General features: G+C 69.5%; 48 protein-coding genes and 1 pseudogene (2 of these 49 cut by a window edge). 28 read left to right on the top strand and 21 right to left on the bottom strand.

All coding sequences use genetic code 11. From position 1 onward, the window contains the following. The 3 genes from IE267_RS07955 to IE267_RS07945 form a co-directional block, all read left to right on the top strand. On the top strand, positions 1–3,135 hold the 3' end of the coding sequence (locus IE267_RS07955; protein ID WP_189762600.1) for a non-ribosomal peptide synthase/polyketide synthase. 16,896 nt of this gene lie to the left of the window's left edge; 3,135 of the gene's 20,031 nt are visible here — the last part of the coding sequence; its start codon lies off the left edge, out of view; it ends in the stop codon at positions 3,133–3,135. Between the two features lie 98 nt (positions 3,136–3,233). Beyond that, positions 3,234–3,437 carry an MbtH family protein gene (locus tag IE267_RS07950; RefSeq protein WP_189762599.1) on the top strand — a complete coding sequence of 68 codons (204 nt, stop codon included), beginning with the start codon at positions 3,234–3,236 and terminating at the stop codon, positions 3,435–3,437. Between the two features lie 144 nt (positions 3,438–3,581). Next, positions 3,582–4,136 carry a GNAT family N-acetyltransferase gene (locus tag IE267_RS07945; protein ID WP_189762598.1) on the top strand — a complete coding sequence of 185 codons (555 nt, stop codon included), beginning with the start codon at positions 3,582–3,584 and terminating at the stop codon, positions 4,134–4,136. Between the two features lie 348 nt (positions 4,137–4,484). Here IE267_RS07945 and IE267_RS07940 read toward each other — a convergent pair whose 3' ends face one another. Continuing rightward, positions 4,485–5,039 (bottom strand): dihydrofolate reductase family protein, encoded by a 555-nt coding sequence (locus IE267_RS07940; RefSeq protein WP_189762597.1) that lies wholly within the window; start codon positions 5,037–5,039, stop codon positions 4,485–4,487. Positions 5,040–5,134: 95 nt separating this feature from the next. Continuing rightward, the gene (locus IE267_RS07935) at positions 5,135–5,854 is read right to left on the bottom strand and encodes a helix-turn-helix domain-containing protein (protein ID WP_189762596.1); all 720 of its coding nucleotides are present in this window, start codon (positions 5,852–5,854) and stop codon (positions 5,135–5,137) included. Positions 5,855–6,317: 463 nt separating this feature from the next. Here IE267_RS07935 and IE267_RS07930 point away from each other — a divergent pair, with 463 nt between their 5' ends. Both IE267_RS07930 and secD read left to right on the top strand, forming a co-directional pair. Next, positions 6,318–6,695, top strand: a complete 378-nt coding sequence (locus tag IE267_RS07930; RefSeq protein ID WP_189762595.1) for a hypothetical protein — start codon at positions 6,318–6,320, stop codon at positions 6,693–6,695. Positions 6,696–6,793: 98 nt separating this feature from the next. Continuing rightward, positions 6,794–9,139 (top strand): protein translocase subunit SecD, encoded by a 2,346-nt coding sequence (gene secD / locus IE267_RS07925; RefSeq protein WP_189762594.1) that lies wholly within the window; start codon positions 6,794–6,796, stop codon positions 9,137–9,139. A gap of 414 nt (positions 9,140–9,553) precedes the next feature. Here secD and IE267_RS07920 read toward each other — a convergent pair whose 3' ends face one another. From IE267_RS07920 to IE267_RS07900, 5 genes and pseudogenes are all read right to left on the bottom strand, one after another. Then, positions 9,554–10,435: an alpha/beta fold hydrolase gene (locus IE267_RS07920; RefSeq protein WP_189762593.1), complete on the bottom strand. Its 882-nt coding sequence runs from the start codon at positions 10,433–10,435 to the stop codon at positions 9,554–9,556. 280 nt (positions 10,436–10,715) lie between these two features. Then, positions 10,716–11,027 (bottom strand): hypothetical protein, encoded by a 312-nt coding sequence (locus IE267_RS07915; protein ID WP_189762592.1) that lies wholly within the window; start codon positions 11,025–11,027, stop codon positions 10,716–10,718. A 220-nt stretch (positions 11,028–11,247) separates the two neighbouring features. Further along, positions 11,248–11,766 (bottom strand): annotated as a pseudogene (locus IE267_RS07910) (SDR family NAD(P)-dependent oxidoreductase); the annotation flags it as partial. Between the two features lie 306 nt (positions 11,767–12,072). Beyond that, positions 12,073–12,309, bottom strand: coding sequence for a hypothetical protein (locus tag IE267_RS07905; protein ID WP_189762590.1), 237 nt, complete (start codon positions 12,307–12,309; stop codon positions 12,073–12,075). A gap of 457 nt (positions 12,310–12,766) precedes the next feature. Continuing rightward, on the bottom strand, positions 12,767–13,216 hold the full coding sequence (locus tag IE267_RS07900) for a hypothetical protein (protein ID WP_229860834.1): 450 nt from the start codon (positions 13,214–13,216) through the stop codon (positions 12,767–12,769). Between the two features lie 142 nt (positions 13,217–13,358). Between IE267_RS07900 and IE267_RS07895 the strand changes: the two genes are divergently transcribed. Both IE267_RS07895 and IE267_RS07890 read left to right on the top strand, forming a co-directional pair. Continuing rightward, entirely contained in the window at positions 13,359–13,994 is a 636-nt protein-coding gene (locus IE267_RS07895) for a hypothetical protein (RefSeq protein WP_189762589.1), read from the top strand. A gap of 687 nt (positions 13,995–14,681) precedes the next feature. Then, positions 14,682–15,335 (top strand): histone-like protein, encoded by a 654-nt coding sequence (locus IE267_RS07890; RefSeq protein WP_189762588.1) that lies wholly within the window; start codon positions 14,682–14,684, stop codon positions 15,333–15,335. 255 nt (positions 15,336–15,590) lie between these two features. Here IE267_RS07890 and IE267_RS07885 read toward each other — a convergent pair whose 3' ends face one another. Next, positions 15,591–15,986, bottom strand: coding sequence for a lipocalin/fatty-acid binding family protein (locus IE267_RS07885; RefSeq protein WP_189762587.1), 396 nt, complete (start codon positions 15,984–15,986; stop codon positions 15,591–15,593). A gap of 1,106 nt (positions 15,987–17,092) precedes the next feature. Here IE267_RS07885 and IE267_RS07880 point away from each other — a divergent pair. Both IE267_RS07880 and IE267_RS40250 read left to right on the top strand, forming a co-directional pair. Further along, positions 17,093–19,042 carry a Kelch repeat-containing protein gene (locus IE267_RS07880; protein ID WP_189762586.1) on the top strand — a complete coding sequence of 650 codons (1,950 nt, stop codon included), beginning with the start codon at positions 17,093–17,095 and terminating at the stop codon, positions 19,040–19,042. A 491-nt stretch (positions 19,043–19,533) separates the two neighbouring features. Next, positions 19,534–19,830 carry a hypothetical protein gene (locus IE267_RS40250; protein ID WP_189762585.1) on the top strand — a complete coding sequence of 99 codons (297 nt, stop codon included), beginning with the start codon at positions 19,534–19,536 and terminating at the stop codon, positions 19,828–19,830. Positions 19,831–20,330: 500 nt separating this feature from the next. On the opposite strand, the gene IE267_RS07870 is transcribed toward IE267_RS40250, so the two are convergent. From IE267_RS07870 to IE267_RS07860, 3 genes are all read right to left on the bottom strand, one after another. After that, positions 20,331–21,395 carry a ribosomal protein L7/L12 gene (locus IE267_RS07870; RefSeq protein ID WP_189762584.1) on the bottom strand — a complete coding sequence of 355 codons (1,065 nt, stop codon included), beginning with the start codon at positions 21,393–21,395 and terminating at the stop codon, positions 20,331–20,333. 441 nt (positions 21,396–21,836) lie between these two features. Further along, positions 21,837–23,450 (bottom strand): MFS transporter, encoded by a 1,614-nt coding sequence (locus IE267_RS07865; protein ID WP_189762583.1) that lies wholly within the window; start codon positions 23,448–23,450, stop codon positions 21,837–21,839. Positions 23,451–23,597: 147 nt separating this feature from the next. Beyond that, positions 23,598–24,605, bottom strand: coding sequence for an NAD(P)/FAD-dependent oxidoreductase (locus IE267_RS07860; protein ID WP_189762582.1), 1,008 nt, complete (start codon positions 24,603–24,605; stop codon positions 23,598–23,600). 743 nt (positions 24,606–25,348) lie between these two features. On the opposite strand from IE267_RS07860, the gene IE267_RS07855 reads away from it, so the two are divergent. Then, positions 25,349–27,025 carry a molybdopterin-dependent oxidoreductase gene (locus tag IE267_RS07855; RefSeq protein ID WP_189762581.1) on the top strand — a complete coding sequence of 559 codons (1,677 nt, stop codon included), beginning with the start codon at positions 25,349–25,351 and terminating at the stop codon, positions 27,023–27,025. Between the two features lie 190 nt (positions 27,026–27,215). On the opposite strand, the gene IE267_RS07850 is transcribed toward IE267_RS07855, so the two are convergent. Then, positions 27,216–27,812 carry a fasciclin domain-containing protein gene (locus tag IE267_RS07850; protein ID WP_229860830.1) on the bottom strand — a complete coding sequence of 199 codons (597 nt, stop codon included), beginning with the start codon at positions 27,810–27,812 and terminating at the stop codon, positions 27,216–27,218. A gap of 739 nt (positions 27,813–28,551) precedes the next feature. On the opposite strand from IE267_RS07850, the gene IE267_RS07845 reads away from it, so the two are divergent. From IE267_RS07845 to IE267_RS07825, 5 genes are all read left to right on the top strand, one after another. Next, positions 28,552–29,379, top strand: coding sequence for an alpha/beta fold hydrolase (locus IE267_RS07845; RefSeq protein ID WP_229860828.1), 828 nt, complete (start codon positions 28,552–28,554; stop codon positions 29,377–29,379). 260 nt (positions 29,380–29,639) lie between these two features. Next, the gene (locus IE267_RS07840) at positions 29,640–29,987 is read left to right on the top strand and encodes a chaplin (RefSeq protein ID WP_189762579.1); all 348 of its coding nucleotides are present in this window, start codon (positions 29,640–29,642) and stop codon (positions 29,985–29,987) included. Positions 29,988–30,295: 308 nt separating this feature from the next. After that, positions 30,296–31,921 carry a molybdopterin-dependent oxidoreductase gene (locus IE267_RS07835; RefSeq protein ID WP_189762578.1) on the top strand — a complete coding sequence of 542 codons (1,626 nt, stop codon included), beginning with the start codon at positions 30,296–30,298 and terminating at the stop codon, positions 31,919–31,921. A gap of 112 nt (positions 31,922–32,033) precedes the next feature. Then, on the top strand, positions 32,034–32,684 hold the full coding sequence (locus IE267_RS07830) for a fasciclin domain-containing protein (protein WP_189762577.1): 651 nt from the start codon (positions 32,034–32,036) through the stop codon (positions 32,682–32,684). Positions 32,685–32,785: 101 nt separating this feature from the next. Next, the gene (locus tag IE267_RS07825; protein WP_189762576.1) at positions 32,786–33,271 is read left to right on the top strand and encodes a peroxiredoxin; all 486 of its coding nucleotides are present in this window, start codon (positions 32,786–32,788) and stop codon (positions 33,269–33,271) included. 345 nt (positions 33,272–33,616) lie between these two features. On the opposite strand, the gene IE267_RS07820 is transcribed toward IE267_RS07825, so the two are convergent. The 4 genes from IE267_RS07820 to IE267_RS07805 form a co-directional block, all read right to left on the bottom strand. Further along, positions 33,617–34,372 (bottom strand): anti-sigma factor, encoded by a 756-nt coding sequence (locus tag IE267_RS07820; RefSeq protein WP_189762575.1) that lies wholly within the window; start codon positions 34,370–34,372, stop codon positions 33,617–33,619. Then, positions 34,369–34,953 (bottom strand): sigma-70 family RNA polymerase sigma factor, encoded by a 585-nt coding sequence (locus IE267_RS07815; protein ID WP_189762574.1) that lies wholly within the window; start codon positions 34,951–34,953, stop codon positions 34,369–34,371. Before IE267_RS07815 ends, IE267_RS07820 begins: the two co-directional genes overlap by 4 nt. 574 nt (positions 34,954–35,527) lie before the next feature. After that, positions 35,528–37,084: an FAD-dependent oxidoreductase gene (locus IE267_RS07810; RefSeq protein ID WP_189762573.1), complete on the bottom strand. Its 1,557-nt coding sequence runs from the start codon at positions 37,082–37,084 to the stop codon at positions 35,528–35,530. A 237-nt stretch (positions 37,085–37,321) separates the two neighbouring features. Continuing rightward, positions 37,322–38,509, bottom strand: coding sequence for a lycopene cyclase family protein (locus tag IE267_RS07805; protein WP_229860826.1), 1,188 nt, complete (start codon positions 38,507–38,509; stop codon positions 37,322–37,324). A 224-nt stretch (positions 38,510–38,733) separates the two neighbouring features. Between IE267_RS07805 and IE267_RS07800 the strand changes: the two genes are divergently transcribed. Genes IE267_RS07800 through IE267_RS07785 form a run of 4 tightly spaced genes read left to right on the top strand, consistent with a single transcriptional unit; the run spans position 38,734 to position 43,578 of the window. After that, positions 38,734–40,014, top strand: a complete 1,281-nt coding sequence (locus tag IE267_RS07800) for a polyprenyl synthetase family protein (protein WP_189762571.1) — start codon at positions 38,734–38,736, stop codon at positions 40,012–40,014. Then, positions 40,011–41,546, top strand: a complete 1,536-nt coding sequence (gene crtI / locus IE267_RS07795; protein WP_189762570.1) for a phytoene desaturase family protein — start codon at positions 40,011–40,013, stop codon at positions 41,544–41,546. The genes IE267_RS07800 and crtI overlap by 4 nt, the downstream gene beginning before the upstream one ends. Further along, on the top strand, positions 41,543–42,571 hold the full coding sequence (locus IE267_RS07790) for a phytoene/squalene synthase family protein (RefSeq protein ID WP_189762569.1): 1,029 nt from the start codon (positions 41,543–41,545) through the stop codon (positions 42,569–42,571). The genes crtI and IE267_RS07790 overlap by 4 nt, the downstream gene beginning before the upstream one ends. Next, the gene (locus IE267_RS07785; protein WP_189762568.1) at positions 42,571–43,578 is read left to right on the top strand and encodes a DUF5914 domain-containing Rieske (2Fe-2S) protein; all 1,008 of its coding nucleotides are present in this window, start codon (positions 42,571–42,573) and stop codon (positions 43,576–43,578) included. The genes IE267_RS07790 and IE267_RS07785 overlap by 1 nt, the downstream gene beginning before the upstream one ends. An 83-nt stretch (positions 43,579–43,661) precedes the next feature. Here the strand turns inward: IE267_RS07785 and IE267_RS07780 are convergent, their stop codons facing one another. Then, complete coding sequence (locus tag IE267_RS07780) at positions 43,662–44,270, bottom strand: RNA polymerase sigma factor (protein ID WP_167161406.1); 609 nt, start codon at positions 44,268–44,270, stop codon at positions 43,662–43,664. A 283-nt stretch (positions 44,271–44,553) separates the two neighbouring features. On the opposite strand from IE267_RS07780, the gene IE267_RS07775 reads away from it, so the two are divergent. Then, positions 44,554–45,555 (top strand): MerR family transcriptional regulator, encoded by a 1,002-nt coding sequence (locus IE267_RS07775; RefSeq protein ID WP_189762567.1) that lies wholly within the window; start codon positions 44,554–44,556, stop codon positions 45,553–45,555. An 8-nt stretch (positions 45,556–45,563) separates the two neighbouring features. On the opposite strand, the gene IE267_RS07770 is transcribed toward IE267_RS07775, so the two are convergent. Beyond that, a complete protein-coding gene (locus IE267_RS07770) occupies positions 45,564–46,934 on the bottom strand; it encodes a cryptochrome/photolyase family protein (RefSeq protein ID WP_189762566.1) in 1,371 nt (456 codons plus the stop codon). Positions 46,935–47,062: 128 nt separating this feature from the next. Further along, positions 47,063–48,592, bottom strand: a complete 1,530-nt coding sequence (locus IE267_RS07765; protein WP_189762565.1) for an SDR family oxidoreductase — start codon at positions 48,590–48,592, stop codon at positions 47,063–47,065. 351 nt (positions 48,593–48,943) lie between these two features. On the opposite strand from IE267_RS07765, the gene IE267_RS07760 reads away from it, so the two are divergent. The 5 genes from IE267_RS07760 to IE267_RS07740 all read left to right on the top strand — a co-directional run bounded on the left by IE267_RS07760 (position 48,944) and on the right by IE267_RS07740 (position 54,036). Then, a complete protein-coding gene (locus IE267_RS07760) occupies positions 48,944–49,495 on the top strand; it encodes a DUF4383 domain-containing protein (RefSeq protein ID WP_189762564.1) in 552 nt (183 codons plus the stop codon). A 452-nt stretch (positions 49,496–49,947) separates the two neighbouring features. Continuing rightward, positions 49,948–50,454, top strand: a complete 507-nt coding sequence (locus tag IE267_RS07755) for a MarR family winged helix-turn-helix transcriptional regulator (protein WP_373304492.1) — start codon at positions 49,948–49,950, stop codon at positions 50,452–50,454. A 141-nt stretch (positions 50,455–50,595) separates the two neighbouring features. Continuing rightward, the gene (locus IE267_RS07750) at positions 50,596–52,707 is read left to right on the top strand and encodes an MMPL family transporter (protein WP_189762563.1); all 2,112 of its coding nucleotides are present in this window, start codon (positions 50,596–50,598) and stop codon (positions 52,705–52,707) included. Between the two features lie 422 nt (positions 52,708–53,129). Further along, positions 53,130–53,615, top strand: a complete 486-nt coding sequence (locus IE267_RS07745; RefSeq protein WP_189762562.1) for a hypothetical protein — start codon at positions 53,130–53,132, stop codon at positions 53,613–53,615. A gap of 79 nt (positions 53,616–53,694) precedes the next feature. Then, positions 53,695–54,036 carry a hypothetical protein gene (locus tag IE267_RS07740; protein WP_189762561.1) on the top strand — a complete coding sequence of 114 codons (342 nt, stop codon included), beginning with the start codon at positions 53,695–53,697 and terminating at the stop codon, positions 54,034–54,036. A gap of 366 nt (positions 54,037–54,402) precedes the next feature. Here the strand turns inward: IE267_RS07740 and IE267_RS07735 are convergent, their stop codons facing one another. Next, positions 54,403–54,564: a hydrophobic protein gene (locus IE267_RS07735; protein WP_100575597.1), complete on the bottom strand. Its 162-nt coding sequence runs from the start codon at positions 54,562–54,564 to the stop codon at positions 54,403–54,405. A 230-nt stretch (positions 54,565–54,794) separates the two neighbouring features. Between IE267_RS07735 and IE267_RS07730 the strand changes: the two genes are divergently transcribed. The 3 genes from IE267_RS07730 (at position 54,795) to IE267_RS07720 (ending at position 56,918) form a co-directional block, all read left to right on the top strand. Beyond that, positions 54,795–54,968 carry a CsbD family protein gene (locus IE267_RS07730; RefSeq protein WP_167161420.1) on the top strand — a complete coding sequence of 58 codons (174 nt, stop codon included), beginning with the start codon at positions 54,795–54,797 and terminating at the stop codon, positions 54,966–54,968. Positions 54,969–55,927: 959 nt separating this feature from the next. Further along, on the top strand, positions 55,928–56,359 hold the full coding sequence (locus IE267_RS07725; RefSeq protein WP_229860824.1) for an ATP-binding protein: 432 nt from the start codon (positions 55,928–55,930) through the stop codon (positions 56,357–56,359). A gap of 220 nt (positions 56,360–56,579) precedes the next feature. Then, positions 56,580–56,918 (top strand): STAS domain-containing protein, encoded by a 339-nt coding sequence (locus tag IE267_RS07720; RefSeq protein ID WP_167161422.1) that lies wholly within the window; start codon positions 56,580–56,582, stop codon positions 56,916–56,918. A 592-nt stretch (positions 56,919–57,510) separates the two neighbouring features. Here IE267_RS07720 and IE267_RS07715 read toward each other — a convergent pair. Further along, positions 57,511–57,671, bottom strand: partial view of a MarR family winged helix-turn-helix transcriptional regulator gene (locus IE267_RS07715; protein ID WP_189762560.1) — the final stretch only. It continues 346 nt past the right edge of the window; only the last 161 of its 507 coding nucleotides appear in the window; its start codon lies beyond the right edge, outside the window — the gene reads right to left on this strand; its stop codon occupies positions 57,511–57,513.

Below are 57,671 nucleotides of genomic sequence, written 5' to 3'. Positions count from 1 at the left end.
TCGCTGCCCGACCTGTTCCAGCGGCAGGCGGCCCTTACGCCCGACGCGCCCGCGCTCTGCGACGGCGACCGGGAACTGACCTACGCGGAACTCGACCGGGCCGCCAACCGGTTCGCACACCGCCTGATCCGCGACGGAGTCGGACCGGAGCGGGTGGTCGCCCTCGCCCTGCCCCGCTCGGCCGAAATGGTGGTGGCCCAGCTCGCCGTCGCCAAGGCGGGTGGCGCCTTCCTGCCCGTCGATCCCGACTACCCGGCGGCCCGCAGGGAGTTCATGATCCGCGACGCGGGCGTCCATCGCGTCGTGACGGACCCGGCCGACGTCCTGACAGCGGACGGCCCGGACACCGCGCCCACCGACACCGACCGCACCGCCCCCCTGCTGCCCGGGCACCCCGCGTACGTCATCTACACCTCGGGATCCACCGGTACGCCCAAGGGCGTGGCCGTGACCCACCGGGGCCTGGCTTCCTTCGCCGCCGCAGCGGCCGAGCGCTACGCGGCCGGCCCCGGCGACCGGGTGCTGCAGTTCGCCTCCCCGAGCTTCGACGCCTCCGTCCTCGAACTGTGCACCGCGCTGCTCAGCGGCGCCGCCCTCATCACCGGGGAGGAGGGACCGCTGATCGGGGACCGGCTGGCCGAGGTACTGGCCGTCCGGCGCATCAGCCACACCCTCATCCCACCGGCCGCCCTCGCCACCGTTCCCGTGGAGAAGGCCGCCGAACTCCCCGCCCTGCGGACCCTGATCGTCGGCGCCGAGGCATGCCCCGCCCACCTCGTCGCCACCTGGGCACCCGGCCGCCGCATGATCAACTCCTATGGGCCGACCGAGGCCACCGTCGTGGCCAGCTGGACCGGCCCGCTCGCCCCCGGCGCCGGCACGCCGTCCATCGGCCGCCCCTCGGGCAGCACTCGCCTGTACGTCCTCGACACCGCTCTGCGGCCCGTCCCGCCCGGGATCACGGGCGAGTTGTACGTGGCGGGCCCCGGCCTGGCCCGCGGCTACCTCGGCCGCCCCGGCCTGACCGCCCAGCGGTTCCTTCCGGACCCGTTCGGGCTGCCGGGGGAGCGGATGTACCGCACCGGCGACCTGGCCCGCTGGGGCGCGGACGGTGAACTCGTCTACGCGGGACGCGTCGACGACCAGGTCAAGCTGCGCGGCTTCCGCATCGAACCGGGAGAGGTGGAAAGCGCGCTGCGCCGCAGCCCCCTGGTCCGGGACGCGGTGGTCGTCGTCCGCACCGACGCGGCCCGTCCCGCAACCGACGACGGGCAGCCTGTGGCCGCCGCCGGGCCCGCCCGACTCGTCGCCTACGTCGTACCGGCCCGGGCGGCGGCCGACGAGGCGAGCGGAACCCTCCCGCTTCCCGTCGACGACCTGCGCGAGCACCTCGGTGAAATGCTGCCGCCGCACATGGTGCCCTCGCTCTTCGTGGCACTGGACCGACTGCCGCTCACCCCGAACGGCAAGCTCGACCGGCGAGCCCTGCCCGCCCCCGGACCGGCCCGGAGCACCGGCAGGCAGTACCGCGAGCCGCGCACCGACACCGAGCGGCGGGTCGCCCGCATCTGGTCCGATGTCCTGGGCATCACGGACATCGGCGTCGACGACAACTTCTTCGCCCTCGGCGGCGACTCCATCCTGAGCATGCAGGTCGTCTCCCGACTGCGCCGCGACGGCCTCCACCTGGTGCCCCGGGACCTGTTCACCCACCAGACCCTCGGCGCCCTGGCCCGCGTCGTCCGCCCCGCCCCCCAGCAGACTGCCCAGGGCCCGGTGACCGGGGAGGTGCCGCTCACTCCCATCCAGGACTGGTTCCTCAGCACACCGCGCGCCGCCCACCACCACTTCAACCAGTCGGCGTTGCTCGAACTCGACGGGGACCCGGACCCGAGCGCCCTGAACACCGCACTGCTTGCCCTGCTGGAACACCACGACGCGCTGCGCATGCGCTTCACACGGGACGCCGACGGCTGGCACCAGTTCAACCCGCCGCCGGCCACCCGGCCGGACGACCCCGACTTCCTCATCCGGTATGACCTGTCCGACCTGTCGACCGAAGACGCGGACGCGGTCATGGCGAAGACCGCCGACGAACTGCACGCCGGCTTCGACCTCGCCCACGGCCCGCACCTGCGGGCGGCTCTGTTCACGGGTGGCCCCGGCCGCCCCACGTACCTGCTCCTCATCGCCCACCACCTGGTCGTGGACGCCGTCTCCTGGCGCATCCTCGGCGACGACCTGGAAACGGCCTACCAACAGGCAGTTCAGGGCGCCCCCGTCGACCTGGGGGAGCGCAGCACCAGCTTCCGGGACTGGTCCCGCCAAATCGCCGCGCACGTCCGCGCGGGCGGGCTGGACGCCGAGCTGCCCCACTGGCGCGAAGTAGTCCGGGCCGCACCCGCCTCCGACCACGAGCCCGACTCCGTCCCCACCGCGCCGGCCGCCGTGGTGGGCATCGAACTCGACGAGGAGGACACCGAAACCCTGCTGCGTGCCGCGCCCACGGCCTACCGCACCCGTATCAACGACGTGCTGCTCGCAGCCCTGGCCCTCGCCCTGGCGCGCTGGTCCGGCGAGGAACGGGTCCGTCTCGACCTGGAGGGCCACGGCCGCGAGGACCTGATCGACGGGGTCGACCTGACCCGCACCGTCGGCTGGTTCACCAGCGTCCACCCCATCGCCCTCCAGGTCGACGACCCGGGCCGGCTCGGCCCGGACCGCGACTGGCGGGCCCTGGTGAAGTCGGTACGACGTCAACTGCGGGCCGTACCCGGCAAGGGCGTTGGCTTCGGAGCCCTGCGCACGTTCGGGTCTCCGGAACAGCGCGAACAACTGGGCACGGGCGCGCACAGCCAGCTGGTGTTCAACTACCTGGGCCAGTGGGACGCACGCCCCGAAGCCGCCGGGGACGGCCTCGTCCGTGCGCAGCACGGCCCCCTTGGCCAGGACCACGACCCCCGCGACGGCGGCTCCCATGCACTCGAGATCGTCGGTTCCGTCGAGCACGGCCGTCTCGCCTTCACCTGGCACCACCGCCCGGACCTGCACGACACGGAGACAGTGCGCCGCGTGGCCGAGGAATTCGCCGAGGCTCTGCGCCACATCGCCCAGCATGCCCGAGGCGGCCAGTGACCGAACTGCCTCGACGCCGAGGGCCCCCACCGGAGGATTCGGGGACACCCCGAACCGCCCGTCCGGTCAATCACCCACCTTTCACGAAGGAAAAAAACATGGACGAGAACACCCGCTACCAGGTGCTGCGCAACGACGAAGAGCAGTACTCCCTCTGGCCGGTCGACATCGAGGTGCCCGCCGGCTGGCAGCCCGTCGGCAAGGAGGGCACCGAGTCCGAGTGCACCGCGTACGTCGACGAGGTCTGGACCGACATGCGTCCCCGCAGCCTGCGCGAACGCATGGAGAACACCGGAGTCTGAGACCCGGCCCAGCGGGCAGCGCCGGACCGGCCCGACCGGTCCGGCGCCCCACGCCTCCGCAACAGCCCAAGCAACCCCGCCCGCGCCCCCACAAGGGCCTGGCACACCTGCATTCCCCGCCGCGCTGAGACCGAGGTACCCGACATGACCCCCGAGTTGCGCACCGACCGCCTGCACTTCCTCCCGTACCGGGCTGAGGACGAGGAGCACTTCGTGTCCCTGCTGCGCGACGAGGAGGTGTGCCGGTGGATGGGCCAGGACCTCGTGCCCGAACCCGAACTCCGCGCGTTGTTCACGGCGATCCTGACCGAGGTGTATCCACTGCGGCGCTTCGACGTCTGGGGTGTGTGGCAGGACGGCGTGTACGTCGGTCACGCCGAAGTCAAGAAGACCGGCAACGTGCCCGGCCACGAGTTGGTGGCCGCCCTCCTGCCCGCGTACTGGGGCCGGGGGTTGGGCGGAGAGGTCGTCAGGGGGCTGTTGAGACACGCGGCCGACGATCTCGGCCTGACCGAGGCCTGGGGGATGGTCGGTGCGGACAACTCCGCGAGCCTTGCGATGTGCGAGCGGTTGGGCTTTCGGTATGTCCGCGACGTGGTCGGCGACGACGGATCGGTGACCAAGATGCTGAGAATCCCCACGACCAGCACCTCGGAGAGACGGACGGGCGAAGAGGAACGAAGAATGTCGCTGGACTGAGCTGGACCGATCTCGGCGCGGCTCTGCCGGCCGCCCGTAGAGCTGTTGCGTGGCGGCCGCGGCGAGGAGGTGCTGGACCAGTCCGTTCTCGTTGCTCGAAACCCTGGTATGGCGGCAGAGCCAGCCGTGAGCCGCGCCAGTGCAGGGTGCACGGGGGAGACCCCTGAGCAAGGTGGTACCCGCGCCGGGCTCCTGGGCCTAGGACGCGCGACCCCAAATTGCGATCCGGCCCATCGCGACATGGCCTCACCACCACAGTCGGGCCAGTCAACAGTCCGTGAGAGCGCGGCGCTTGAACAGATGAAGGCCCTGTCGCTCGTCCCACACACGGCCCGCGTCGAGCAGTGCTCAGCGCGTCGGGCGGTAGGTCGCGATGATCACTCCGCTGCTGGTCGGCCGAGCGCTGACCAGCTCCAGTTTCTTCATGGTGGCGTCGTCGGCGAACAGCTTCTTGCGGCCCTCGCCGGCCACCACCGGGTGGATCAGCAGTACCAGTTCGTCCAGCAGGTCCTGCTCCAGGAGCGAACGCACCAGGGTGGGGCTGCCCGCGACGGTGATGTCCTTCCCCTCGCCCGCCTTGAGCTCCCCGATAGCGTCCGCCAGATCACCGGTGATGAGCGTGCTGTTCGCCCAGTCGTCCACGCTGGACAGCGTGGAGGAGACGACGTACTTGGGCGAGTCGTTGATCCACTTGGCGAAGCCGGCGTCCTCGCCGTCGGTCACCGTCGGCCAGTACCCGGCCCACTCGGTGAAGGTCGTCCGGCCCAGCAGAATCGTGTCGGCCGTCTCCAGCGTCCTGCCCAGCGCCGCGCCCATCTCCTCGTCGAAGGCGAACTGCCACTCGTTCGGCGACTGGGCGACACCATCGAGCGAGACGAACAGACCCGAAACGACCTTGCGCATGATTCCTCCGTCATGAGTTCGCGGGCCTCTGCCCGGTCCCTGCCGAGCAGCGCTCCGGCCGGGGCGGGCCGATCCCGTCGGCTACGTCAGGAAGACTATGCGGGCGCCGGGGAGGTGGGCTTGTACAGAAGCGACAGTGGTTCCGCTCCGACCGGGGCACTCAGCTCAGTGGCAGTCCGGCCGATGAACCGGGTCAGGGACCGCGCCAGGTGCGGCTGGTCGAAATAGCCCAGCTGGTGCACGACGTCCTGCGCCGGCACCCCGTCCTGGATCAGAACCGCCGCCTCGCGGGCACGGTGGATCTGCCGGATGGCTCCCCGGGTGAGGCCCGTTGCCGCGACGAAACGCCGCTGGAGGGTCCGCTCGGAGACATCGGGGGCGGCGCCGCCGAGCACCGCGGGCACGATCGGGTCGCAGTCCACGATGCCCTCACGCACCATGCGCCGTACGAACGCCTCCGCGTTGTCGTAGTCGGGCACGTGCCAGGCGGAACCCTTCAGCCACACCGAGCGCCGCGTCACGTCCGGGATCTCCGCGCTGCCACCCACAAGCCGGCTGATCGGCACGTGGGGCATCGAGGTGCCGAGAGCGAAGCTGATACCGAAGAACGTGGCGTCCTTGGGAACGGGAGCCGGACAGGCCCTGGGCTCCGGGCCCAGCACGGCCGCCTGCATCTGCCCGTCGTGCTCCCAGAAGACAAGCTCCCCGTGCGACGCCGCGATCGACGTCATCCGCCCGCCCACGATGCTGCGGCTGCGCCACACCCTCTCGATGTACGGCAACTCCGACGGCCGACTCTCGATCTCCAGACCCAACCGGATCGCCCCCGTTCACCGTCGCCTGCGCCGCCAGTGTGTCACGTCGCACGGAAGCCCTTCCGGGAGTGCGCCGAACTCGGCGGGGCGTGTGGCCAGGCCGGTGTGCCCGCCTGGCCGAGACGCTGCTGACGCCGATGGAGCGCAATCGTGGAGGCCCCCTCGGCCTCGGCTGCCGCCGCGGCGGCGACCACGGACGCACCCGACGCGCTCGTGGTGGTCTGCCCGTGGCCTCGTTGTATGCCTGATCCTGCGTCATGTCACGGGCCCGGGTGGGGCGTGCCCGGGGCGGATGTTGCGGTCACGATGACCGGCCGATCGGCCGGGTTCCGCGCTGTCGGTGAAGTTCTACGGCTTCCGAAGAATGGCCGAGGAACCCGGAACGGACCATGGCGCCCCGCACGTTGAGCAGTGCGGGGCCACGCCGTGCGCACCCGACGAGCACCGAGGGGTTGGGGGGCGCGTGCCGCAACAGAGTCGCTCCGCGCGCCTGGCCGCGTCCGCGCTGACCCTTGTTGTCACCGTCCTCGCGCTGTTCGTCCCGGTGGCCGGAGCGCAGGGCATGCCCGTGCCCCCCGACAGGCCGCTCACCCACCACACGGCGGCGGGACACGCCCGACAAGGCGTGGGACCGGACGGCGTCCCGCTGCCGCATGTCGCGGTCACGCACCGCCCGGAGGCCCACATCCCGGGCCCGCAGCCTGTGGGCCCGGCGCGTACGACTGTCGACAGGGTCCCGCGCCGCGCCCTGGGCTGGCCCGACACGGGCCCCGCCACCACACTCGCGCCGCCGCGCAGACCGGCCGAGTCCGCCGCCCCGCGCGGCCCGCCCCACCGATGAGCACGCAGACCGTCATCGACGCCTGACCCCTCTGACCCGGCGCACCCGCGCGGGGCCGGTCACGCGTCCCTCCGTCCTGCCCTCATCGTGGAGTACGCATGTCTCGCGCACCCTTGTCCCGCCCACCCCTGTGGAGGGCGGTCATCGCGCTGGCAGCCGTCGCGCTGTCCCTCTACATCGCCCTCACCCAATCCGCCCGTCTCGGCCTCGATCTGCGCGGCGGCACCCAAATCGTCCTGGAAACACGGGACTCACCCACCGCCAAGGCTGACGCCGCAGCCACCGACCGCACTCTGGAGGTCCTCAGACAGCGCGTCGACGCCCTCGGCGTCTCCGAACCCGGCATCGCCCGCTCCGGGAAGAAACGCATCATCGTCGAACTGCCCGGAGTGCAGGACCCGCGCAAGGCCGCCGAGGTCATCGGCCGCACCGCGCAGCTCACGGTCCACCCGGTGACGGCGGCGACGGCCGACAAGGGCTCCGCGAAGCCCGAGGCCGACGGATCGCGCACCCTGCCCGACCCGGAGAGGCCGGGCAACTACCTGAAGCTCGGCCCCACCGCCCTCACCGGCGAGGGAGTCGAGGACGCCAAGGCTCTCCTCGACCAACAGTCGCTCAGCGGCTGGATGGTCACCCTCGATTTCCGCAAGGACGCGGGCGACACCTGGGCGAAGATCACCTCGGCCGCGGCCTGCGCGCCTCAGGGCGCTCCGGAACGCCGCATCGCCATCACCCTCGACAACAAGATCATCTCGGCGCCCGGCGTCACCGCGGACGTGGTGTGCGGAACCGGCATCACCGGCGGCTCCACGCAGATCAGCGGCGGCTTCGGCCGGGCCGAGGCACGCGAGCTGGCGGCGCTCGTGAAGGGCGGCGCGCTGCCGGTGCCCCTCGACGTAGTGGAGCAGCGCACAGTCGGCCCGACGCTCGGCGCCGACGCATTGGAGGCGAGCGCCAAGGCCGCGCTCATCGGCATCGCCCTGACCGCACTGTTCATCACCGTCGTCTACCGGATCCTTGGCGCGCTCGCCGCCTTGGCCCTCGCGTTGTACGGCCTCATCTCCTACGCCGCTCTGGTGGCGCTCGGCGCGACGCTCACGCTGCCGGGGCTCGCCGGATTCGTCCTGGCGATCGGCATGGCTGTGGACGCGAACGTCCTGGTCTTCGAACGGGCCAGGGAGGAATACCTGGGCGCCCGTTCCAAGGACTTGGCGAAACCGGTGAAGACCGGCTTCGCCAAGGCATGGAGCGCGGTGATCGACTCCAACGTGACGACGCTGCTCGCCGCGGGATTGCTGTTCTTCCTCGCTACGGGCCCGGTCAAGGGCTTCGGGGTCACCCTGTGCATCGGCGTCCTGGCATCGATGCTCACGGCGCTCGTGATCACCCGCGTGCTCGCAGAGTTCGCAGTCGCCCGCAGTTTCGTACGCAAGCGCCCCGGTCTGACGGGCATCGCCTCGACGGGCCGAGTCCGCACATGGCTGTCCCGCCGCAACCCGAACCTGGTTCGCCACCGTCGCCGCTGGCTCGGCGCGAGCGCACTCCTGGTGGCGGTGGCCGTCGCGGGAATCTTCATTCGCGGCCTGGACTTCGGCGTGGAGTTCACCGGCGGACGCCTCGTCGAGTACAGCACCAGCAGGTCCGTTGACGCGGACACGGCCCGCAACGCCGTGTCCGACGCCGGGTTCCCGCGTGCGGTGGTGCAGGAGTCAGGCGACGGCGACATCACCGTACGCACGGGGAAGCTCACCGACGACGAACAGCAGCGCGTCAAGGCGGCCTTGGAGAGGCCCGGCGGAACCGTCACGGTAGAGCGTGACGAACAGATCGGCCCGAGCCTCGGCAGCGAACTGCGCCACAAGGCGCTCCTGGCCCTGGGCATCGCCGTGGCCGCGCAACTGATCTACCTCAGCGTGCGGTTCCGGTGGACCCTGGCGGCAGCGGCGGTCTCCGCGATGGTCCACGATGTCCTCATCGTGGTGGGCCTGTTCGCCTGGCTGGGCAGGCCGGTGGACAGCGTCTTCCTTGCCGCGCTGCTCACGGTGATCGGCTACTCCGTGAACGACACGGTGGTCGTCTTCGACCGCGTCCGAGAAGCGCGCCGCCGAGACCCGCGAGGCAACCTGGAGAAGACGGCCAACCATGCGGTGGTCCAGACACTCCCGCGCACGGTGAACACCGGCATGGGAGCCCTGTTCATCCTGACCGCACTGGCGGTACTGGGCGGCGACTCGCTGGCGGACTTCTCCGTGGCACTGATCGCGGGCGTCCTGGTCGGCACCGCCTCGACCGTCTTCACCGCGGTCCCGATCGCGATAGCCCTGGAACACCGCAACCCGACACCACCGGCACGGGGCCGTCGCGACGCTGAGCAAATCCCTGACAGGGCAAGCCCGTTGGAGGCGCGGAGGAAGCAGGGGAGGGGTACGGGGGCGGTCGTGTGAGGCCGCAAGGACGGTCCTGAGTCCGAGGGCAGCCTCAATCACAGACCGACCGGACCTCCACGGAGCTCATACAACCGCGGCTCCGCTCCGTGGAGGCCCGGTCGGCACGATGCCCGGGATGCGGCACTTCTGTCTCCTCGGGCGTACGCCCGTACGCCCGAGGAGACCGCCCTGTCCACCGCGGCCGCGATCATCGCGACGTGGGTGGGCCACAGGCGCTCCATCGACCGCTGCGCGCACGCCGATCCACCGCGGCAGGAGGCGGGCGCCTGCGTGAGCCCGCCCCTGTCGGAGGTCTTGCTGTTGCCGAGGTCGGACGTCCATGGCAGCGACAGCGCCGCATGTCAGTCGGTGCAAGGCCCGATGACGGCGCGGTCGCGGATGGGCGGCAGCGGCTGCTGCCTACGCATCCGGTCAGCCGGTATGTGCCGCCACCAAGTCGAGGAGTTGGGGCCAGAGTTCGCGTGGCCGGTCGTGGCCCATGTCCGGAATCAGCCGGAGTGCGGCCCCGGGCACCAGTTCGGCCGTGCGCTTTCCGCCGCTGGGGTCGATCAGTGTGTCGTCCAAGCCGTGGATCACCAGCGTCGGCACCCGGACTTCGCGGAGCGCGTCCGCGCGTGAACCGCTGAGGATCATCGCCCCCAGTTGTCGGCCGATCCCCGCCGGGTAGTAGGCGCGGTCGTAGCCGGCAGCGGCCAGCTCACGCAGCGCGGCGGCGTCACCGTATCGCTTGGAAGCCCAGACCAGCTCCCGGTCCGCCGCCGCGACATATCCGTCGCGGTCCGTTGGCCTGGGGCTGAAGAGCACGGCTTGAGCCTCCGGGCTGGGCCCGCCGTATTCGCTCTCACCGGTGGAGGACATCATGGAGGTCAGAGTCAGGACCCGCTCCGGAGAGCGAATGGCCATGGCCTGGGCGATCATGCCTCCCATCGAGGCGCCGACCACATGGGCGCGTTCGATGCCGAGCGCGGTGAGCAGACCGAAGCCGTCGTCGGCCATGTCGTCGAGCCGGTAGGGCACCATCTCGAGGGCGGCGGGGATGTCGCCCGAGCTCACGGCGGCGATGAACTCGCCCATGTCGACGGGGTGATCGTCGAACTTGGTGGACAGACCGCAGTCCCGGTTGTCGTAGCGGATCACGTAGCGGCCCCGGTCTGCCAGTGCCCGGCAGAAGTCCTCGTGCCAGCCGAGCATCTGCGTCCCGAAGCCCATCACCAGCAGGACAGCGGGCTCCCCGGGGTGTCCGAAACTCTCGTACGCGAGGGACAACCCGGGAGACACATCGACGTTCGGCACAGTAGGAGGCTTTCATGTGCGGGCGGGCGGCGCATCGCAATATCCGCGTCACGCTCCGGTGCGGCGGTCGAGAGTGTCCACGCGGGGGACCGTCGTCTCGGCGTCACCCGGCGCTTGATCGCGAAACATGCAGCCGAGGCCGACCTGCTACCCAATCTGCTCAGGGCGGGCGCCGGACTGCGGATGACGAGCGCGGAACGCAGTGGAGATTCCCCCGACGGGACAGCAGGACCGCATACGCATGTGGGCGGTGGGTGTCCGGTGCGGGCGTACACACGCGTCATTCGTCGAGTGCGGTCAGCCCGTCCTCCCAGCGACGACGCCGCTGGGCTGCGCTCTGTTCCCACCAGGGAGTGCCGCGTTCCCCGAGCGCCACCTTCGCGCGCTGCACGCGCCCGCGGGCGGCCCGTACAGCTGCTTCGTCCTCGTCGGAGAGGGCCGAGCGCACCGCACGCCGGGCCGCCATGAGGTGCTTGCGCAGCCGGGAAGCGACGTCTTCCGGGAGCATGGGGTCGGTCGCTCGCCACCTCCGCCCGTCGATGACGACGAAGTGCCCGTCAGGAGTGTGGTCGAGTTGCCAGCCGGAAGACATACGGCCGATTCTGCCCGGCCGGTTCGAGTCCCACCAGATCAACTGGGCCGGGGCGGGCGGACAGGCGGGCAGCGCGGCTCGCGCCGAGTCCGTCGGCCGCGCTGCGACCGGCCCTGACGTGCCGTGGGCCCGCGGCACGGGGAAACAGCCGGGGCCGGGCGTCGTCAGCGTCGAATACCGTGCCTGCGGCGCCACGGCGGGGCGCCGGGGCGCGCGAGGATCAACGCGCGAGGGATGTGTCCTCGGGGAACGCGAGGGGATAGGGCTCGGCGAAGTCCGCGGAACGGCTGATCGCGCTCCACCTCCCGTCCTGGGCGAGCAGCCGTCGGCTCTCGTCGATGGACCCCTCCGATGCCATCACGCCGAGCGCGAGATTGGTGGGGATGTCGCTGCGCCGGGCCATCCGCACCAGGATCTCCGCGGCGCGGACCGGGTCCCCGGCCGGACCCTCCGTGCTCTGCCGGATGCGTCGATTGATGGCGCCGACGGTGTCCTCGTAGCCCTCGGGCACGTCGTGCACGGTCATGGACGATCCGGCCCAGTCGGTGCGGAACCCGCTCGGTTCGACGACCAGAACCTTGACCCCGAACGGGGCGGTCTCCGCGCGCAGCACCCGGCTGAAGCCGTCGATCGCGAACTTCGCCGCCTGGTACGAGGCGATGCTGGGGGAGCCGCCGACGCGGCCGCCCATGGAGGAGAACTGGACGATGGAGCATGGCCTGGTAGACAACGACGAGCTCGTCCGTTCGCAGCGCCGGGTCGCGCCACTGCTTCAGGTACTGACGAGCCCGACGGTGACCTCGCCCGGGCTGACGACCCCGACGGCACCGTCGATCGTTCCTTGTGTGGTGCTGCGGGAAACAGTGTTCCCCGGGGTGCCGTCCTTGTGGGCGGCGTATCGGCGGACCCGCTCTGTCGCATGAGCGAGTCCGCCGATCCGGGGGAAGGGGTGCGCCTGTACGCGCCTGCGGAGTTCTCTGCTTCGAGTCCGCAGGAGGGCACTGCACACGTCGACGGAACGGATCCCGACTGTTGCCCGGTGAGGCTAGTGCGAGTGGTTGAGGACGTTGCCGTTGGTGCAGTGGTTGACGGTGTTGCCGTTCCAGGCGCCGCCGACGGGGACAACGGCGAGTTCTTGGAAGCAGACGGAAGCGGCGGAGAAGTTCCAGTTGTTGGCGGCGCTGACGCCGCTGCCGAAGTTGTCGTCGTTGTCCGCGTGGGCGGGGGCGGCGAGGGCGAGGCCCGCGACGGCGAGCGCGGCCACAGAAATGATCTTCTTCATGCTCTGGGAACGACGGTCGCGCACTCGGGATGCGGGTGAGTCACCCAGATGTCACAACGATCCAGGAGAGGCACCCTGCGCGCCTGATCGACCGCGCCGCGCCCGCTGTGAACCTCACACCGCTTGCCGTTGGAGGTGGCGCGTCAGGCCGAGGTGGCGGAGTAGTTCCTGCGAGCAATGTGCCAGCTCAGCGATGAGCTGTTCACTCTGTGGGCCCGTGCGCTCGGCGCGCCCGCGGGGTTCGTGGCCCTCATGCTCGCCGAGGCGGAGTGCGCCAAGCCGGTCGCGTTGGTCGGGTCCCCGTTCAGAGCATGTTGGCTCCGGCGCTGCCGCCGGCCAGCGACGACAGGACGGGTCCCTTACGACGTAATGCGGCCCGTCGGCCGCGACGGTCGGCGCAAGGGAGTCGAAGCGATGCTGTGCCGAGGCGACCGCGGAGCCCGTGGCCCGGACCGGTTCAGGCGTGCGCGCTGTCCCGGCGGCCGGGTGTCAGGAGGTACGCCATCGCCATGTCGCCGAGTTCGTCCGCGTACCGGCGCTGGGCCGCCTCGCCGGTCATCGGGTCGGGGCGTACGGAGTTGTGGAAACAGGCGCCGAGGATGGCGCGGGCGGCGGTGTCCAGAGCCGCCTCCGGGTCACGGCGACGGATCTCGCCCACATACGGAGCCGCCGCTTCGAGCAGGAGCCGGTGGACCGCTGTGATGGTGCGGGCGCCGCGGTCCAGGGACTTCGTCCCGCGTACGCGCAGCAGCTCGGGGAACAGATTGGTGCTGTCGGCGAAGGACTGCAGCAGGGCGTGCGCGTAGGCGTCCAGCACTCCGGTCAGTGATGGCTCGGCGGCGCGGAGCCGCTCGGCCACGTACAAGACCTCCGACGCCGTCGAGACGGCCGTCAAGAACAAGGACATCGCCGGCGGCCTCGCGATCACCGCCCACGGAATCGACGTCTACACCGCCACGGCAGGAGGCCCGTCGGCCACCGGCGCTCTCACCGCCCTCGGAAACGGCGTCGCCGAACAGAACAGGACGCAGGCCACGGTCCACGATCTGGTGCCGTTCACCGACGACGACCCCCGGGGTGCGGGACTCACCGCCGCGCTGATGCCGATGATCTTCGGTGGAATCTTCCCCGCTCTGATCCTCGGCGGCGTCTTCCCCGGTCACCGGGGTCTGCGGATCCGGTTGACGGGAGCCTTGCTGTTCTCCGCCGTAGCGGGCGCCGCCGTAGCCGCCGTCCTCCAATTCGGTACGCACTCGATCGACGGCAACTACGGGCTCACCGCTCTGGGCGTCATCCTCGGCATGGCGGCCATGTCCACGACCCTGCTGGGCCTTCAGGCACTCCTCGGCATGGGCGGCTTCGCCCTCGGGGGTGCCCTCATGATGCTGCTCGGCAACCCGCTCTCGGGCCTCGCCACCGGCCCCCACTGGCTCCCGAACGGGTGGGCCACCATCGGCCAGTTGCTCCCGCCCGGTGCCTCCGGCAGCCTGCTGCGCACCAATGCCTTCTTCGACGGAGCGGGCGCCGGCCTTCCCGCCCTGGTCCTCACGGCCTGGGTCGTCATCGGAGTCACCTTCGTCCTGCTGGCCGACCGGCGGGGCAGGCGCTCCACGGCACCGGGGTCCGAAGCCGCGACCGGGTCCGGAAGGGCCGACCTGTCGCACCCCGAGTACGTAACCCCCTGACAAGAGCGGTACCCGGTCCCAGGGGGTCGGTGCTGGGGCATGGCCGGAGAAGGGGAGTGGCTTCCGCCGCCAGGTCGGCGGGCGGCGCGAGCGGGCGCACCCCTGTCGGCGACCGACGATCGAAGTGCGTCCGGACCGCGAGGGGACCGACTTGGGTCACCCAAGAACGCCTGGAGAAGGGCCAGACCACAAGCGATCGGGCGGTGCCTCCTCGGTGTGCCCGGGTTCTCACGTTCTCGGCCGCTGTCGGCAGCCCGGCTCTCTATGGCGGGTTCGACCGTTGTGAGGTTCCACCAGTGCAACTGCAGGCACAACTACCGTGCCGGTGCCCGGGAGCAGGGGGCGCCGTGCCGTCGGGATCTCGGGATTCCGACGGCACGGGTGGCGCGATGGCTCAGGAGCCCAGCGCGGCCGTTGCCGCGGGCAGCAGATGAGGTCGCTTCTACAGGAACGGCCGCGGAAGCACTTGGAGGAGATCGAGGACTTCGACGGCAGGAGCTGGTCGGGCGCACTTGGAAACCGCCCCGAGGGGCGCCTGGAGGACCTCTACACGGTCTCCGCCCCGGTTGCAGGCGATCTTCAGAATCTGGTGTCGATCTTCTGTCGGCGGGTCAGACTGGGCTGGTCGAGCGGCTCTTCGCGCCCTGGCGGGAGCCCGGCCATGCATCAGACAGGGGAGTTTGCGCCATGACCACGTCCTCCACGCCCACCGAAGCGAGCACCGGCAAGTCGGCTGCGCCGTTGAAGCTCTCCCTTGTCCAGCGGACCATCAAGCAGCAGACCAAGCTGGTCCCCGAGAAGCGCGCGACCGTGGCCCTGGCAGCAGCTGCGGTGTACCTGCTGGACGAGGTCGTCCAAGGCGCCTTGGAGGCGACCCGCGACGACGGCAAGCAGAAGATCAGCCCCCGTGCCATCAACTCGGCGATCAACCGCGACACCGAACTGCACGCCGTCGGCGCGCAGTGGCTCGTGCGGTCCGGGTCCGCTTCTCCGGTCCGCGCGGCACGCAACAGGGCCGGATCCGCTGACACCACCGCCACCGAGAAGACCAAGTCCGGCTCCGCCGCCCACGAGTACGGTGGCGCGGTGCGCCGGATCGTCAAGGCCCACACGGCCCAGGCCTCGGGTCCGGCCCTGCAAGTGCTCAGTGCCATCGCCAGCTCCTACGTGGGCGGGCTCGCCGACATCGCCGGCGAGCTGGCGAACAAGGTCGACCGCAAGACGGTCACCGCCGACGACATCCTGGGGGCGGTCGGAGTCCAGTTGCGCGGCGAACTCAAGACCCAGACCGAGACCCGGATCAACGACGCGCTGAGCGGGCTGGCGGCCGCCAAGGAGTAGCCGGCCTCGCACGCCGCACGTTGAGACGGCGGGGCCGGCCGAAGGCCGGGCCGGCCCCGACCCTGCCGGGCACCGAAGGCGCGGCCACGTGGTGTCGCGGCACTCGGCCCCCTTCGCCTGCCCGAGGCAGCCCGGGGCAGCCCGGGGCCAGACTCCCCGGCGCTTGGGAATGAAGGAATGAAGGCATCAAGGAGCAAAAGTGGCTACGTCGCTGGCAGGATCGGGTGAGAAAACGAAGTGGCCCGCTCCCGTGGCTCAGGCGAGGCGCTTGTAGGTCCGCTTGGCGTTGGCGTTGACGCCGAGGTACATCACCTGGAAGCCCGTGTCGCTGAACTCGTGAATCGTGGTGGTCTGGGCGGAGCCCAGGTGCAACTGCTGGATCAGGCGGTTGCCGTCCCGGCGCGAGATGCCCTTGTACTGGCGGCCGTCGCCGTACACCGCGACATACTCCTGCCCGAGAGTGAACTGGTCGAGATGTGTCTTGGTCGGGGTGGTGGTCGTCAGGGTGTAGCGGTCGCCTTCCTGCTTGACCGTCACCGTCTGCTGGGGCGAGGCCATGATGTCCCGTTCGGCCGCGTTGACACCGATGGATTCGAGGTAGGCCTCGTACCCCTCGCTGCCGGTCAGCTCATAGGTGCCGGTGGGATTCAAGAAAGCGCCGCTGCTGCTCAACGTCACTGCCCTTCGTCATGATCTGAGAGTACGACGGCCCGCCCGGCCGTCACATGGGTCATGATCCGACGGTCGGCTGGTTGCGAACAGAGGGAAACGGGCCCAAGTGCGGCCGGGGAACGGTGCTCCCTGGCCGCGTCGGCGTCAACCCGCTCACTCCGCTCGACCACGACACCCGGCCCGGCGACGCACGGACATCATGCCCCGGCCCGAGGAGCGCACTCCCCGCCCATCAAGGCGGGCAGTTACCCGCAACCCAGGGGCAGTTCACGGTTGCCGGGTGAGTAACGTCCTGGTCGGGCAGTTCTTGTTGCTGCTCGCCGCGAGTGGCCCTTCGGCAGTGGGAGAAACAATCGCCTTGTGGTGCGGCCGGTGCAGCCAGTTGCCGACCTCGTGCGCAGGTAATTTCTAACTCCCTTAATGCGCTGGGTTGTTCGGCGGTGAGCTTGCCGTGGCTCGACTTGCCGTTCGAGCTACACGCCCATCATCATCGGCTCCGGCTCCGCTTTGCCGTTGATAATGATCTCGCCGACCGTGCTGCCTGGGGCGGGCCGCTGCCCGTCCCAGGCAGCCCACCGCGTCTGGGCAGCCCGGCACCGCTGGAACGCCGCCCGCCTCCTCCCCGGCCTCGGTCGCTTCGCCGGGGGGCCGTGCGGGGTGCGAGCCGCCCTGCGTGCGTGGATGTGCCGCAAGGGAGGCTGCGCCGGAGCGGCGACCATCAGGTGGAGGGTGGTGCTCCGCATCCCCGGCGCGGACAGACGCTTGCGCTGCCCCGCGACCATGGGAAGCTCCAGTCCGGGTCGATTGTCCGGCAGGCCGTGCCCGACCGAGGCGGACGGCTGCGGAGCCGCCCATGCTCGGGCGGTGTTCTGTTGCACGGCACGTTTGATCGTGTCCCGTCCGGGTTCTATGGGCAGAGGCTGCCTGCCTGCCCTTGCCCATCGGGCCTCACAGGGGCGATGTCTGTGTGGCTGGCGGCCCGTCTGTCGGTTCTGTCCGTAAACATTCTGTCGCTGTGTGTGGCCGTCTCGGAGTATGAGCTTGCGCGGTTGTGCGCCGGGCATTCCTGAGAGACGGAGTTGGGCATGGCGGGTGTTGAGGTTTCGGCGGAGCAGCGGGTGGAGCGATTACGGGCGCAGTTGGCGGGTGACCGCCTGGAGGGATCTCGGACGACGGCCGTTCCCAGCCGGGGGCTGAATTTGGTGTGGGGGGCGATGCTGCACGCGGGTGCGCGCCTGGATGCCGGGATGGAGCTGACCGAACTGGAACAGCGTCTGGTGAACGCGCTGCGGTCTTTGATGCCGGAGGAGGAGATTCGGGAATTCGGACGGGTCAGTCGGGAGAAGACGGCCCTTGACACGGCGCCGACGCTCTTCCCCGGCACCCTCGCCGCTCGCCCCCTGGAGCAGGGGTACTCCCTGGCCGACTTGGTCACGGACCTTTCGCAGGTGAGTGAGGAGATCCTCGCGCAACCCCACGTGAGTGTCGTCGACCTCGACCACCTCGCCGAAGGCGCACCGCTGGACACTCCCGAGTTCGTCGAGGCCATGGCCGCCTACGACGGTGGTATCACCGTGGTGACCGCCTCCGAGGAACTTGCCACCGTCGCCACCGCACCACTCCAGGCCCGGATCGATCTGCATGCGTTCACCTCGAACAAGGGGTCCAACGAAGTAGGAGCCGACGAGATCTACTGGGGCGTCAGCGCGGGCAACGGCCAGGGCGCCAAGAGCGCGTTCAAGACCCGCACTTACGCGAACATCTACACCGGCACCTACCAGCCCATCGACGCGGGCACCATCCTGTTCAACGGTCCCGTCGAGAGCGGACTGGCCTGCCACATCGAATGCTGGGAAGAGGACCACAGCTCCTCCCAGTGGTACGACGAACTCCTGCGCACGCTGCGCGGCATCGCCTCCTACCTCGCCGACCTCGTCGACTGGATGGACCAGATCGGCAGCCCCAGCGACCAGTGGGACAAGACAAAGGAGTGGGCCGCACTGGTCGCTGCCGTCCTCAACGCTCTCGCCAAGCTGCTGGAGATCTTCCGCAACCACGACGACCTGGTGCAGAAGCGGGAGATCGCCTTCGACCGCGCGGCCCTGACCCGTCTGGCGAACCGCCCCGCCGCCATCGACTCCTGGACGTTCGACGGCGGCAGCGAGGGCAGGTTCACCCTCGACCTCAAGTGGGCCGGCACCAGGCCCAGCAACGCCATCAACGTCCTCACGCACAAAGCGAGTTCGGGCTGGAGCGCCCCCGTCAACGCCTGGCCCGGCAGCGCGAGTTCCGACGCGCCCGTCATGACCACACTCGGCGACACCCTCTACTGCGCCGTCCGCGGAGCCAACCGCATCTACATCAGCCGCCTCACAGGCGGCCGTTGGGAGCCGTTCCGCCAAGTCCCCCACCTCATCACCAACCACTCCCCGGCGATGGCCGCCTTCAACGGCAGGCTATACCTGGCCTACACCGGCTCGTACAACGACGCACAACTCCTTTCCTCCGCCAACGGCATCGACTGGGCCCCGCAAATCCAACTCCCCGGCGGCGCCACCACGGCCCCCGCCCTGGCCGTACGCGACGGCCTGCTGCACTACGCTCGCGGCAACGGCGCCGGCATCGTCTACGACTGGTCCGGCGATGCCCGCACTTGGAAGAACCTCTGGACGGTGCCCGCGGCCGTGACCTTCCATGCTCCAGCGCTCGCCACGTTCCAGGGCAAGCTCTACCTCGCCCACCGCGACCTGGCCACGGGCAAGATCTATGTGGCCACCAACACAAGCAGCGGCTGGCAGAGCCCGGTCAACCTCCCCGGATCCACTCCGGACGCCCCGGCCTTGGGCGTACGCGGCGACACCCTGTACTGCGCGGTCCGCGGCGGCGACGACAAGATCTGGCTCAGCGGCCTCACGACCACCGGGGCCTGGACCACCTTCCAGCCCATCCCCGGCACCGGAGTCACTTGCTCCGCCCCCGGCATCGCCGGATACAACAACGACCTCTACATCACCTATCGCGTGGGCGACCTCTAGCCCCACCGCGCGCTCGGGCCTCGCGATCGGCCAGGGCGCGTGGTCGTCGTCCGTCGACGGGCGGTCGTCGCGTGGGCGAACCGGAGCCCGTCCACGCTGGTCAGATGATTGGGACGAGGCATCGCCCGCCTGGTGCTGGGCCTCTCCTGCGGACGGGCCGAGCAGCGGGCTGCGGGGGCACGGTCGACTGGCCGTCGGTGAAGTCGACATGAACCCTCCACGGGAGCGCCCTGGACACTCGCCGATCGGACCACCTTCTCCAGCCGCGCAGCCAGCCTCATCGGAATCGGAGCCGTCTGGTGCGTCGTTCCACCAGTCCGCTACGAGACCGGAAGCGACTCTTACCGTCTCGCCAACACCCGAGCGTGAGCCGAACAGCAGAGCCTCGGCCGACACCACGTTCCGCACCTCTCTCATCCGAGATGCGGTGGACGGGCCCGAACACAGGAACGGCGGGCCTGCGGCTACGCAGGACGGCAGGACTCGCAGACGTGTTCGTCGATCGTGGTCACCAGCTCGCGAGCCGCACTCCGAACCGCGGCATCGCCATCACGGGCCAGTGCGTTCGCGATGCTCCTACCGCCAAGCACGGCACGGTGAGCTGCGTGCTGCACCTCGATCCGTGGCGGATTGGCGTGTTCGAGGATCGTCCGCAGCAGCTCGATGACGCCGGACCGGCAGGTGACGGAGTCAGTCACCGCGAGATCCCACAGAAACGGAACCGCTTCGACCGTCGCGTCGGAAACAGCCAGCTCACCGAGCCACAGACCAAGATCACTCAACGCTGAAGTGCTCGTCCGGGCGTCACCCCACGCCACCCGCGACAACCGGCCCGGAACCTCTGCCGCTGATCCGTACGCGTGCGTCAGCTCATGCCACCGAACACGGCTCACGCCCTTGAGTATCGTCCCCACGCGCACTCCAGTCCTTGTGCCTGTCCTCTGGCGCCGAGCAACCCCACCTCACCTCACGAACGACGCGGGCCACGAGCCCGGCCCGGCCCGGCTCAGCGAAGCGGTGTTCCCGGAACGCGCCATCACCTCCGACACCACCGAGGCGCGGATGCTCTCCAGATTCAGTTACAAGCGCTCCGCGTTCCCATCCAGGTAGCCAGTCGCTGTTGTTCGTCGAAGGCGACAACCGCCTTCAGCCGGTAGGGTAGTTGGCCGCCAAGATGGGGGAGTCCACTCGATTCTTTCGGCGGAATTGAAGGACACCGACGGCAGGGAGGGCCCGATGTGGCGCACCCGTACTGGACGGGGTGGCCGAAAACTTTGTGCCGGGTGCACTACCCCCTGCGCTGGGATGGGCGTGCTGTTGCCGTCGCGCCGGCTCGTTTTAGGGCTGCCTGGGCCTTGGTCGCGGTTTCGGCGCCGACCGCCTGGAGTATCCGCGTGGGTGTGTTGTCGACCAGGTCTTTGGCTTCCTTGAGGCCGAGCGACGTCAGCTCACGTACGACTTTGAGGACCGGGATCGGTTTGGTGCCGGCCGAGTCGAGGATGACGTCGTAGAACTCCTCGACTCGGCGGGTGGATGTCGAGGGCGGCACCCTTAGTGCTGCGATCGCGTCGCTTGCGGCAGGGCGGTGTTCGGGGTTCTTCGCAAGCAGTTGTTCAATGAGCTCGGTCAGCGCGCCCGCGTTCCGCAGCGGCGGATGTGGCTCGAAGGCTACTGCCGCCATGATCGCCGACGCCGACGTGCGCCGAAAAGGCGAGATCCCCTCGACGGTCTCGAACAAGGTCGCGCCAAGAGAGAAGAGGTCTCCTGCCGGGTTGTCGGCGCCCAGGGCGGCGCCGAAACGCTCGGGGGCCATGTACTCGAGGGTGCCGACAACCATTCCGGTGGAGGTGAGCGAGGTGTCGTCGCGGTGCTTCGCGATACCGAAATCGGTCAGCAGTACCTGCCCGTCGGCAGCCAGCATGATGTTGGCAGGCTTGACGTCCCGGTGCACGATGCCAAGCCGGTGCGCGGCCTTGAGAGCCGCCAGCACGCCGAGGGCAATCTCGGAGGTTCGTTGCGGTTCCAGGCGAGTGCGTCGCTTGAGTTCCTGGGCGAGGGACACACCATCGACGAGGCGCATCACCATCCACGGCAGTCCGTCCTCGATGGCGACGTCATACACAGCCACCACGTTCGGCTCATCGCGCAGTGCGGCGGCGTTGCGCGCTTCGCGTTTCGCTCGGGCGATGAGCTCTGCCCGCTCCGTTGCGGAGGTGTGAGGATCGATCTTGATGCGCTTGATCGCAACCAAGGCGTTCAAGCGCTCGTCGTACGCCCGCCACACCTCGCCGAACCCTCCAGCGGCTATGACATCGAGCAGCCGATAGTGACCACCGATCAACCGCTCCGCCACGAGAGCCCTCCGTCGTCAGTTCGGACCTTGCCAGGAGCGTACTTCGCGGACCGGCGATGGCGTATGCGTATTGGGCGATCAGCTGACGCGCGAGCCAGCTCAAGTCTCCCCGCGATACGGCCGGATGCGTCCTGAACGCGGTACCGGTAGGGATCCCAACAGAAGCTGTTGCTTAGGTGACTTTCGGCGCGGTAGGGCGTCGGTCTTTGGTCTGGTTGTGGGTATACGTCAGTCGCGGCCGGGGGGCGTATCGGATGAACTGTGTTCGCTCACCTAGCCGTTGAGGTCATTTCCCGTCCGGGCTCCGGACGGGAGAGCGCGTGGCTGGCAGACGACGGAGTGCTCAACGCGTTGTGCGGCCGCGGGCCCACCGCGGGATCGGGGTGGGCCCGACTGCCGTGCGGGCGACGTCGTACTCCGTCCGCACGGAGCTCCGCCAGGTCAGCGGGAGGTGACGCTCTGCGCTGCCCTGGCCTCCGGGCCTGTCTCCTCGTCGGCTTGTACGGGGATGGTGCTCTTCGGGCCGCGCGCGGCGAGGTAGACGAGCAGGACGCCCATCACGGCGGCGCCGACCCACATGGCTTGCTGCCAGCCTTCGACGAACGCCCGCTGTGCGGCGTGGATCAGGTCCTGGGCGCGGCTGCCGGTCCTGGGTGCGGCCTCGATGGCGTTGGCGATGCCTTCACGGGCGGCGCCGGCGGCATCCGCGGGGGTGCCGTCGAGTTTGGTGTCGATGGCGCTGCGGTAGCCGTTGGCCAGGAGCGCGCCGAGTACTGCGACACCGAGGGCGGTGCCGAACTCGCGGGTGACGTCGTTGAGCGCCGACGCAACGCCCTGCTTGGCACGGGGCAGTGAGCCGGTGATGACCTCGGTGGAAGGTGTCATCGACAGGCCCATGCCGATGCCCATGGCGAGCATGCCGGCCAGGATGGACAGGTAGCCGCCTTCGACGGACACGAACAGCGACATGAGCGCCAGACCGAGCGTGGCCAGGGCCACCCCTACGGTCATGGTCGAGCGGGCACCGATCCTGGCGACCAATTTCGGGGCCAGGCCGGAGGCCGCCATCATCATGACGGCCATGGGCATCATCGCCACTGTGGACAGCAGCCCCGACCAGCCGAGCACGGCCTGGAAGAACGGGAACAGGACTACGGCGATGCCGGCTTGGACGCCGAAGACGACCAGCAGCGTGATGGAGCCGGAGGCCAGGCCGCGCTCACGGAACAGGCGTACGTCCAGCAGCGAGGCGTCGCGGCGGTGCAGCTGCCAGGCCACGAAGGCGATGGCGGCGACGACGCCGACGCCGAGACTGATCAGCGTGATCGGAGCGGTCCAGCCGCGTTCGGGACCTTCCTGCAGGACGAAGATGAGACCGGTCACGGTGACGGCGGAGACCAGCGCACCGAGGGTGTCGAAGGAATGAGCGGAGCGCTCGCGGGAGTTGGGCACCGACTTCAGAGCCATCGCCAGCGCGACGACCACCAGGACCACGGGCAGGACGAACAGCCACCGCCAGTCCGCGACGTCGACCAGCAGGGCGGAGAGGAGCATGCCCAGGATGCCGCCGCCTCCCGCGACACCGGTCCACACACCGATGGCCTTGCCGCGCTCCTCCTCGGGGAAAGTGGAGGTGATGACGGCCAGCGTGATCGGCATGATCATCGCGGCGCTGACGCCGGCGCCGACACGGGCGGCGATCATCACCCCGGCCGACGGAGCGAGTCCTGCGACGACACTGGCGACGCCGAAGATGATCAGGCCGGCGATCAGCACGGGTTTGCGGCCGAGCCGGTCACCGATCGCGCCGAGCGGCAGGAGCAGCGCGGCCAGGGCGAGGGTGTAGACGTTGATGATCCACAGGATGGTGGTCTGCGAGGCGCCGAACTCGACGGCCATGTGCGTCTGGGCGACGTTCAGCCCGGAGACGGAGGCGATGACGGCCATCAGCGCGATCGAAACGGCGGTCAGGATCGCGCGCAGCTGACGCGCATCCGGCGCGCCCCCGCCGCTGGCCGGAGTGGCCGGCGCGTGAGGAGGCTGATGGGTACTCATGGTTTCCTTTTCGACAGGGCATGCGGAATCAGCGCCGGGACAAGGCCGGTCGCAAGATGTGTTGAGGTGGCTGGGACAGGGGAGTTGCTCACCGCGCGGGCCGCTGGGCCGCCGTCCGTGCGGCTCCTCAGCAGCGGGGCCTACGCGTCAGCCGGTGATCGGCTGCGCGGCCGCGAGCGCAGCGTCGGTGTCCGCGGCAGCCAGCACCGAGTTGATGTGAGAGCCGGCCAGGGCTCCGGCCGCCGCGGAGGCGCCGACCTGAGCGCTGAGGTCAGTGGCGTTGCCGGCCACCCACACACCCGGGACCTCGGTGGTACCGGCCATGGCGGAGGCGAGGCGTCGGCCCATCCCGTCGGGCAGGTCCTCCATGGGCAGCTTCAGCCCGTCCAAACCTTCGGTACGTGCCTGCATTCGCGTGGCCACGGCCAGAACCCGCCGCCCGACAAAGGTGCCGTCCGCCAGACGGACGCCGACGAGGGTGCCGTCATCGTCGTCGACGACTTCCTTCACGTCGGTCTCGATGATGCGGATGCCGCGGGCGGCAAAGCGGGCACGGGTTCCGGAATCCAGGTCGGTGCCTCGGGCGAAGTAGATGAGATCGTCCGTCAGCTGGCGGAACAGCAAGGCGTGGTGGACAGAGGCCGGGCCGGTGGCCAGGATGCCGATGGGCGCGTCGCGCACCTCGTAGCCGTCGCAGTAGGGGCAGTGCACCACGCTGTGGCCCCAGTGCTCGATCAGCCCCGGCACCTCGGGCAGCACGTCGCGCAGGCCGGTGGCCACCAGCACCCGGCGCGCCGTCACCACGTGGCCGTCGGCCAGGGTGACGGTGAACCGAAGATCACCGTCCGCCGAAGGGACGGCCGCTCGGGCCGCGGTCACTTCCCCGAAGATGATCCGGCCGCCGTACTGGCGTACCTGTTCGCGTCCGCGTCGAAGGATCTCGGTCGGCGGAGTGCCGTCCAGCACGATGAAGCCGTGCATGGCTGCGGCGGGGGCGTTGCGCGGGGCGCCGCTGTCGATCACGACGACAGAACGGCGCGAGCGGGCCAGCATCAACGCGCCGTTCAGACCCGCGGCGCCGCCGCCGATCACCACGACATCCACGGTCTCGGTGGGTAGAGCATCGCTCTCGTATGGAGAAGCCTGCGCAGACATGTCGCGCCCTTTCGTCATACCTGGTCCTGGTGCTGGACCATCCGCATCCGACGCTAAGCGCGTGTTGCACGAAAGGCATGACTGCTTGCCTATGACGCAAGAAGGTGGACAGTCGGACAGCCTCGTACCCAAACGGATCCGCGGATCGCGCGTCACACGGTGCACCCCTGACGGAACTGGCCACCAGAGCCGGCCCGCCTCCCGCGCCTCTTCCCTGCACATCCGCGCTCGGCGCGGGCTCGTCGCGATCGGCCCGCTGGTTCGCCTTCACATGGGCCGCGCAGGGCCCGGCCCCTCATCCAGGAACCCCCTGGCGGCAGAGCGACGACTACGACCCTCAGCGGCGGACCCGACGGCACGACCGGCCCGTAGATGCGCGAGGAGCCGGATGATCCCGCGGCTCCTGGGGCGACCCGTGCTTGAAGACATCAGTACGCGGACGCCTCTACGGCTGTCGGGCCGGGCGGCCACGGTTGGGCGCCGCCGAATGCGACAGCTCGCCCGCCCAGTCCACCTGTACCCGAGTCCGCCCGTGTCCCGATGAACCGGTCAGCAGTGGGGCAGGGACATATGCAGCCGGTGAGGTCCTTGAGTGCCGGTCCGGGGCGTGTGGTTGCGCGGGCGAATTCGGCTTGTGGCCGCTGCCGGGGGAGGCATCGCCGGTTGGGCCTTCCGTGTGACTCCGGGGCTCCCCGCATGTCAGTGCAGGCAGTCCTACTGGTGCGCGATGTCGAATGCAGGCTATGACGAGATCTTGGAACGTCTGGATTCGTGTGTGTCTCGCGGCGTTGAGCGGGTTGTTGGCCGGTTACGCGGCGTTGGCGGTGGCGGAGCTGGTGTCGGCCGCGGTGCGCCCCCAGTCGAGTCCGGTGGTGGCGGTGGGGGGTGCGGCCATCGACCGGACACCGCCCGCGGTCAAGGACTGGGCGATTCGCCACTTCGGCACGAATGACAAGCTGGTCCTCCAACTGGGTATCCTCGCGGTCCTGGCCCTCTTCGCGATGCTGCTCGGGGTCGTCGCGCTGCGCTACCGGCGCACCGGCGCCGCAGGCGTGGTGCTCTTCGGCGTAGTGGGGGCGCTCGCGGCGACCAGCCGCCCGGACTCCACCGGGGCGGCCGACGCGCTTCCGTCGCTTGTCGGGACGGTAGTCGCCGCAGGGCTGCTGTTCTGGCTGATCGGTCGCTTGCGCACGCACCGTCCGAGCCCGGCCGCCGTCAGTGGACCCGCCGCTGCCGAACCTGCGCCGACAGGTGCCGATGTACCGGCAGGCGGCGATGAAACGGCAAGCCACCGTGTCGAGGGCACGGCGAGTGACGGCTGGGACCGCCGAGGTTTCGTCGTGGCTGCGACCGCGGCCGCGGTGGCGTCCACGGGGGCGGGCTGGCTCGGGCTGTCGCTGAACGGTTCCAGTGGTCAAAGTGCGGTCGCGTCGCGCTCGAAGGTGGTCCTGCCCCGCCCGGCTTCGCCCGCAGCCGCTCTGCCGAAGGGCACGGAGTTGCGGATCCCGGGGATCAGTCCGTTCTTCACGCCGAACGCGGACTTCTACCGGGTCGACACGGCGCTGGTGGTGCCGAAGGTCGATGCCACCACCTGGCGTCTGACGATCCACGGCAAGGGCGTGTCACGTCCGCGCACGGTCACGTTCGAGGATCTGATCCACGGGCGGGCGGGAGAGCTCATCGAACGGGACGTCACGTTGGCCTGCGTGTCGAACGAGGTCGGTGGCCCCTACGTCGGGAACGCACGGTGGATCGGGGTGCGCCTCGCCGACCTGCTCCGCGAGGTCGGAGTGGTCCCGCCGTCGAAGGGCGGCCCGGCGGACCAACTGGTCGCGCGGTCGGTGGACGGGATGACGATCGGCAGCCCGGTCGAGGACGTCATGGACGGCCGTGACGCGATGCTCGCTGTCGGAATGAACGGTCAGCCGCTGCCCTTTGAGCACGGATTTCCCGTCCGCATGCTCGTCCCGGGCCTCTTCGGATACGTATCCGCGTGCAAGTGGATCGAGGACATCGAACTGACGACGTTCGACGCCTACGACTCGTACTGGGTGAAGCGCAGTTGGGCACGTCGAGGTCCGATCAAGACGGAGTCGCGGATCGACACTCCCAAGCCCTTTGCCCGCCCCCGCCAGGGCACGGTCATGGTCGCCGGTGTGGCCTGGGCCCAGCACCGGGGCATCGACCGGGTCGAAATCCGCGTCGACGACGGACCGTGGCAGCCGGCCGACCTCGCCGCGCAGGACACCACCGACACCTGGCGCCAGTGGTCGTTCCCCTGGAACGCGACCACCTCCGGCAGCCACACCCTGACCGTCCGTGCCACCGACCGCACCGGCACCGTCCAGACCGAGAAGCGCACCCCCACCATTCCCGACGGCGCCAGCGGCTGGCACTCCGTCGTCGTCACCGTCCAGTAGCGGCCCAGCACCAGAAGGGGACGGGGCAGGAATCCCGTAGTCGCACCTCACGAAGCGGAGGGTGGACAGGGCTCCGGCCTCCGCAGAACGCACCTTCCCACGGGGGGAGTTGGCGTCCGCAGACCGCGCCTTGCGGCCAGAGCGCGATTCCGCCACTACGACGGGTCAACGCGGTCTGCGGGCTTGCGGGTTACTTGCTCGTCGTCATGCCGGGAGGCATGAGGAGCGAGTCGATGACGTACACGGTGGCGTTTGCCGTGGAAACGTTGCCGCAGACGACGTTGGCGGTCTTGTTGACCTTGAACGATGTGCCCGACCCGGACGTGGTGACCTTGCTCGTTTCCAGGGTGGTGAACGAGCCGTTGTTCAACTGGTTCGGGGCGACCTTCTCACCGACGACGTGGTAGGTGAGGATCTTCGTGAGTTCGGCCTTGTTGGCCAGCACCTTGTCCAGGGTGGCCTTGGGGACCTTCGCGAAAGCGGCGTTGTCCGGCGCGAACACGGTGATGTTCTTCGCGTTGTTCAGCGTGTCGACCAGGCCCGCCTTCTTGACCGCGGTCACCAGGGTGGAGAGTGCCGGGTTGTGCGAGGCGGCGGTTGCCACCGGGTCCTTGGCCATACCGGCCAGGCTGCCCGCGCCCTCCTTGGGCACGGATGAGCACGCGGGGCCGAACGGCTGGGTGGCCGTGTCCGCGGCGTGGGCCGCCGGGGCCAGGAGCGCGACGGAGAGGGGGAGGGTGAACGCCGCCGTCCAGATGGCGACGCGGCGGTTGCGAGTGGCAGTCACTGGATTCTTCCCTTCGGAGGGGAAAGGCGGGCCGTAGCCCGTTGCACCTGACTGGCCCGGGGGCCGGGGGCCGGGCGCATCCGCGGCCGGTCCAGCCGTCCGGGGGCCACGCCTGGGGGCGCTCCTCATCCAGACCGGAACATCCGGCGTGAAACACGCACATACCCATTATCTGCCACCATCAGCCGCGCTTGTCGACCGGACCGTGATCGCGCCGACCGGCCCACCGGTGGGCGGCGCCGGCAGATTCCCCCAGGATTCCCCTGGGGCGGCGGACGAGGCGGGGCGGGCCTATCGGTGCCGGAGGAAAATCGGAGGACATGTCGTCGCGAAAAGCCGGGGGCTCGTACCAAGCGAGACACCGCCCGGTGACGAATAACAGATGGGCGGGCGCGCTGCCGCATCCGTGAGTGAGGGCCCGTTTGCGGCAGCGGCCCGGCTCGCGCCCCCGCCCGACCGGCGGTGCGATTCGGCTCCGGGTCGGTACGCCGCGCCCACCTGCGGGTGAAGCTGCGGCCCCCTTCGTGTGACGGCCACCACTACTTGCCGGCAAGGCGTGTACAAGTGGGGCTTCCGGTGGTCCCGTCTCTCCTCGGAGTTCTCTGTGCCTTCTGCCGTCTCCCCTGTGCACGTTCCCTCGCAGATGCCGGGAGGCGGGGCGTCCACGGCGGTGGAAGAGTGTCGGCTCTCGTGGGAGGGATACGCGTACACCGCTCGGATCGTCCGGCGGCCCAACCCGGTGACAGAGCCGCTCCTCCTGCTCGGCGGCTCGGACCAGACGCGGCATTCCTGGGTGCGGCACGAACGGTGGCTCGCGGAGCTGGGAACGGTCGTCACGGTTGATCTGCCGGGCTTCGGAGACGCGGACTTCCTGCCGGCCGAGCACGGCATCGACTTCCTCGCCGAGTGCGCGCACCACATGCTGGGCGAACTGGGGCTCGGACCGGTGAACCTGTACGCCGGCTGTTACGGCGGGGCAGTCGGCCTCCGGCTTGCCCAGCACCATCCGGAACATCTGCGACGAGTCGCTGTCCAGGGCATGTCGGACCACGTCCCGGGCTGGTTCGCGAAGGCCCTGGTGGGATGGGTGCGGATGCTCCAGGACGGGCGGGTCGAAGACACGGCGGAGGAGTTCGTCCGGTGTTTCGTGCCGCCGCCGGGTGATCTCACCGTGCGCAAGCATGCGGCGTTGGCACGTCTGATGCACCGGCAGTTCGTGGCGCAGACCCCGCGGGACGTCACGGTGACGGTGGAGCGGAACCGGCGGCTGTTGGCCCACGACTGGTACCGGCGGGCCCCCGTGCCCGCCGTCCCGTACCTCGTGTTCACCGGCGAACACGACACGCTCACCACGCCCGACATGGTCCGCGCAGTGGCGGCGGACCTGCCGGGCTCGCACTTCACGACGATCGCCGAGTGCGGGCACCTCGCCCATCTTCAGCGGCCGCGGGACTTCTGTGACCTGCTCGTCCGGTTCTTTCGTGACGAGTCCTTGGAGACGGCGGACCTGCCGTACTGCAGCCCGTTCGAGAGGAACAGTCCGCCGTCTTTCGCGAGTGTTCCCTAGCCACGGCCGGTGGCTCCCGACTGTGCGCGCGGGCCTCGCCGTTGAGGCCGTCGCCCGTGTCTCGCCCGGTTCTTGACGGGCGTTCCCGAAGCCTCTGCTCGGCGTCGGCGTGTGCAGGCTGGTCCTTTGGAGTGAATCAGGCGTTGGCGGACAATCCAGCCGTCGTGGGGCTTCGAAGCAGGGATGAGAAGGGGCCCACAGGGGCCTCGCCGTGGCGCCCGATTCGGGCCCGCGGTCCCTCGTTTCGGAAGGAGCACAGGATGTTTCGTGCGGTGAAGGCCGTTGGCCTGATGGTGACGGTAGGGGCGGCACTGGCGATGGGTGGCGGGGTGGCGTCGGCCGACGCGGGGGCTCAGGGTGCGGCCGTCGGGTCGCCGGGCGTGCTGTCGGGCAACGTGGTGCAGATTCCTGTTCACGTGCCGGTCAACGTGTGCGGGAACACGGTCGGTGTGATCGGTCTGCTCAGCCCGGCGTTCGGCAACACCTGCGTCAACGACTCTCGTGGCGGGTGGCAGGAGCACGGCTGGCACGGGTCCGGCATGCAGGGGCACATGGGGATGAACGGACAGCCCATGAACCATCAGGACGGGTACGGGCAGGGCCGCTGAGCCGGCGCGTAGCCCCGGCCCGCGTCGTGTGAGCACGACGGGCCGGACTTCGGGAAGGTGACGTCCGCACCCGTGCCCGCGATGAACTCCATCCGCGTTCGTCGTGGCACGGGGACCGCGGAAGTCACCGGCCCCGGTTCGACGTCGTGACACCTCTACGGCACGTGAGTGTCTGCCTGTTGTACGGGCGGCCGTCGCGTGCGGCGGTGCACGACGTCGGGCCCGGACCTCGTCAGCCCACGATGGACGGGCACTCGTTGGGGTGAGTGACCAATCCCGCTCCTCGTGGGCTCCGAATAGGACCCGTGATGAAAATCTTGAGCAGAGGGGTCCGCCTTCCGCTCGCAGCCCTGTCCGGACTGCTCGCCGGCTTCGCGGCGCTTGCCGTCGCGGAGTTGGTGTCGGCGGCGGTGCGGCCCGAGTCCGGTCCGGTGATCGCGGTCGGCGGTGCCGCGATCGACCGGACCCCGCCGGCCGTGAAGGACTGGGCGATCCGGCACTTCGGTACCAACGACAAGCTCGTTCTGCAGCTCGGCATCCTCGCTGTCCTTGCTCTGTTCGCCCTGGTCCTCGGCGTGATCGCCCTCCGGTTCCGCCGTGCGGGCGCGGCGGGTGTCCTCGTCTTCGGCGTGGTCGGGGCGCTCGCGGCCACCGGGCGCGCGGACTCCACGAGCGCCACGGACGCGCTGCCTTCGGCGGTCGGTGCGCTGGTGGCGGCCGGGCTGCTGTACGTCCTCATCGGCCGCCTCACCGTAAGTACCGACCATGCTGCGGCCGTACCTTCGACGGAAGACCTCGCCGACGCCGACGGCGACGCCGACAGCCCGGCCGAGGAACGGGGCTGGGACCGGCGCGGGTTCGTCATCGCTGCGAGCGCCGCGGCCGCGGCTTCGGCCGGAGCCGGTCTTCTGGGCCGCTCCCTGAACGCTTCCCGCGGCCAGGGCGCCGTTACCTCCCGGGGCAGGATCGTCCTGCCGCGCCCGGCGTCCCCGGCCCGCCCGATCCCGGCCGGAGCAGTGCTGCACACGCCGGGCATCAGCCCGTTCGTCACCCCCAACGCGGACTTCTACCGCGTGGACACCGCCCTGGTCGTCCCCAAGGTCGATGCCACCTCCTGGCGGATGAAGATCCACGGGAAGGGTGTCGGCCGTCCGCTGGAGCTCACCTTCCAGGACCTGTTGAACCGTCGGCTGATCGAGCGGGACATCACGTTGACGTGTGTCTCCAACGAGGTTGGTGGCCCGTACGTGGGCAACGCGCGCTGGATCGGGGTGTCCTTGGCCGATCTCCTCAAGGAGGCGGGGGTGAAGCCGCCGTCGCGGGGCGGTCCGGCGGATCAGCTGGTGGCGCGCTCGGTGGACGGGATGACGATCGGCACGCCGGTCGAGGACGTCATGGACGGCCGGGACGCGATGCTCGCCCTCGGCATGAACGGGCAACCGCTGCCGTTCGAACACGGCTTTCCGGTACGGATGGTGGTGCCGGGTCTGTACGGCTACGTCTCGGCGTGCAAGTGGATCCAGGACCTGGAGCTGACCACGTTCGACGCGTACGACTCGTACTGGGTCAAGCGGTCCTGGGCCCGGAAGGCACCGATCAAGACGGAGTCGCGCATCGACACCCCGAAACCGTTCGCCCGTCCGAAGGCCGGCACGGTGATGATCGCGGGTGTGGCCTGGGCGCAGCACCGGGGGATCGACCGGGTCGAGGTACGGGTCGATGACGACGGCCCCTGGATGCGGGCCGATCTCGCGGTCGAGGACACTACGGACACCTGGCGTCAGTGGTCCCTGCCCTGGAAGGCCACCTCCGGCCCCCACACGCTGACCGTCCGCGCCACCGACCGCACCGGTCAGGTGCAGACCGAACAGCGGACCCAGACCATTCCGGACGGCGCCAGCGGCTGGCACTCGGTGGTGGTCACCGTGGACTGAACACCCGGCCGCCTCCGGCCTCTTCGCACCTGAACTGCCCCCTTCCATCTGGCACATCCGGCCGCTGACGGCCGGAATGCCGTCGCCCCTCCCTTCCTCTTCAGGAGTAGTCATGAATGCCCTGCGCTTCCGTCGTACCGCGATCGCCGTCACCGCTGCCGCCGTTCTGCCCTTCGCCCTCAGCGCGTGCGGGGGCGGCGACAGCAAGAAGGACGCCTCCTCCTCGCCCTCCGAGGCCGCCGCGCCTCCCGCCGCGCAGTCGTCCGCCGGCGGCGACGCGTCGATGACGGACAAGCCGTTCGGTTCGGCCTGTGCCTCGGTGCCGAAGGACGGTGCGGGTTCGTTCGACGGCATGGCCAAGGACCCGGTCGCGACCGCCGCGTCGCACAACCCGGCGCTGTCGACCCTGGTCGCCGCCGTCAAGAAGGCCGGTCTGGTCGACACCCTCAACAACGCCCAGAACATCACGGTGTTCGCGCCGACCAACGACGCGTTCGCGAAGATCCCGAAGGCCGACCTGGACAAGGTCCTCAACGACAAGGCCACCCTCACCAAGATCCTCACGTACCACGTCGTCGGCCAGAAGGTCACGCCCAAGCAGCTGGAGAACGGCTCGTTCGACACCCTGGAGAAGAGCAAGGTCACCACGACCGGCTCCGGGACCGAGTACAAGGTCAACGACAGCGCCAACGTGGTCTGCGGCAACGTGCCGACCGCCAACGCCACCGTCTACATCATCGACTCCGTCCTCATGCCCAAGTAGCCCCAACCTGCAGGAGATTGAGCAGTCGTGAGTGGGGGCGGGCCGCATCGCGCCCCGCCCCCGGTCGCAGTGATGACGTATCTGACGAAGGGGGCGCGGTTGTGGGCGCGATTCCACAGCAGGGGCAGTTCGTACCGGATTTCGCGTTGCCCGGTGGCCTGCTGATTCAGGATCGTTTCGAGCGTGGCGAGTATCGGCTGTGTGCCGAACGCGGGCGTCCTCTTGTTCTCGCGTTCTATCCCGGTGACGACACATCGGTCTGCACCCGCCAACTGTGCTCGTACTCCAGCGGCTTGGAGACGTTCGCCGGCTGTGGTGCGGACGTGTGGGCCATCAGTCCGCAGAACCTGGACAGCCATGAGGCGTTTGCTCGTAAGCACCGGCTCGCCATGCCGCTGCTCGCCGACACGGAGCGGTCGGTGGCGCGCGCCTTCGGGATCACCGCCCCCGGTATCGGACTGCGGCGGGCGGTCTTCCTGATCGCCCCCGACGGAACCCTCTTCTGGAAACATGTCGCCCTGCTCGGCGCCACCTTCCAGAGCGTGGACACCCTGACCCGACAGCTTTCTCGGCTCTCAGCACTCTGATAGACGCGCGCGTGCCTCGGTTGCCCGACCCTGCTGGCGTGAGCTCACCAGTGGGTCGGGCTACGGCCGGCCGGCGTGCAGATTCTGTGCGCGTCGGCCCGCCGCCTGCCCCGGCTGGGCGCGGCCCGGATCCGGTTGTTCGCCGAACGCCATCGCCGGTTCGCGACGACGCCTCGGGCCAGGCTTGCGGGAGGCGCGTGACGTGCTGGCCATCTCACGCGCCTCCCGTCGGCAGGCACCGGGCCGCTGCCGTGTACAAACACCTATGCCCTTGGGCGGGGCACTCCCGGCGTCGCCGGTGAAGTGGCTGTCCCTGCGGGCCGGTCTCCGGGACCCCCTCAGGGCTCAGGCGGTGGCGAAGTCCATCAAGGCGAGTGGGGCCGAGGTCGGGGCGGGTGAGCCGCCGGTGGGTTCCAGGGTGATGCCCATGCCGGATGCCTGGTCGACCTGCCCGGTGAGAAGGACGGCTTCGGTGGTGCGTGCTGGGTCCATCAGTCCGGCCGGGCGCATGGTTCCGGCGTCGTTGAACCACAGTTGGTAGACCTTGCCGGCCGGCGGGTGCGGGAGCCCGGAGGCCACGAAAGCGGCCTGGTTCTTGCTGTGGGCCACGACGAGCGTGCCGCTCGCGCCGTTCTTCAGGGTGGTGGCGGTGGCTTTCGCGTCGGGTGCCGCGAGGACGTCGGCGAGCTGCTGGGACTGGCGTTGGGCCATGTCGGCCCGCTGCTGGGCGTCGTCGGCCTGCTGGTGCTGCCAGACCGCGACTCCGCCAAGTCCGGCCGCCGCCGCGAGGCATGCGGCCAGTGCGAAACGGGACCAGGGTGCCCGGCGTGCCCGGCTGCCGGCCCGGCCGGGGCGGCCGGGTGTGTGGGGCGCGTCCTGGCGGACGAAGGCGATCCGCCGTAGGACCGTGGTCTTCAGCTCGACCGGGGGCCTCACGGAGACGGCGAGTCCGAGCCGGCCGGCGGTTTCGGTGAATTCCCGCACCTCCTGCGCGCATGCCCCACACGCATCCAAGTGCCTCTCGAATGCGGCGTGTTCATCCTCCGGCAGTGCGTGCAGCGCGTAGGAGCCGGTCAGCGTGTGCAGGTCGGCTGTGATCATGCGGTCACCCCCAGGCAGTCGCGCATCCGGATCAGTCCGTCGCGCATTCGGGTCTTGACCGTGCCCAGTGGCACGGTGAGCAGTTCGGCGACTTCCCGATAGGTGAGGCCGCGGTAGTAGGCGAGCGTCACGGACTGGCGCTGGAGTTCGCTGAGGGTCCGCAGACAGCGGCGCACCTGTTCCTGCTCCAGGCGCCGGTCGACCTCTTCGGCGACCTCGTCGAAGGCCGGGGTCTGTTCCAGGAGGGCGGCCTTGTGGTCGCGTGCGGTGGCGGCCTGGGCGGAGCGGACGCGGTCCACGGCCCGGCGATGGGCGAGGGTGAGCACCCAGTTCATGACGCCGCCCAGTTCACGCCGGTAGCGCGCGGCGGTCTGCCACACGGCCACCATGACCTCCTGGGCGACTTCCTCCGACTGTGCCGGGTCGCGTACGACGGCACGTACCACCCCGAGCACGGGGCCGGCCACCACGTCGTAGAGGGAGCTGAAGGCTTGCTGGTCTCCCTGTGCCACGCGGTCGAGCAGGTCGGGCAGGTCGGGCCTCGCGGAAGCCAGCCCGCTGATGTGCACCGGTTCTTTCACGCGGTGATCCTCCTGGAATTCGATCCGTACACACACGATTCGGAACCGGTGCACCGATGGATTGCTGCAGATCACTGGTGTCCACGGAAAGCCAGGCAAAGCGCCGGTATGCCCATTCGGAATCCGGCTCGGTGACGGTTCGGGTTGGCCAGGTTGGTCAGCGAGAAGCGCGGCCCAAGGATCCGGCGCGCCTGCCGTGTCCCTTCGGCGTCCGCCCGGCCAGGCATCAGGAGCCCAGCCGCCTCCCAACGCGCCGCGACTGTGGGGGCGGATCGGCGCCGTATAGGGACGAAATCCGCTGTCAAGGCCGTGCTGCTCGGCGCCGAGGAGGCCGCAGGGCATACGCATGTGCTCGTGTGTGGCTCGACGTCGTTGGCGATGCCGGGCTACTCACGGCGCGACGAAGGCATTCAGGGCCCTCGGGATCACTGACTGACGCGTCACGCCCTTCGCGGCAGCCCGGGGTCGAGTCGCGCCCGGTTCGGGTGGGCCCACGACCCGAGTGCTGTCATCACGCCGTCGGCCGCGTGGGCCGGGCTGCCATGGCCGGGCTGTTCCAGGTGGCAGGTGCCGGTCAGGGGTGGCGGCGCCTGTGGGCCTCGGCCAGGCGCCGCAGGACGGGGTTGCGGCCTCGGACGGGGACGGTGAACAGCGTATGGCCCTCGGTTTTCCACTGTTCGAGAAGGGCGTTGGCGGCGAGGATGCCGCTGGTCGCGGCCCGCTCCATCAGGGCCACTGGCAGTCCGGTCCGCACGAGGTCGCCTGCCACCATGAGGCGGGGATGGCTCGTACGAACCGTTGGACGGTCGGTGTATCCGCCGACTGGAAACAGTGGGCAGTCGGAACGCCACTCGTGACGTTCGTCGATGATCTGCGCGCTGCGGGTCTCCGGATACACCGTGCGCAACTGCCGGATGAGACGTTGCTGTTCTGCTGCCTGGTCGGCACCTTCATCCACGGCGTAGGCGTGCAGTTCGACGACCGACCCTCCGGTACGCCGTGACCACTGGACGGCTTCCTGCTCCCACCGCTCCAGAACACTGACATTGTCCAGGCCGCCGTAGCCGCTGGTCCCCAGGAACCCCGGACGGTCGGAGCGCACGGGGCGGTCCAGCCACAGCCGGGAGACGAGGAAGGGAGGGGCTGTCCGCAGTCTGGCGACCCGCTGGCGCCATGAAGCGTCGGCGATGGCTGGACTGTTCCCGGCGACTGCCCGAAGTCCGTCGGTGTCGAGGGCCAGGACGCATGCGTCGAACCTCCGGTCGAGGCCGCCGGTGCTGATGCGGAAGCCGTCGCTGTCGGGGCTGATGTGTTCGACGGGCGTGGAGCAGCGTACGTCGACGCCGAGTCGCTCCAGGTAGGCGCCCAGGGGGTTCCATAGGGCGGTGGGGAACGGGTCGTTGGGGACGTCGAAGAGAAGGCCTTCTGCGGAGCCGAGAAAATAGATGTGGAACATCAAAGCCATCTCGGCCGCGGACAGGATGCGTGGGTCGGCGAAGAAGCTGCGCGAGAACACCTCGAACGCCAAGTGGTGGGCTGCTTCGGGGAAGCGGATGGAGGCAAGCAGGTCGTAGGCGCTCGTCTTGTCCAGGCGGTCGTAGACGTCCGGCACGTGGACGTCCATGAGGGGCAGGGCGGCGGCCGCGTTCATACGGGGAAAGTCGCGGAGGCGGAACGTGGGACTGGTGAGGGCGAACCCCATCGCGCTCCAGGGGGGAGTCCGGGGAACGTGTCGGAAGCTGTCTTTGAGTCCGTCGGCGTGCCAGAGCGGATAGTCGGGAAGGCGCGTGAGGCGGGTGTGTTGCGGGTCTGTGCGGCGCAAGAGGGCCCGCAGGTTGTAGTACTGGCGGAAGAAGGCGTGGAACCCGCGGCTCATGGTGACGGCGGACCCGTCCTTGAGCGTCGTGGACCAGCCGGACAGGCGGCCGCCCAGCATGTCGTCGCGTTCGAACAGGGTGACGCGGACCCCTCGTTCGGCCAGTGCCGTTGCCGCTGCCAGGCCGGCGATACCGCCCCCGACCACGGCCACGGCAGGAGCCTCCCCGACGACGTTCGGTGACCCTGGACTGGCGGGGATGCGGTGTGCCAGCCGGTCCCTCGCACCGGGAACCGCATCGACAGCGCGCCTCACGCGTGAGCCTTTTCGGTGCGGAGCTGCCCCGGGAGCGTCCCGGGGGAGGTGTCGCGGTGTTCGCTCCGATCAGTCAAGTCCCTCATCGACAAGCCTCCGGTGGTAGAGATCGGTGTGCCTGGCTCGGCACGGTCGTGGCCGTTGCCTCTTGATGGGCCAGGGTGGTGGGTGGACGTTTGGTGAGGGGCCCGGGGCTTCGCAGGGCTCTTCTGGGCGTGGGGCGCCGGGGACACCTGTCTAGGCTCGTGGGGAGGGGCGCCTTCTGCGGGTCGGCAGTTCCATGGTGCTGCGGAGCATCGGTCCGATGGGCGTGTGCAGGCCGATGGCGATGTCCTGGAGCAGGGTGGTGTCCCCGTCGAGGAAGCGCAGCAGGTGCGCCATGCGCACGCGGGAAAACAGACGGGTGAAGAACTCACTGCCGTCGAGGCGTCCGTGCGCCAAACCGTTCAGGAAGACCGCGTCCATTGCCTGGGACCGTCGCGAATGCGGTCGTGGTGGTGCCGGAGCACGCCCTTGGGCGAGAGCCCGAGCCATCGCGTCGGTCTGCCGTTGGATCGTGGCGAAGGTGTATCCCGTGGACGGCCGGGTGGCACCGCCGGCCGCGCCGATCCGGAAGACCGAGGGAGCACTGCGACGGGCGAAGCGGGCGTCCGTCATGGGGATGACACCACTTTCTGTCTCCTGGATGTCGAACGTGCCCACGCCGAGGACTTGGCGGATGTAGGCCTGCAGTGCGCGACCGTATTCCTGTTGCCGCAGCACCGCGGGGGAGAACTGGGTGTATTCGACGAGCGCCGTGTGACGGCTGGTGGGCAGCGCGTAGAAGAACGCCAGCCCGCTCCGCGGCTGCGGAGTGCGGAAGTCCATCAGCTCCACGCGCGCGGGGTCGAAGACCGGCTGTTCCGTGCGGATGAACCAGCCGTGGAAGTGCTGCAGCAGTGTGGTGCGCGCGGCCGGCAGGCTTTTCAGCGGACGGGAGTCGAACACCCAGCGTGCCGAGAGGGATTCCTGCTTGCCGTCCGAGGTCCGCAAGTGGACACGGGCCCCGTCGGCCGCATCGTCGATCCGCTCGACGGTGCCCTCGCGCTGCGTGAAGCCGGGATGCTCCGGGAGACGGCGGGACATCAGGCGCTCGAAGTCGTCGGAGCGGATCATCTTGTACCGGAGCGGTTCGATGCAGTCGTCGAAGGCGGCTCCCTGGGGACTGTGCACACGGAGCTTGGACCAGGACCTGGTGACTGCCGCGTCGTACCGTCCGGCGCCCGATTCCCAGAAGCACCAGGTGCGCCGTGGTGGACGGAGCGGCCCAGGGGGAGCGTCGATCAGCCGCACAGTGAGCGAGCGTGGGCCCGTCGCACAGAGGCGGTCGGCCAGGGACAGGCCTGCCGCGCCCGCGCCAATGATGGCCACCCCCACACGTTCCACCGCTGCCTCCTGAGTTCGCTGCCACCTCTTGGAGACCCTTCCACCCGTGCGGGGTTCCTGGATGCGCGCCACGCGCGCGGGTTCGAGGCGGCGCGGGGCGCCGGCGTCCGCGGGTCGCGCGCAGCCGGTGCCTACTCCGATTGACGCCTTGGCGCATCCGAACACGTCCCGGCGGGGGAAGGACTTCACAACATGCCCAGCCGATCCCACCCAGAGGAGCAGCCATGCGCCCCGACGAGGCAGCGCGTGCCACCACGGATCGTTCCGCATGGTGCCCGCCGAGGCTGCGCGCTGCGGGACCGGCGGGCGCGCAAGCGCTGCGGTCGGCCGACGAGCGGCTGACCACGCTGGTCCGGGAGATCGACCTGGGCGTACCCAGTGCCGTCGAGAGCCGGCTCGAAGGGCTTTTGGCAGAGCGGGTGAAGGAGGCCCACGACGCCCACGAGACGTTCGGGCGGGACATCGCAGACCGGGTCGCCCGCTTCGCCCTGGGGGGTGGCCGCCGGATCCGGCCACAGTTCCTGTGGTGGGGCATGCGAGCCGCGGGACTGCCCACGTTCGACGAAGTTGTCGCCGCACTCCGCCTGGGATCCGCCCTCGAACTCATCCAGACCTGCGCCCTGATCCACGACGACGTCATGGACGGCTCCCCCTCTCGTCGCGGCCATCCGGCGGTCCACGTAGACCTCGCGGCGCAATACGACGCGAGGTCGGGCGCCGCAGCCACTCATTTCGGTGAATCAGCCGCGGTCCTCGCCGGCGACCTCGCCCTTGCCTGGGCGGATGACGAACTCGCCGCACTCGATCTGCCCGCGGCGCGGGCCGCCAGTGTGCGGGCCGTGTGGGCGCAGATGCGCATGGAGATGGTGGCCGGCCAGTACCTGGACGTCCAGGGCGAAGTGACCCGCAACAGATCCGTGGCACGAAGCCTGCGCGCCGCTTACCTGAAGACCGCCCTGTACACCGTGGAGCGGCCCCTCCAGCTGGGAACCCTGATCACCGGCGTGCGGGAGGCCGTAGCGCGTGCCCTGTGTGCCGGCGGTCGGAACATCGGACTCGCCTTCCAGCTGCGCAACGACCTCGTCGACGTCCTGGGATACCCGCAGGACGGGATCAATCCCGTGGGGGCCGATGTGCGTTCGGGGAAACCCACCTACCTGATCGCCCTCGCCCAGGCCCGGGCAGAGGCGGCTGGCGACCACCGTGCCCTGGCTGTTCTGCGCAACAACGTCGGACGGCCGGATCTCGACGACTCGGGCCTGGACGAGGTACGCCAGGTCATCGTGCGCAGCGGGGCCAGTGAGCTCGTCCTCGACAAGATCGGCCGACTGCACGCCCAGAGCATCCGCCACCTGGCCGGCGTGGACATCGATCCCGTGGCCGCGGACCGGCTGCAGCGGTTGATGGGCGCCGCCGCCGGGAAGCACGCCCCCGACATCCCGCGAGAACCTGCACGGAGGAGGGGCCCTGTCCCGACCGGCGCGGACGAGGTGGCCTCCTCGTGAAATCTGTAGGCGGACGAACCGACCACGTCGTCGTGGTGGGCGCGGGGCTTTCCGGCCTGTCGGCGGCGCTGCATCTTCTGGGCAGCGGCCGACGGGTGACCGTGGTCGAACGTGACGCGCTGCCCGGCGGACGGGCAGGACGCCTCACGCGCGGCGGCTTCCACATCGACACCGGCCCGACCGTGCTGACGATGCCGGAGCTGGCGGACGAAGCCTTCCGCGCCGTTGGGGAAAGCCTGCATGACCGAGTGGAGCTGATCCCTCTGCACCCCGCCTACCGGGCGTCCTTCGCCGACGGCACCGCACTGGACGTCCACACGGATGCCGACGCGATGACGCAAGCGGTCGAGAGCTTCGCAGGCGCTGACGCGGCAGCGGGATACCGGCGACTGCGCCGCTGGCTGCACCGCCTCTACCGGGCGCAGATGAAGCACTTCATCGACACCAATTTCGATTCGCCCCTCCAGCTCCTGACACCCGACCTCGCCCGGCTCGCGGCCCTCGGCGGCTTCGGCCGCCTGGACGCGCAGATCGGCCGGTTCATCAAGGACGAGCGGCTGCGCCGGGTCTTCTCCTTCCAGTCGCTGTACGCCGGCGTGCCCCCCGCCCGCGCCCTCGCCGCGTACGCGGTCATCGCCTACATGGACACCATCGCCGGCGTCTACTTCCCCCGCGGAGGCATGCACGCCCTGCCTCAAGCCATGGCCGACGCGGCCGAAGCGGCGGGGGCCGAGTTCCTGTACGAGCACCCTGCGACCCGGCTCGAGAGAAAAGGGCACCGCGTCACAGCCGTGATCACCGAACAAGCACGCATTCCCTGTGACGCCGTCGTTCTCACTGCGGACCTGCCCGCGGCCTATCGGCTGCTGGGCCGCACTCCACGCCGATCTGCGCCGCTGCGGCGCGCGCCTTCCGCCGTGATCATCCACGCGGGGACGGACCGCACCTGGCCCCAGTTGGCCCACCACACCATCTCGTTCGGTGCGGCCTGGCACGAGACGTTCGACGACATCACGCGTCGCGGCAGGCTGATGGTTGATCCCTCTCTGCTCATCACCCGTCCCACCGCTACGGACCCGTCGCTCGCACCACCCGGAAAGCACCTGCACTACATCCTCGCGCCCTGCCCCAACACCGACATCGGGCCGAATCCCGCGCAGTGGCGCGACCTCGGACCTCGGTACCGCGCCGACATCCTCGGCGTACTCGATCGGCGGGGCCTGGAAGGCATCGGCTCATCCATTGAGGAGGAGTGCCTGGTCACGCCCGCAGACTGGGCCGCTGAGGGACACGGTGCGGGCTCTCCCTTCTCGGCCGCCCACACCTTCACCCAGACAGGCCCGTTCAGGCCGCGCAACCTGGTACGTGGAACGGACAATGTCGTGCTCGCGGGCTGCGGAACGACGCCCGGCGTCGGGGTGCCCACCGTGCTGCTGTCCGGAAAACTCGCCGCAGCACGGATCACCGGTGGCCCGGCAGCAGCCCGTCCAGCACAGTCGGCACGCGACTACAGCAAGGGAGCGTCGTCTTGACCGCCAGAGAACTCGACGCCGCAGCCATCACCGACCCGGCCCTGCGCGCGGCGTACACGCACTGCCGACAGCTCAACGCACGCCACGGCAAGACCTACTTCCTCGCCACCCGGCTTCTGCCCGCCGACCGGCGCAGCGCCGTTCACGCGCTGTACGGCTTCGCCCGGTGGGCGGACGACATCGTCGACTCCGCCGGTCCCGGACGGTCCGTCACCAGCCGGGCGGCAGCCCTCCAGCAGCTCGCCGTGCAGTTGAGAACGGGCCTGCGTGCAGGCCACGGAGACCAACCCGTCGTCCACGCCCTCGCGGACACCGCACGCCGTTACGCCATCGATCACCAGCACTTCACGGACTTCATGAAATCGATGCACGACGATCTGTCGGTCACGGATTACGCCACCTATGAGGACCTGCGGCGCTACATGCACGGCTCGGCGGCCGTCATCGGGCTCCAAATGCTCCCCGTGCTGGGCACCGTGGTGCCCCGAGCCGAAGCGGAGCCCCACGCGGCTGCCCTCGGCGTAGCCTTCCAGCTCACCAACTTCCTGCGGGACGTCGGCGAGGACCTGGACCGGGGGCGCGTCTACCTCCCCGCAGACCTGTTGCAGGCGCACGGCATCGACCGGCAGCGCCTGCAGTGGAGCCGCGACACCGGTCGACACGACGTGCGCATCACCCACGCACTGCGGTCCTTCGAAGCGATGACGCGTGGCGTCTACCGGGAGGCCGCGCCCGGCATCGCCATGCTTGCGGCGGTGTCACGTCCCTGTATCCGGACCGCCTTCGTTCTGTACGCCGGCATTCTTGATGCGATCGCCGCCGACGGTTACGCCGTGCTGCACCGGCGGGCGGTGGTACCCCGAAGCCGGAGGGTGACCGTCGCTCTCGACGGCCTGGTCCGCGTCGTCCGCGCTCGGACCCGCTACCGACGGGCCCGCCGCCGGTCGTGGGGCGAGGACCTTCATGCGGGCACCGAGCAGATGTCAGTGATCCGCCCGCCGGACGTCAGCCGGGAGATGGTGTGATGAGGCAGGCACGAAGCGGCCGCCGTTTCCCGCTCACCTTCCGCAGGGACCCGGTGGCCTGGGACCGTCAGCCTCCCACCTGGCGTGAGGCTCGCCCCGCTGTCATCGAAGCGGCCCTCGAAAGGGCTCAGAACCGTCCTTCGGGCAACTGGTACGTGGCCGGCGCGAGCAACGCGGTATCGCCGAAAGCCCCCTTGGGCCGCACGATCGCCGGGCGGGAAGTCGTCCTCTGGCGCGACACGGACGGCGAGGTGGTCGCGGCGCCGGGAGCGTGCCCCCACCTTGGTGCACCCCTGAAAGACAGCACCGTGCGCTGCGGCGTTCTCGTCTGCCACTGGCACGGAATGGCGTTGAGCAGCAAGGGAGTTGCAGGATGGCAGCCGCTACCGGCCCACGATGACGGCGTACTCGTCTGGGTCCGGCTGGACGGGGTCGGCAAGGAGCAGCCTCTGAACAGTCCTGTTGTTCCCGTGCGTCCGAGCCCGGAACGGTCGGTCAGCGCCGTCTACACCGGGCGCGGCCGGTGTGAACCCGCCGACATCGTGGCCAACCGGCTCGACCCCTGGCACGGTGCCTGGTTCCATCCGTATTCCTTCGTCGACCTCCGTGTCACCGACAGCCCCGGGGCGACCTCCGACACCGACGATGACGCCTTCGTGGTCGACGTCTCCTTCCGGCTCACCTCGCGCCTCGTCGTACCCGTCAGGGCTGTCTTCACCGCGCCCGACCCCCGCACAGTCGTCATGCACATCACGGACGGGGAGGGGCAGGACTCGGTGGTCGAAACCCATGCCACGCCACTGACACCGCACGGGCACCGCCACCCGCGTACAGCCGTCGTCGAAGCAGTGATCGCCGCGTCACATCGCCCCGGTTTCACGATCGCACGGCGCGCCGCCCCGCTGCTTCGCCCGTTGATGCGGACCGTCGCCGCCAGGCTGTGGAGCGACGATCTGGCCTACGCCGAGCGGCGATGGCAGATGCGCAGCCAGCCACCGCCCCGGTGAAGGGCCGCAGAACAGAGTGTGCGTGATTGGCTGGTTGGCTGGCGCGTCGTCCGGGGCCGTGGCGGCGCGCGCGGCCGACTTGGCTATGCGGCGGCCACAGAGGTCTCGCCGAGCTCGCGGCGCAGGGCGAGCAAGCCGCGCCGGATATGGCTCTTGACGGTGCCCAGAGGCAATCCCGTCAGTTGCGCGATCTGTGCATGGGTCAGGTCGCGGTAGTAGGCAAGCGCCACCAAGCGGCTCTGCGCCGGGGGAAGGCTGCGCAGCGACGAGGACAACAGCACGCGGTGCACTGCGGCCGCCTCGTACTCGCCCGTGCCATCGGGGCCGTTGCGTGCGGCAAGGGTGGTGGTGAGGAGGGTGCGACGGGTTCGCGCGGCGAGGGCGTCGGCGATCTTCCTGCGGGTGATGCCGACAAGCCAGGCCGAGACGGGCCCGCGTGACGGATCGTAGGTGCGGCGTCCGTGCCAGGCCGCCAGAAACACCTGCTGAGTGACATCCTGCGCTTCCTCGCGGTCGCCCAGTTTGCGGACTGCCAGTCCGTGGACGGTGCCGGCCGAGCGATGGTAGAGCTCGGCGAAGGAGGAGAGGTCTCCGTCCAGCAGACGACCTCCGAGATCGGCCTCGGCCTGTTCGCGGTCCCGCGCCTGTGCGGCCCGATCGTGCGCGCACGGCCGCAGGCTTGTGGTGTTCATGCGGAGCTCCTTGCCTTGGCGTTGCGCCACGCTGCGGCCCGTAAACCGTTGGCTCGGCGGACCTCGGACATCCGCATCCTGTTCGCGATCTCACCCTGGAGCCAATACGCAGCGTTTGTGCATCGTTTCGCCGACGGGCAATGACGGACGCCACTTGCAACGCTTTGCATGCGAGAGCGCCATGGCGTGTGGGGCCTCAGGGCTGGGTTTTAGGCAGGCGGCCGAACGCCGGCATGCCGTCTTGCAGCGTTGCAATGAGGGCCCTCAGCCGTAGAGTGGGCGCATGAGCAGTCCCGTCGCCCGCCCCCCTGCCGTCGAGGACGCGGGCAAGCAGCCGCCGCTGACCACCGGGGCGGTCGCCCGCAATCTCGGAGTGTCACCGGCCACGGTGAGGTCCTGGGAACGTCGTTACGGCATCGGCCCGGCCGAGCGCGAGGACGGCCGTCACCGGCGGTGGATGCCGCAGGACGTGGCGACGATCCAGGAGATGTGCCGGCTGGCCGCGCTCGGCGTTCCGCCGGCCGAGGCCGCTCGCACGGCGCTCACGGTGCGGGGCAAGGGCCCGGCCGACGTCGTGACATCCACTCCGGCCGAGCGTTCCGTCGCAGGGCGGACCCCGGGCGGGCGCGACGCGCTGCCACTGGGCGACGTGCGCCAGGAATGCCGTGGGCTGGCTCGTGCGGCGGTCCGCCTCGACGCCCCGGCCGTCGCCCAGCGGCTCACCGACGCACTGGAGGAACACGGCCTGGTCACCGCCTGGGAAGAGATCATCATGCCCACCCTCCACGCCGTGGGACGCAAATGGGCAACCGCCGGGGAACGGTACGTGGAGGTGGAGCACCTGTTGTCGTGGCAGGTGTCGTGCGCCCTGCAGCGGTTGCCCCAGAAGCCTGCCGAGGGCGCGGGTACGGCTCCCGTGCTGCTCGCCTGCACTCCCCAGGAGCAGCACAGTCTGCCGCTGGAGGCTCTCGCGGCCGGCTTGGCCCAACGGTCCCTGCCGGTCCGCATGTTCGGTCCTGCCCTGCCGGCCGGAGCCCTGGCGGACGCGGTGCGCCGCATCGGCCCGGCCCTGGTGGTCCTGTGGTCCCAGAGCCGGGGGACGGCCCTGCCGGAGCTGGCCCGTCAGGTCGCCGGGATCGGGTGGGGAATGAAGGGTGCACGCCAGCACCCCCAGCTGCTGTTGGCCGGGCCAGGCTGGGCCGGGGCGCCGCTCGCGCCGGGGTGGGGGAGGCTGACCGGCCTACGTCCGGCCCTGCACACCATCGAGTCCCACCTCTTGGCGTAGGGCCCGGTTCACGGGGTGCGGGCCTCCTTGAAGCGGGCGCGTGCGTCGGCGAGGTCGACGAGCGGATCGGGATACTCGAAGCGGGCCCGGTCCAGCCCCTGGAGTTTCCACGGCTCGTGGACCGCAGCTCCGGGCAGGTCGGCGAGTTCGGGGACCCAGCGGCGTACGTACCGGCCGTCGGGGTCGTACCGCTTGCCTTGCAGCACGGGGTTGAGGACGCGGTTGGGGCGGGTGTCGGTGCCGGTGCCGGCCATCCACTGCCAGTTCAGCTGGTTGTTGGCGATGTCTCCGTCGACCAGGAGGTCCAGGAAGTGGCGGGCGCCGATGCGCCAGTCGACGTAGAGCGTCTTGGTGAGGAAACTCGCGGTCACCAGCCGGGCGCGGTTGTGCATCCAGCCTTCCTGGGAGAGCTGACGCATGCCCGCGTCGACCACCGGATAGCCGGTCAGTCCCCGCTTCCACGCCTCGATCTCCTCCGACGCGTCGGCCTCGCTGCGCCAGTGGTCGTCGCGCGGACGGTAGTCGAGGTGAGAGGTGTCCGGTCGGGCGGCCAGTACCTGGTGGTGGAAGTCCCGCCAGCACAGCTGCCGCACGAAGGCGCGGGCTCCCGCGCTGTCCACCTGCCGGGCACGGTGGACCGCCTCTACGGGGGAGAGCGTCCCGAAGTGCAGATGAGGGGACAGCCGCGAGGTGGCGTCGCCCGCGAGATCGTCGTGACCCTCTTCGTAGGCGTCGATGCCGCTGCTCAACCAGGACGAGACCAGGCGCCGCCCCTCACTCTCGCCACCGGCCGCCAGCGCGGGGGAGATCCCCGCGATCTCGTGCCGCTGGGGAAGCGGATCGCTGACAAGGCCGTCGGGGACGTGCACGGACCGGGGCGCGGCCAGCGGCGTGCGCTGCCGCTCCTGCTCCCACCGGCGCCAGTACGGGGTGAACACGGCGAAATAGTCCGCGTCGGCGGGCGTGAGCGCGCCCGGCGCGACCGTGGTGATGACGGCGTCGTGTGCGTACAGGCGCCTGCCCTCGGCCTCCAGCATGCGCCGCAGGCGCTCCTCACGCCGGCCGGCGTAGCCGCTGACGCCGGCCGACATGTGCACTTCGTCGGCATCGGATTCCAGCACCACCTCTCGTACCGCGGCGTACACGTCGCCGGACCGCAGGACGAGACGCCCCCCGCGCTCACGCAGCGAGGCATCCAGATCGGTGAGGCAGTCCGCGAGGAAGGCCCGTCGATTGGGAACGGCGAAACCGGCGTGGGCCACGGCGTCGTCGAGGACGAACAGCGGAACGACTTCGTCGGCCGAGGCCAGCGCGGCCCGCAGGGGCGGATGATCGCGCAGCCGCAGGTCGGAGGTGAACAGGACGACGGAGACGCTCATACCGACCTCTTGAGAGCAGTGGGAAAGGCGCTTGGTGACCCGTAGGTCCGGCCGAACGCGGCTGTCTGGCTGTTACTTCCCCGCAGGGCCGTGCATCGGATGCGGCCTGAGCACCACGGAGTGGGAGTTCAGGTCCTGCGGCCTCGGCCGCGCCGTCGCCGCGCGGACGGTGCGCCCGAGGCCGCGCGGGCGATGTTTCGGGCCATGCCGCCGAAGACGAAGGCGTGGAAGGGGGAGACGCTCCACCAGTAGACGTGGCCCAGCAGACCATGCGGGTGGAACAGGGCGCGCTGACGGTAACGTGCCCGTCCGCCGGGACCCTGGTCGGCCCGCAGCTCCAGCCAGGCCAGGCCGGGCAGCCGCATCTCGGCGCGCAGCCGCAGCAGTTGCCCTGGCTCGATCTCCTCCACCCGCCAGAAGTCCAGCGAGTCACCCACCCGCAGCCGTTCGGCGTCCCGTCGGCCGCGGCGCAGGCCGACCCCGCCCACCAGCCTGTCGAGCCAGCCGCGCACCGCCCAGGCCAACGGGAAGGAGTACCAGCCGTTCTCACCGCCGATGCCTTCGATCACTCGCCACAGGGCGGCCGGAGAGCAGTCGACCGTCAGCTGCCGCTTGTCGGTGTACAGGCTGCCGCCCGCCCAGTTGGGGTCGGTGGGCAGGGGATCACTGGGCGCGCCGGGCAGCGTGGCGGACGACCAGCGAGTGGTGACCTGGGCGTCACGCACCCGCCGCAGGGCCAGCTCCAAGGCACGGTCGAAGGGCAGCGGGGTGCCCGGCGGATCGGGCACGTACTGGGCGATGTCGTGCTCGTCGCAGACGACCTCGTGGCGCAACGACTCGGCAAGTGGCCGGGCCAGAGCGCGCGGGACGGGGGTGATGAGGCCGATCCAGTGGCTGGACAGGCGCGGTGTGAGCATCGGCACGCGCACGATCAGCCGCCGCGGCAGTCCCGCGACTTCGGCGTACCGGCGCATCATCTTCTCGTACGTCATGACGTCCGGGCCGCCGATGTCGAAGGCGCGGTTCAGGTTCTCAGGGACCGAGGCGCTGCCCGTCAGATAGCGCAGGACGTCGCGGACACCGATGGGCTGGATGCGCGTGCCGACCCAGCTCGGGGTGACCATCACCGGCAGCCGCTCGGTCAGGTACCGCAGCATCTCGAAGGAGGCCGAACCCGACCCGATGACGACCGCAGCACGCAGCACCACGGAGGGCACGGACGAACGCAGAAAGATCTCCCCGACCTCTGCCCGCGACCGCAGATGCGGCGACAAGTCCTCCGGCCGCACACCGTTCGGCGTCAGACCGCCCAAATAGACGATCCGTCCCGTGCCTGCGGTCTCCGCGGCATCGGCGAACGTCTGCGCACAGGTGCGGTCCGTTTCCTCGAAATCGCGGCCCGTTCCGAGGCCGTGCACGAGGTAGTAGGCGACCTCCACGTCCTGGAGCGCCGCCGCTACCGAGGCGGCGTCCTTCACGTCGCCCCGGACCACTTCGACATCACCGACCCACGGATAGTCCCGGAGCTTTTCCGGCGCCCGCGCCAGACAGCGCACCCGGTGACCGGCCGCGAGCAGCTCCGGCACCAGCCGGCCCCCGATATAGCCGGTCGCCCCCGTCACCAGACAGGTGACCCCCGCTGTCGCACCAGATTCCATCAGTCGCTCCCGAATCGGCTTCCGGCCGCCCGCCGAGCGGTCCTTACCTTTGATCCTTCCTCCAGGAGTGCTGCACCGGATGCACCAAACCGCCCAGATTTCGCAGGGCCCGGGCACAGCCAGGTCCAGTCATTCGCCGGCCGCACGGCAAACCGGCCTCAAGTCCCGGTCGCTGAACGCCGACCTGCGAAACACGTCGACAGGGCGCGCGTGCTCGCGGGTGTGCTGCGGATAACGGCGTGGCATAGAGCCAATCCGGTGAATTCCCTTTCGAGTGCAACCGAATGTGCCGCTCCATGCGAAGAGCCAGTAACTGCACAAGAAGACCTCGGTTCAGAGAGGTGTCACGTCATGAAACTTCACGACGAGCTCCCTACGGATCACAAGCTCGCGCAGGTCTATCGCTGGGGTGCCGCGTTCTGTGGCCTGGTACTCCTGCTCTTCGGGTGCCTCGGATTCGCCGATCAGCTGAGCCCCTTCAACACCCACGGCAGCCACATCGCCGGGATGAGCACCAATGGTGTCCTGAGCCTGCTCTCCGTCATCTTCGGCCTCGTCCTCATCGCGGGTGCGATCGTGGGCGGCAATCTGGCCTCGACCGTCAACATGACCGTCGGAGCTCTGTTCCTGCTCAGTGGATTCGCCCACATCTTCATCCTCGACAAGCCCGCCAACTTCCTGGGCTTCGGCATGACGAATGTGGTGTTCAGCTTTCTGATGGGACTGGTCATCCTCACGTTCGGCATGTACGGGCGTGTCACGAGCCGGCTCCCGCACGACAACCCCTATTGGCGGCGTCGGCACCCACGCCAGGCAGCCCGAGAAGCCGCCCTACGCCGCGCCGCGCTCCGCACTCCCGCCTCCCTGCCGCAGAGCGGGGGCAGTGCTGGGCATGCAGGGTAGGGCCGGAACGTGATGGGGGGCGCGGAAGTCGCCGTGGTCGGTAGAGGTGCTGCGAGACCGTGCGTCGCGTCGGCAGCGCGCATTCCTGCACGCACCGGCAGCGTCCGCCGTATCCGCAGGAGCCGTCCGGCTCATGCACCTGGTGCTTCTTCGACGACGTCCGGCACGCCCGCGACATGCTGGAGGAGGCTTTGGAGAGGCTGCCGGAACCAGCTCGTCTCGAGCGCGGCCGAATCGTGAAGCCTGTGGATGCAGTGTTCTTGCGCCGCGCTCTGCCGGTCCCGTTCACACACCGGCGCCGGTGGCGGACAGAGTGCTGGTGGTGTCGCCGCCTGGCCGACAGGTCGGAGTGGGGGTGACGGAATCCGTGGCGCCCGTGCGAGGCAGGTACCTCCCAGCGGCCAGTGACGGGACGGCCCTTGGCGCTGCGACGGCGCGGATAGGGTGACCGGGTGGACAGCCGTGATGATCAGATCCGCGCGAGTACGGGAACAGGGGATCGGGAGCCCGGGCATGCCCCGCACCCGGATCTCCAGGCGCTTGCCGTTCAGTTGCGTCGTCTCAATGGAGAGATCAACCAACTGGTGCACGGGTTCGCGGCAGGTCAGCAGCTTCATCCGACCGACGTCCAAGCGCTCTCCGCGATCCTCGATTCCACAGAGCCCGTCACTCCGGGCGCGCTGCGCCGGCACCTGGGGATCACCTCCGGGGCCGTGACGGCGTGCGTCGACCGGCTCGAACGGGCGGGGCACATCGCGCGGGTACGCGAGAGTGCGGATCGGCGCGTTGTCCACCTGCGCTATCTGCCCGGCGCGCAGACGCGGGCCCGGTCGTACTTCAGCCCGCTCGCGGAGGCCGCGGAACGCGTGCGGAGCACCTTCACCGAGGACGACATGGCCGTGGTGCTGACCTTCCTCGACAGCCTCAACGCGGAACTGACCGACCGGCGGCAAAGGTAGCCCCGAGACCTTCTCGCCGACCTGCATCCAACCTGTGCGCGACGGCCGAAGGTGAGGACGTAACTACCTGCTCCGCCAACTAGCTCAATCATTGAGATACTTTTTCATTGAGTCTTTTTGGCCGCTGTCCTTGGGAGAAGCATGTTCCGCACCTCGCGAGGCGCCCGCTGGCTCGTGCCGCTGGCGCTGCTGATCATCTGGCTTGCCATCGGCGGCACACTCGGCCCCTACGCCGGACGGCTCGGCCAAGTCGCGACCAATGACCAAGCCGCATTCCTGCCGCGCAACGCCGAGTCGACCCAAGTGATCGGCGCACAGCGGGCGTTCCAGCAGAACGAGAGCCTGCCCGCCATCGTCGTATGGACCGCCCCCGGCAAGGGTCAGCTCGGTGCCGATCAGCAGGCCCAGGCCACCCGCGCGCTCGCATCGCTCCAAGGCGCGCCGGGCGTGGTGGGCCAGGCGACACCGGCTCTGCCCTCCAGCGACCGTCAGGCCCTCCAGGGCGTGGTGCAACTGCGCCCCGACCTCGGGGACGACCTCCAGGCCACCCTGGACGCGGTCAGGAACAAGGCAGCCGCAGTCACCGGAACAACAGTCGCCATCGCCGGACCGGCCGCCAGCCAGGCCGACCTCGTCGGCGCCTTCAAAGGCATCGACGGCATACTGCTCGTCGTCGCTCTGATCGCCGTCCTGGTGATCCTGCTGCTGGTCTACCGCAGCGTCCTGCTGCCCTTCGTCATCATCCTCGGCGCAGTGTTCGCCCTCGGTGCGGCCTGTGCGGTCGTCTACGCACTCGCCGACCACGGGTCCGTACGCGTCGACGGACAGGTGCAGGGCATTCTCTCGATCCTCGTGATCGGCGCCGCCACCGACTACGCCCTCCTCCTCACCGCCCGCTTCCGCGAAGAACTAGCCTCCGCCACCGACCGGTTCACCGCGATGCGCGCCGCTCTGCGGCGGTCCGCCGGCGCGATCACCGCCAGTGCGGCGACTGTCGTGCTGGGTCTGCTCGCCCTGCTGTTGAGCGATCTCACCAACAACCGCGCGCTCGGCCCGGTCGGTGCCATCGGCATCGTCTGCGCGGTACTGAGCACGCTCACCTTCCTGCCCGCTGTCCTGGTGCTCCTCGGCAACGCCGCTTACTGGCCGGCCCGCCCCCGCGCTGCCGAAGCAGGAGGCGGCGGGCACGGCGTCTGGCGCCGCATCGCCCGTCGAGTGGAAAGGACGCCGCGCAAGATCTGGGCCGTCGCCCTGCTGGGGCTGCTTGCCTGCGCCGCCTTCGCTCCCACGCTGAACTCCAAGGGCGTGCCCCTGGACGAGATCTTCGTCAACGACGCGCCGTCGGTCTCCGCCCAGGCCACCCTCGCCGACCACTTTCCCGGCGGCTCCGGCAACCCGGCCGTGGTGATCGCCCACGCCGGCAGCCAGGACCAGATCATCGCCCGGGCCAAGGCCACCGACGGCGTCGCAGACGCCCAAGTCCTGGGCGAGCAAGGCCGACCCGGCGGGCCCGCCCGCGTCGTGGACGGAAAGGTACGCGTGGACGTCACCCTGAGAGACCCGGCCGACAGCGACGCGGCCAAGGCGACCATCTCCCGTCTTCGTCCCGCGCTCCACTCCGTCGAAGGCGCCGACGCATTGGTGGGCGGCTACACCGCCCAGCAGTACGACACCCAGCGCACGGCCGAGCACGATCGCACGCTGATCATGCCTGTCGTGCTGGTCATCATCCTGATCATCCTTGTCGCTCTGCTGCGCTCGCTCCTCATGCCGCTGCTCCTGGTGGCGACGGTGGCCCTCAACTTCCTTGCCACGCTGGGCATTTCATCGCTCGTGTTCCGGTACGTCTTCGACTTCACCGGGACCGACGCCTCCGTCCCGCTGTACGGATTCGTCTTCCTAGTCGCGCTCGGCGTGGACTACAACATCTTCCTCATGTCCCGGGCCAGGGAGGAGTCGTTGAAGCATGGCGTACGGGAGGGCATCCTCAGGGCGCTGGTGGCTACCGGCGGCGTGATCACCTCTGCCGGTGTGGTGCTCGCCGCGACCTTCGCCGCGCTCGCGGTGATCCCGCTCGCCTTCCTCGTGCAGATCGCGTTCATCGTGGCGTTCGGGGTGCTGCTGGACACGCTGGTCGTGCGGTCCCTGCTCGTACCGGCCCTGGTGCACGACATCGGACCCAAGGCGTGGTGGCCGGGAACCCTGAGCCGACGCGAGCGCGGAGCGGAGAGGGCCAGTTCTGGGGAGGGGTGATGGCTGCCGGTGCCTGTGGCGCTAACGGTCTGACTCGGCTCCACCTCTCCGGCCCGAGTTGGCCTCAGCGGCTGAGTGCGGGGGAGCGTTCGGGGCTTGTTCCGGCTTCAGTTGGCCCCATCCACGGCCTGGGGCCGGGACGCCCGGCGTAGGTCTCCGTGAGGGGGCGAAGCGGGGCGGTGTCCTTTGATGGCCGAGTACGAGGACCGCGACCGACGCCGCTCCGAGCGGCGCATCCGCGCGGCAGACTTCCCGCGCCCGAAGTCGCTCAACTTGTCTGGGGTAGTGGTGAGGGAGCCTTGCAAAGCCGCTGTTCAGAAAGGTGCGGATGCGTCCGGGATGTGGCTGATGGGCACCCCCCCATCGCGCGGCTGAGGGTAAAGCGCTGTCCTGTTGGGCTGGGGCATCCATAGGATCAGGGCATGACTGCCGATGCCCCGCTCACCCGAGAGTCGTTCCGGCGCCTCCATCCTATTAACGCGCCCAGGCCGGTGGCTCAGTTGCCCGATCGTGTCTGGACTGGCGAGGATTGGGACCGGATCCGGCGCGGGTACCGAGCCCGGGACATGGACGAGAAGTGGAACGTCTTCGCTGAAGACAATGTCGTTTTCATGCATCGGAGTTGGACTGGTCACGGCATCTATGAGGCGTCTTTTGCTCCTGTTCCTGGTGGTGGGAAGAGGATCTTCTCCGCCGTGGTGGAGGCCGATGGGGGGCGCTATCGCAGCATGGGCGACGAGTACGACCGTCTGATGATGGAGCTGATCATCAGCGCGATCGTCCTTGGTGAGCCAGCCGCCGACCTCCGGGCCGGTTTCGCGGAGCTGACTGCTCGGGCTTCGGGAAGGAGCGAGCTTCCCTCGGGCGTGATGGAGCACAGTGCTCTGGGTTTGCGCTCTGGATCGTGAGCCCTGACGTCAGGCGAGTGCTGTCACGGTCTCGGGTGGTGTGACGGGACCACGTGTTGCAAGCGCAGGATCTCGCCGTGTGCCGGGCCAGTCGCTGTTCGAGCTATTGGACGCGCTAGCGGTGGGTGGTGCGCTCGCGGCGGAGGGCTTCGGTAAGGGAATGAATCACTGTGCCGTCGCCAGCTGCGGGTGCCTGCGGCGGAGACTGGTTCTCGGTCTGTTACTGACCGCGCAAGGTTTCGATGCGTTTGCTCAGTTCGGTCTGGACATCGAGGCAGTCCAGGCTGATGCCCGCTGCGCGGGCGACGACCCGGAAGTCGCACTCCTCGTCCTCCTCTACACGTACGAGCCGCTGACGGCCGAGGACATGAAGCCAGCCGTCGACGCATTTCGGGCCTTGAGGCGGCGGACATGGGCGTAGAACATCCGGACCAGCTGCTGCGCCGGGCACCAAAGGAGCGATCCGGTCACGGCATCAGGGCCAAACCCGTGGCCTCGTGACCGGCGAGGGCGTGGGCCAGGCCGTTTTGTTGCTGCTCCTGACGTCTGTGGCCGCCGCGGAGGGCGGCGGCCACAGACGTTCAGCCGACTCGGCTTTCGGGGCCGTGGCGGCGGCCTCCTGGAGGCGTGGTTCCCGCGTGGGGAGACCGGCGCCACGGTCGTATCGCGCATGTACCCGGGTTTCCTCGTGTGATGAGCCCCGGGTGCGAAAAAAGGGCCGTCGGACATGGCTGTGGGCTCCCCGCCGGTGTTGGCGAGGAGCCCACAAATGCTGGAGCCTGGCGGGTTACCAGCGGTACCAGCGGCCGCTTCCTCCCTTGGGGCGGGCGACGAAGCCGACCAGCCAGACGACGAGCACGATGATGGCGATCCACCACAGTGCCTTGAGGGCGAAGCCCGCACCGAAGAGGATCAGGGCCAGTAGAAGAACGAGAAGCAGGGGAACCATAGTTATCAACCTCCGAGCCACCGAATGCCCTGGGGTGGCAGGTCTACACCACGTCGATGCCTCTGTTTATAAGATTCTTAACCGGGAATCCGCTGTCGGCACTTCGATCGAGTGTTCTCTGCCCCGGTGTCTCGAAGGTGAGGGGCCATTGCCTGTTTCGCGGCGGCGTGTGGGGACACTCGCTCGGTGAGCGGAATCCCCCTTTCGTGTGGCAAGAGGAGTTGAGTGCCGTGGCTGGCGACGAGAAGGCAAAGTCCAAGGTCGAGCAGGCCAAGGGCAAGGTCAAGGAGAAGGCTGGCGGCGCGGTCGGCAACGAGCGCATGGAAGCCGAAGGCCGCGCCGAGCAGGCCAAGGGTGATGCCCGGGGCGCCAAGGAGAAGATCAAGGACGTCCTCAAGGACTGACCGGCGAATCTCTGCCTGACCCGGCGGCGGGGCAACAACCCAGAGTTGTTGCCCCGCCGCCGGGCACGTGCTGTGCGAACGATTTTCGTCGGCGCGGCTTTCGAGGACGAATCCATACCGAGTCCTTCTGTGTGTGGTGCTTGGCCGGAGCCGGAGCCGGAGCCGGAGCCGGAGCCGGAGCCAGGGCGTGGCGTATTCGGGTGCGAGGGGCCTAGCCGAATACACAGGGAGCCGTGCGTAAGGCGGGCCGCCTCACGCGAGCCCGCCTTGCGACATGCTGCTGATTCCCGATGCTCTGGTTCAGGCGGTGCCGGAGAGCATGCCGGTACGGAGCTTCGCGACAATTCGGTTGAGCGGGCGGGAGACCTGCCTGTGGGAGGCGCCGCCCCTGATCCCCATCCCGATGATCTGGGCAAGGGTGAGCTCCTGGTGCGAACCGCAAGCTGGCGCTGAGGCGTTCGCGCTCGTCGAGCTGTGTCATGAGAGGCGCGCGCCTGCACCACGGCCGAGGCGCCGGAGACTGCTCGGGGCGCGGAGATCGTCGATCCTTGCCGACCGTGCCGGGGTCTCCCTCGCCGATGGAATCGGGGAATGCCGAGCCTTGACGCTGACCGCTGACCCGATTCCGTTACGTAGTCCTGTACATAGGAGGACCCGTCGGGAGAGTCGGCGGTACGGCCGGTGGATGCCATCAGCCCCTCGATGACCTGGAGGGCTCCGCGCTTGGTGCGCAGTTGCTATGCGTGAAAAAGCACCTTGAGCGCCTTTGAGCGCACTGCATCGGGCAGCTGAGCAGCAGCATCGACATCTCGCGGTGCCGGACGACGCCACCTCAAATGCCAGGGTGAAAAGGTGCAGGGTGACGGCAGGAGGAATTGGTCGGAGCGAAGCGGGCACGCGTAAGAAATCGCCACACCGTACGCACCGATCACGTGCCGTGCACGTCGGGAGGCCATTCCATGACCGATCTCGTCTCCGACCCGGAGCCCAAGCCCCACGCTGCCGCGGTGAAAGCCGCCCTCGACGGTCCAACCGACGATATGGCGCCGGCGGCCGGGGCGCGAGCAGTGGTGCGCGGGCTGCTTGCGCGCTGCGCCGGCGACACCGCGCGAGTGCAGGGAGACGCCGAGCTGGCGGTGACGGAACTCGTGGCCAACGCGATCGTCCACGGCGACGGGCTGACTGCGTTCAGCGCCGACGTTGATCACGGCGCAGCCCGCCTGAGGCTCCAGGTCGAGGACGCCAGCCGTGAAGAACCCCGCATGATCGTCGCGGCTGAGCCCGGCATGCCCGGAGGTCGCGGCTGGGCCATCGTGAAGCGCCTCGCCACCACCGTAACGGTCGCACTGCTGCCCCACGGCAAGCGCATCACCGCCACCTTTGCCCTGTGATCAGTTCGGGCGTTGCCGCCTTTTCCTTGTGCCCAGTTGGGGCGCCGCCGCCCGTGACCATACGGCACGCAGCTGCGGTGACCTGCTGCAGGGGGAGATCGTGTGTCAGCCAAATGCTGCCTGACGGCGTTCCTTTGGACGACACCTCGGGTCGCGCCGTGTTGCAAGAGCCAGAGGCCCGGTCGGTGCGTTCAGGGAACGTGTGTGCGAGGGTGCTCGGATGACTTCTGATGAGAGAGGTACTGTCACCTGGCAGCCGGAACAGGACACGGCCGTCGTATCCTTCTGCGGCGACATTGACTTCGAGCTGTCCGAGCATGCCACCCAAGTCGTGAACGAGGCCGCAGCCACCGGCATGCCGGTCATCGCTGACATGTCGCAGATACGGTTCGCCGACTCGGCCCTGCTGAACCTCCTTCTGCGGACCCGCCAGAGACACCGGCTACTGATCGTGGGTCCCGTCGCGGACGCCGTGATGCGCGTCTTCGACGTGACCGGCACCGCCGGGCTCTTCACCTTCCATCCCACGCGTGCAGCCGCCCAGCAGGCATCCCGTTGATGCCACGGGCCTGCTCGCGGGCATGTGGAGTGGGTGCGGCACCGGAGGAACGAGCTTCTAGGAGAACGGCTCGCATACGGAGGTGACTTCCCAGGCGGGCGATGAGCTCGTCGCTCACTGCAAGGCTGAAGCCGCCAGGCATGGTAAGGGAAGGTGCCTGTTCCGGCGGCGTCCCTACGACTGCGGTGACGCGCCTGCCAGAGCCGGCTGTGATCTTCATCGGGCAAACGACGTCGGCGGTGGCTGCCTGCCCGCCCGGAGCATGAACGGGATTCAGGCTTCTCGATGGTCGGCTTTCCGTCGGCCATCCACGTCGAGCAGGCGGATCACCGTGCGGGCCCATTCCAGCTGATGGGCCTGGGGAGTTTCTCCACGATGCGGACTTGCGCGAGGCGGGAGACCGGGGCTACCCCTGTGGCGGGGTCGTCCGCCCAGGTGTCACCCCCACCGTGTTCGCGCAAAAGGCAAGAGGAAGGGCAACTCCCGCGTGCCTGAGGGCGAGCTTGCGGAAGCCGTGTCGCGGCTGTCAGCGAGGTGCGAGGGCGCCGCGTGAGGGGTGGCGCGGCATTCTCGTCGTGTACCGGTGCCGGGTTCAGGCTGCTGGTTGGGCGCTGGCTCTGCGGGGTTCTTCACCGCTGGAGCTGGTGAGTTGGCCGGCTAGTTCGGTGAGACCCCGTGCCAGTGCGCGCTGTTGGCCTGCGGGCATGTTGTGGATGGCTTCATGGAGCATGGCTTCGCGCTGCTCGCGGATGC

It is taken from the genome of Streptomyces xanthochromogenes, assembly GCF_014650455.1.
GTDB lineage: Bacteria > Actinomycetota > Actinomycetes > Streptomycetales > Streptomycetaceae > Streptomyces > Streptomyces xanthochromogenes.
Note: the sequence above shows the minus strand (reverse complement) of the source record. Positions and strands in the feature narration are given on the sequence as shown.

Bases quoted from the DNA above. Each gene is read 5' to 3' on its own strand.
- IE267_RS07745 (WP_189762562.1), top strand. From the start codon at position 53,130: ATGACTGCCGATGCCCCGCTCACCCGAGAGTCGTTCCGGCGCCTCCAT.
- IE267_RS07720 (WP_167161422.1), top strand. From the start codon at position 56,580: ATGACTTCTGATGAGAGAGGTACTGTCACCTGGCAGCCGGAACAGGAC.
- IE267_RS07725 (WP_229860824.1), top strand. From the start codon at position 55,928: ATGACCGATCTCGTCTCCGACCCGGAGCCCAAGCCCCACGCTGCCGCG.
- IE267_RS07770 (WP_189762566.1), bottom strand. From the start codon at position 46,934: ATGAGCGTCTCCGTCGTCCTGTTCACCTCCGACCTGCGGCTGCGCGAT.
- IE267_RS07900 (WP_229860834.1), bottom strand. From the start codon at position 13,216: ATGTCCTTGTTCTTGACGGCCGTCTCGACGGCGTCGGAGGTCTTGTAC.
- IE267_RS07905 (WP_189762590.1), bottom strand. From the start codon at position 12,309: ATGAAGAAGATCATTTCTGTGGCCGCGCTCGCCGTCGCGGGCCTCGCC.
- IE267_RS07880 (WP_189762586.1), top strand. From the start codon at position 17,093: ATGGCGGGTGTTGAGGTTTCGGCGGAGCAGCGGGTGGAGCGATTACGG.
- IE267_RS07760 (WP_189762564.1), top strand. From the start codon at position 48,944: ATGAAACTTCACGACGAGCTCCCTACGGATCACAAGCTCGCGCAGGTC.
- IE267_RS07950 (WP_189762599.1), top strand. From the start codon at position 3,234: ATGGACGAGAACACCCGCTACCAGGTGCTGCGCAACGACGAAGAGCAG.
- IE267_RS07750 (WP_189762563.1), top strand. From the start codon at position 50,596: ATGTTCCGCACCTCGCGAGGCGCCCGCTGGCTCGTGCCGCTGGCGCTG.
- IE267_RS07945 (WP_189762598.1), top strand. From the start codon at position 3,582: ATGACCCCCGAGTTGCGCACCGACCGCCTGCACTTCCTCCCGTACCGG.
- IE267_RS07840 (WP_189762579.1), top strand. From the start codon at position 29,640: ATGTTTCGTGCGGTGAAGGCCGTTGGCCTGATGGTGACGGTAGGGGCG.
- IE267_RS07940 (WP_189762597.1), bottom strand. From the start codon at position 5,039: ATGCGCAAGGTCGTTTCGGGTCTGTTCGTCTCGCTCGATGGTGTCGCC.
- IE267_RS07890 (WP_189762588.1), top strand. From the start codon at position 14,682: ATGACCACGTCCTCCACGCCCACCGAAGCGAGCACCGGCAAGTCGGCT.
- IE267_RS07785 (WP_189762568.1), top strand. From the start codon at position 42,571: ATGAGGCAGGCACGAAGCGGCCGCCGTTTCCCGCTCACCTTCCGCAGG.
- IE267_RS07830 (WP_189762577.1), top strand. From the start codon at position 32,034: ATGAATGCCCTGCGCTTCCGTCGTACCGCGATCGCCGTCACCGCTGCC.
- IE267_RS07735 (WP_100575597.1), bottom strand. From the start codon at position 54,564: ATGGTTCCCCTGCTTCTCGTTCTTCTACTGGCCCTGATCCTCTTCGGT.
- IE267_RS07915 (WP_189762592.1), bottom strand. From the start codon at position 11,027: ATGTCTTCCGGCTGGCAACTCGACCACACTCCTGACGGGCACTTCGTC.
- IE267_RS07800 (WP_189762571.1), top strand. From the start codon at position 38,734: ATGCGCCCCGACGAGGCAGCGCGTGCCACCACGGATCGTTCCGCATGG.
- IE267_RS07765 (WP_189762565.1), bottom strand. From the start codon at position 48,592: ATGGAATCTGGTGCGACAGCGGGGGTCACCTGTCTGGTGACGGGGGCG.
- IE267_RS07775 (WP_189762567.1), top strand. From the start codon at position 44,554: ATGAGCAGTCCCGTCGCCCGCCCCCCTGCCGTCGAGGACGCGGGCAAG.
- IE267_RS07835 (WP_189762578.1), top strand. From the start codon at position 30,296: ATGAAAATCTTGAGCAGAGGGGTCCGCCTTCCGCTCGCAGCCCTGTCC.
- IE267_RS07855 (WP_189762581.1), top strand. From the start codon at position 25,349: ATGACGAGATCTTGGAACGTCTGGATTCGTGTGTGTCTCGCGGCGTTG.
- IE267_RS07820 (WP_189762575.1), bottom strand. From the start codon at position 34,372: ATGATCACAGCCGACCTGCACACGCTGACCGGCTCCTACGCGCTGCAC.
- secD (WP_189762594.1), top strand. From the start codon at position 6,794: ATGTCTCGCGCACCCTTGTCCCGCCCACCCCTGTGGAGGGCGGTCATC.
- IE267_RS07860 (WP_189762582.1), bottom strand. From the start codon at position 24,605: ATGTCTGCGCAGGCTTCTCCATACGAGAGCGATGCTCTACCCACCGAG.
- IE267_RS07865 (WP_189762583.1), bottom strand. From the start codon at position 23,450: ATGAGTACCCATCAGCCTCCTCACGCGCCGGCCACTCCGGCCAGCGGC.
- IE267_RS07780 (WP_167161406.1), bottom strand. From the start codon at position 44,270: ATGAACACCACAAGCCTGCGGCCGTGCGCGCACGATCGGGCCGCACAG.